This window comes from Acinetobacter amyesii (genome assembly GCF_002018365.1).
Lineage (GTDB): Bacteria > Pseudomonadota > Gammaproteobacteria > Pseudomonadales > Moraxellaceae > Acinetobacter > Acinetobacter amyesii.
In genome coordinates this window covers 57,672-115,342 of sequence record NZ_MVKX01000009.1, presented here as the reverse complement: position 1 = coordinate 115,342, position 57,671 = coordinate 57,672, and the positions used below count along the sequence as shown (strand labels likewise).

Annotated in this window: 58 protein-coding genes (2 of these 58 cut by a window edge); 47 read left to right on the top strand and 11 right to left on the bottom strand. The window is 41.5% G+C overall.

Annotated elements, in window-relative coordinates; translation table 11 throughout:
* The 3 genes from B1202_RS13580 to B1202_RS13570 form a co-directional block, all read left to right on the top strand.
* Nucleotides 1–1,050: the final stretch of a TonB-dependent receptor gene (locus B1202_RS13580; protein ID WP_078191145.1), read on the top strand. 1,056 nt of this gene lie to the left of the window's left edge; the window shows 1,050 of its 2,106 coding nt (coding positions 1,057–2,106); its start codon lies beyond the left edge, outside the window; it ends in the stop codon at nucleotides 1,048–1,050.
* Between the two features lie 12 nt (nucleotides 1,051–1,062).
* Nucleotides 1,063–2,178 (top strand): NADH:flavin oxidoreductase/NADH oxidase, encoded by a 1,116-nt coding sequence (locus tag B1202_RS13575; RefSeq protein ID WP_078191144.1) that lies wholly within the window; start codon nucleotides 1,063–1,065, stop codon nucleotides 2,176–2,178.
* A gap of 77 nt (nucleotides 2,179–2,255) precedes the next feature.
* Complete coding sequence (locus tag B1202_RS13570) at nucleotides 2,256–3,185, top strand: AEC family transporter (RefSeq protein ID WP_078191143.1); 930 nt, start codon at nucleotides 2,256–2,258, stop codon at nucleotides 3,183–3,185.
* A 71-nt stretch (nucleotides 3,186–3,256) separates the two neighbouring features.
* Here the strand turns inward: B1202_RS13570 and B1202_RS13565 are convergent, their stop codons facing one another.
* Nucleotides 3,257–4,063, bottom strand: coding sequence for a tetratricopeptide repeat protein (locus tag B1202_RS13565; RefSeq protein WP_078191142.1), 807 nt, complete (start codon nucleotides 4,061–4,063; stop codon nucleotides 3,257–3,259).
* A gap of 249 nt (nucleotides 4,064–4,312) precedes the next feature.
* Here B1202_RS13565 and B1202_RS13560 point away from each other — a divergent pair, with 249 nt between their 5' ends.
* A complete protein-coding gene (locus B1202_RS13560) occupies nucleotides 4,313–4,558 on the top strand; it encodes a hypothetical protein (protein ID WP_078191141.1) in 246 nt (81 codons plus the stop codon).
* A 208-nt stretch (nucleotides 4,559–4,766) separates the two neighbouring features.
* Entirely contained in the window at nucleotides 4,767–5,948 is a 1,182-nt protein-coding gene (locus B1202_RS13555; protein WP_078191140.1) for a PQQ-dependent sugar dehydrogenase, read from the top strand.
* A 108-nt stretch (nucleotides 5,949–6,056) separates the two neighbouring features.
* Here the strand turns inward: B1202_RS13555 and B1202_RS13550 are convergent, their stop codons facing one another.
* The 3 genes from B1202_RS13550 to B1202_RS13540 all read right to left on the bottom strand — a co-directional run bounded on the left by B1202_RS13550 (nucleotide 6,057) and on the right by B1202_RS13540 (nucleotide 9,664).
* On the bottom strand, nucleotides 6,057–6,578 hold the full coding sequence (locus B1202_RS13550) for a hypothetical protein (protein WP_078191139.1): 522 nt from the start codon (nucleotides 6,576–6,578) through the stop codon (nucleotides 6,057–6,059).
* A gap of 146 nt (nucleotides 6,579–6,724) precedes the next feature.
* Complete coding sequence (locus B1202_RS13545; RefSeq protein ID WP_078191138.1) at nucleotides 6,725–7,447, bottom strand: YgfZ/GcvT domain-containing protein; 723 nt, start codon at nucleotides 7,445–7,447, stop codon at nucleotides 6,725–6,727.
* A gap of 117 nt (nucleotides 7,448–7,564) precedes the next feature.
* On the bottom strand, nucleotides 7,565–9,664 hold the full coding sequence (locus B1202_RS13540) for a multicopper oxidase family protein (RefSeq protein ID WP_078191137.1): 2,100 nt from the start codon (nucleotides 9,662–9,664) through the stop codon (nucleotides 7,565–7,567).
* Between the two features lie 590 nt (nucleotides 9,665–10,254).
* Here B1202_RS13540 and acnD point away from each other — a divergent pair.
* From acnD to B1202_RS13420, 24 genes are all read left to right on the top strand, one after another.
* Nucleotides 10,255–12,870 (top strand): Fe/S-dependent 2-methylisocitrate dehydratase AcnD, encoded by a 2,616-nt coding sequence (acnD, locus tag B1202_RS13535; protein ID WP_078191136.1) that lies wholly within the window; start codon nucleotides 10,255–10,257, stop codon nucleotides 12,868–12,870.
* 222 nt (nucleotides 12,871–13,092) lie between these two features.
* A complete protein-coding gene (locus tag B1202_RS13530) occupies nucleotides 13,093–13,659 on the top strand; it encodes a hypothetical protein (protein WP_078191135.1) in 567 nt (188 codons plus the stop codon).
* 130 nt (nucleotides 13,660–13,789) lie between these two features.
* Nucleotides 13,790–14,020, top strand: a complete 231-nt coding sequence (locus tag B1202_RS13525) for an antitoxin (RefSeq protein ID WP_078191134.1) — start codon at nucleotides 13,790–13,792, stop codon at nucleotides 14,018–14,020.
* On the top strand, nucleotides 14,020–14,439 hold the full coding sequence (gene vapC, locus B1202_RS13520; protein ID WP_078191133.1) for a type II toxin-antitoxin system tRNA(fMet)-specific endonuclease VapC: 420 nt from the start codon (nucleotides 14,020–14,022) through the stop codon (nucleotides 14,437–14,439). The genes B1202_RS13525 and vapC overlap by 1 nt, the downstream gene beginning before the upstream one ends.
* Nucleotides 14,440–14,478: 39 nt before the next feature.
* On the top strand, nucleotides 14,479–14,715 hold the full coding sequence (locus tag B1202_RS16395; protein ID WP_143221616.1) for a zinc ribbon-containing protein: 237 nt from the start codon (nucleotides 14,479–14,481) through the stop codon (nucleotides 14,713–14,715).
* Between the two features lie 127 nt (nucleotides 14,716–14,842).
* Nucleotides 14,843–15,418 (top strand): DUF4126 domain-containing protein, encoded by a 576-nt coding sequence (locus B1202_RS13510; protein WP_078191131.1) that lies wholly within the window; start codon nucleotides 14,843–14,845, stop codon nucleotides 15,416–15,418.
* A 127-nt stretch (nucleotides 15,419–15,545) separates the two neighbouring features.
* Nucleotides 15,546–15,698, top strand: coding sequence for a DUF2569 family protein (locus tag B1202_RS16780; RefSeq protein ID WP_078191204.1), 153 nt, complete (start codon nucleotides 15,546–15,548; stop codon nucleotides 15,696–15,698).
* Between the two features lie 205 nt (nucleotides 15,699–15,903).
* Nucleotides 15,904–16,113 carry a hypothetical protein gene (locus B1202_RS13500; RefSeq protein WP_078191130.1) on the top strand — a complete coding sequence of 70 codons (210 nt, stop codon included), beginning with the start codon at nucleotides 15,904–15,906 and terminating at the stop codon, nucleotides 16,111–16,113.
* 105 nt (nucleotides 16,114–16,218) lie between these two features.
* The gene (locus tag B1202_RS13495; protein WP_078191129.1) at nucleotides 16,219–16,476 is read left to right on the top strand and encodes a hypothetical protein; all 258 of its coding nucleotides are present in this window, start codon (nucleotides 16,219–16,221) and stop codon (nucleotides 16,474–16,476) included.
* 755 nt (nucleotides 16,477–17,231) lie between these two features.
* A complete protein-coding gene (locus tag B1202_RS13490) occupies nucleotides 17,232–17,474 on the top strand; it encodes a DUF6868 family protein (protein ID WP_078191128.1) in 243 nt (80 codons plus the stop codon).
* 107 nt (nucleotides 17,475–17,581) lie between these two features.
* Nucleotides 17,582–18,283, top strand: a complete 702-nt coding sequence (locus B1202_RS13485) for a DUF1003 domain-containing protein (RefSeq protein WP_078191127.1) — start codon at nucleotides 17,582–17,584, stop codon at nucleotides 18,281–18,283.
* A gap of 608 nt (nucleotides 18,284–18,891) precedes the next feature.
* Nucleotides 18,892–19,350 carry a hypothetical protein gene (locus B1202_RS13480; protein WP_078191126.1) on the top strand — a complete coding sequence of 153 codons (459 nt, stop codon included), beginning with the start codon at nucleotides 18,892–18,894 and terminating at the stop codon, nucleotides 19,348–19,350.
* An 85-nt stretch (nucleotides 19,351–19,435) separates the two neighbouring features.
* The gene (locus B1202_RS13475; protein WP_078191125.1) at nucleotides 19,436–20,101 is read left to right on the top strand and encodes a pseudouridine synthase; all 666 of its coding nucleotides are present in this window, start codon (nucleotides 19,436–19,438) and stop codon (nucleotides 20,099–20,101) included.
* Between the two features lie 498 nt (nucleotides 20,102–20,599).
* Entirely contained in the window at nucleotides 20,600–21,535 is a 936-nt protein-coding gene (locus tag B1202_RS13470) for a hypothetical protein (RefSeq protein ID WP_078191124.1), read from the top strand.
* A 136-nt stretch (nucleotides 21,536–21,671) separates the two neighbouring features.
* Nucleotides 21,672–22,058, top strand: a complete 387-nt coding sequence (locus B1202_RS13465; protein WP_078191123.1) for a ribonuclease E inhibitor RraB — start codon at nucleotides 21,672–21,674, stop codon at nucleotides 22,056–22,058.
* Between the two features lie 330 nt (nucleotides 22,059–22,388).
* Nucleotides 22,389–22,835 (top strand): SRPBCC family protein, encoded by a 447-nt coding sequence (locus B1202_RS13460; RefSeq protein ID WP_078191122.1) that lies wholly within the window; start codon nucleotides 22,389–22,391, stop codon nucleotides 22,833–22,835.
* Nucleotides 22,836–22,880: 45 nt separating this feature from the next.
* The gene (locus tag B1202_RS13455; protein WP_078191121.1) at nucleotides 22,881–23,249 is read left to right on the top strand and encodes a DUF488 domain-containing protein; all 369 of its coding nucleotides are present in this window, start codon (nucleotides 22,881–22,883) and stop codon (nucleotides 23,247–23,249) included.
* 156 nt (nucleotides 23,250–23,405) lie between these two features.
* Nucleotides 23,406–23,747, top strand: coding sequence for a zinc ribbon domain-containing protein YjdM (locus tag B1202_RS13450; RefSeq protein ID WP_078191120.1), 342 nt, complete (start codon nucleotides 23,406–23,408; stop codon nucleotides 23,745–23,747).
* A 162-nt stretch (nucleotides 23,748–23,909) separates the two neighbouring features.
* The gene (locus tag B1202_RS13445; protein WP_078191119.1) at nucleotides 23,910–24,272 is read left to right on the top strand and encodes a 5-carboxymethyl-2-hydroxymuconate Delta-isomerase; all 363 of its coding nucleotides are present in this window, start codon (nucleotides 23,910–23,912) and stop codon (nucleotides 24,270–24,272) included.
* A gap of 273 nt (nucleotides 24,273–24,545) precedes the next feature.
* Nucleotides 24,546–24,881, top strand: a complete 336-nt coding sequence (locus tag B1202_RS13440) for a YegP family protein (RefSeq protein WP_078191118.1) — start codon at nucleotides 24,546–24,548, stop codon at nucleotides 24,879–24,881.
* Nucleotides 24,882–25,066: 185 nt separating this feature from the next.
* Nucleotides 25,067–25,750, top strand: a complete 684-nt coding sequence (locus B1202_RS13435) for a DUF2939 domain-containing protein (protein ID WP_078191117.1) — start codon at nucleotides 25,067–25,069, stop codon at nucleotides 25,748–25,750.
* Nucleotides 25,751–25,775: 25 nt separating this feature from the next.
* The gene (locus B1202_RS13430) at nucleotides 25,776–26,222 is read left to right on the top strand and encodes a YybH family protein (RefSeq protein WP_218949636.1); all 447 of its coding nucleotides are present in this window, start codon (nucleotides 25,776–25,778) and stop codon (nucleotides 26,220–26,222) included.
* Between the two features lie 137 nt (nucleotides 26,223–26,359).
* Complete coding sequence (locus B1202_RS13425; RefSeq protein WP_228145168.1) at nucleotides 26,360–28,795, top strand: AI-2E family transporter; 2,436 nt, start codon at nucleotides 26,360–26,362, stop codon at nucleotides 28,793–28,795.
* 90 nt (nucleotides 28,796–28,885) lie between these two features.
* The gene (locus B1202_RS13420; RefSeq protein ID WP_078191116.1) at nucleotides 28,886–29,938 is read left to right on the top strand and encodes a DUF1176 domain-containing protein; all 1,053 of its coding nucleotides are present in this window, start codon (nucleotides 28,886–28,888) and stop codon (nucleotides 29,936–29,938) included.
* An 80-nt stretch (nucleotides 29,939–30,018) separates the two neighbouring features.
* Here the strand turns inward: B1202_RS13420 and B1202_RS13415 are convergent, their stop codons facing one another.
* On the bottom strand, nucleotides 30,019–30,786 hold the full coding sequence (locus tag B1202_RS13415; RefSeq protein ID WP_078191115.1) for a hydroxymethylpyrimidine/phosphomethylpyrimidine kinase: 768 nt from the start codon (nucleotides 30,784–30,786) through the stop codon (nucleotides 30,019–30,021).
* 98 nt (nucleotides 30,787–30,884) lie between these two features.
* On the opposite strand from B1202_RS13415, the gene B1202_RS13410 reads away from it, so the two are divergent.
* Nucleotides 30,885–31,556, top strand: a complete 672-nt coding sequence (locus tag B1202_RS13410; RefSeq protein WP_078191201.1) for an HAD-IA family hydrolase — start codon at nucleotides 30,885–30,887, stop codon at nucleotides 31,554–31,556.
* A 28-nt stretch (nucleotides 31,557–31,584) separates the two neighbouring features.
* On the opposite strand, the gene B1202_RS13405 is transcribed toward B1202_RS13410, so the two are convergent.
* Nucleotides 31,585–32,034, bottom strand: a complete 450-nt coding sequence (locus B1202_RS13405; protein ID WP_078191114.1) for a hypothetical protein — start codon at nucleotides 32,032–32,034, stop codon at nucleotides 31,585–31,587.
* Nucleotides 32,035–32,332: 298 nt separating this feature from the next.
* Here B1202_RS13405 and B1202_RS13400 point away from each other — a divergent pair, with 298 nt between their 5' ends.
* On the top strand, nucleotides 32,333–33,502 hold the full coding sequence (locus B1202_RS13400; RefSeq protein WP_078191113.1) for a low temperature requirement protein A: 1,170 nt from the start codon (nucleotides 32,333–32,335) through the stop codon (nucleotides 33,500–33,502).
* 93 nt (nucleotides 33,503–33,595) lie between these two features.
* Nucleotides 33,596–34,009, top strand: coding sequence for a TM2 domain-containing protein (locus tag B1202_RS16635; RefSeq protein WP_228145167.1), 414 nt, complete (start codon nucleotides 33,596–33,598; stop codon nucleotides 34,007–34,009).
* Between the two features lie 40 nt (nucleotides 34,010–34,049).
* Here B1202_RS16635 and B1202_RS13390 read toward each other — a convergent pair whose 3' ends face one another.
* From B1202_RS13390 to B1202_RS13375, 4 genes are all read right to left on the bottom strand, one after another.
* Nucleotides 34,050–34,649 carry a DUF805 domain-containing protein gene (locus B1202_RS13390; protein ID WP_078191112.1) on the bottom strand — a complete coding sequence of 200 codons (600 nt, stop codon included), beginning with the start codon at nucleotides 34,647–34,649 and terminating at the stop codon, nucleotides 34,050–34,052.
* A gap of 64 nt (nucleotides 34,650–34,713) precedes the next feature.
* Entirely contained in the window at nucleotides 34,714–35,322 is a 609-nt protein-coding gene (locus B1202_RS13385) for a DUF805 domain-containing protein (RefSeq protein WP_078191111.1), read from the bottom strand.
* A 169-nt stretch (nucleotides 35,323–35,491) separates the two neighbouring features.
* A complete protein-coding gene (locus tag B1202_RS13380) occupies nucleotides 35,492–36,775 on the bottom strand; it encodes a ribonucleotide-diphosphate reductase subunit beta (protein WP_078191110.1) in 1,284 nt (427 codons plus the stop codon).
* A gap of 410 nt (nucleotides 36,776–37,185) precedes the next feature.
* On the bottom strand, nucleotides 37,186–40,017 hold the full coding sequence (locus tag B1202_RS13375; RefSeq protein WP_078191109.1) for a ribonucleoside-diphosphate reductase subunit alpha: 2,832 nt from the start codon (nucleotides 40,015–40,017) through the stop codon (nucleotides 37,186–37,188).
* Between the two features lie 589 nt (nucleotides 40,018–40,606).
* Here B1202_RS13375 and bfmR point away from each other — a divergent pair.
* Nucleotides 40,607–41,323 carry a response regulator transcription factor BfmR gene (bfmR, locus tag B1202_RS13370; protein WP_067764711.1) on the top strand — a complete coding sequence of 239 codons (717 nt, stop codon included), beginning with the start codon at nucleotides 40,607–40,609 and terminating at the stop codon, nucleotides 41,321–41,323.
* A 45-nt stretch (nucleotides 41,324–41,368) separates the two neighbouring features.
* The gene (gene bfmS / locus B1202_RS13365; RefSeq protein WP_078191108.1) at nucleotides 41,369–43,030 is read left to right on the top strand and encodes a sensor histidine kinase BfmS; all 1,662 of its coding nucleotides are present in this window, start codon (nucleotides 41,369–41,371) and stop codon (nucleotides 43,028–43,030) included.
* A gap of 93 nt (nucleotides 43,031–43,123) precedes the next feature.
* Here bfmS and B1202_RS13360 read toward each other — a convergent pair whose 3' ends face one another.
* The gene (locus B1202_RS13360; protein ID WP_078191107.1) at nucleotides 43,124–43,480 is read right to left on the bottom strand and encodes a hypothetical protein; all 357 of its coding nucleotides are present in this window, start codon (nucleotides 43,478–43,480) and stop codon (nucleotides 43,124–43,126) included.
* 567 nt (nucleotides 43,481–44,047) lie between these two features.
* Here B1202_RS13360 and ndhC point away from each other — a divergent pair.
* From ndhC to nuoN, 13 genes are all read left to right on the top strand, one after another.
* Nucleotides 44,048–44,596, top strand: coding sequence for an NADH-quinone oxidoreductase subunit A (ndhC, locus tag B1202_RS13355; RefSeq protein ID WP_078191106.1), 549 nt, complete (start codon nucleotides 44,048–44,050; stop codon nucleotides 44,594–44,596).
* 6 nt (nucleotides 44,597–44,602) lie between these two features.
* Complete coding sequence (locus B1202_RS13350) at nucleotides 44,603–45,280, top strand: NuoB/complex I 20 kDa subunit family protein (protein WP_078191105.1); 678 nt, start codon at nucleotides 44,603–44,605, stop codon at nucleotides 45,278–45,280.
* A gap of 87 nt (nucleotides 45,281–45,367) precedes the next feature.
* Nucleotides 45,368–47,155 (top strand): NADH-quinone oxidoreductase subunit C/D, encoded by a 1,788-nt coding sequence (gene nuoC / locus B1202_RS13345; RefSeq protein ID WP_078191104.1) that lies wholly within the window; start codon nucleotides 45,368–45,370, stop codon nucleotides 47,153–47,155.
* A gap of 14 nt (nucleotides 47,156–47,169) precedes the next feature.
* Entirely contained in the window at nucleotides 47,170–47,679 is a 510-nt protein-coding gene (gene nuoE, locus B1202_RS13340; RefSeq protein ID WP_078191103.1) for an NADH-quinone oxidoreductase subunit NuoE, read from the top strand.
* Nucleotides 47,676–49,007, top strand: a complete 1,332-nt coding sequence (gene nuoF / locus B1202_RS13335) for an NADH-quinone oxidoreductase subunit NuoF (protein WP_078191102.1) — start codon at nucleotides 47,676–47,678, stop codon at nucleotides 49,005–49,007. The genes nuoE and nuoF overlap by 4 nt, the downstream gene beginning before the upstream one ends.
* An 11-nt stretch (nucleotides 49,008–49,018) precedes the next feature.
* Nucleotides 49,019–51,697 carry an NADH-quinone oxidoreductase subunit NuoG gene (gene nuoG, locus B1202_RS13330; protein WP_078191101.1) on the top strand — a complete coding sequence of 893 codons (2,679 nt, stop codon included), beginning with the start codon at nucleotides 49,019–49,021 and terminating at the stop codon, nucleotides 51,695–51,697.
* A gap of 3 nt (nucleotides 51,698–51,700) precedes the next feature.
* Nucleotides 51,701–52,717 carry an NADH-quinone oxidoreductase subunit NuoH gene (gene nuoH, locus B1202_RS13325; RefSeq protein ID WP_078191100.1) on the top strand — a complete coding sequence of 339 codons (1,017 nt, stop codon included), beginning with the start codon at nucleotides 51,701–51,703 and terminating at the stop codon, nucleotides 52,715–52,717.
* Nucleotides 52,718–52,735: 18 nt separating this feature from the next.
* Complete coding sequence (nuoI, locus tag B1202_RS13320; RefSeq protein WP_078191099.1) at nucleotides 52,736–53,278, top strand: NADH-quinone oxidoreductase subunit NuoI; 543 nt, start codon at nucleotides 52,736–52,738, stop codon at nucleotides 53,276–53,278.
* On the top strand, nucleotides 53,278–53,796 hold the full coding sequence (nuoJ, locus tag B1202_RS13315) for an NADH-quinone oxidoreductase subunit J (RefSeq protein ID WP_171262661.1): 519 nt from the start codon (nucleotides 53,278–53,280) through the stop codon (nucleotides 53,794–53,796). Before nuoI ends, nuoJ begins: the two co-directional genes overlap by 1 nt.
* Nucleotides 53,796–54,104 carry an NADH-quinone oxidoreductase subunit NuoK gene (gene nuoK, locus B1202_RS13310; RefSeq protein ID WP_067665227.1) on the top strand — a complete coding sequence of 103 codons (309 nt, stop codon included), beginning with the start codon at nucleotides 53,796–53,798 and terminating at the stop codon, nucleotides 54,102–54,104. The genes nuoJ and nuoK overlap by 1 nt, the downstream gene beginning before the upstream one ends.
* The gene (gene nuoL / locus B1202_RS13305) at nucleotides 54,101–55,990 is read left to right on the top strand and encodes an NADH-quinone oxidoreductase subunit L (RefSeq protein WP_078191097.1); all 1,890 of its coding nucleotides are present in this window, start codon (nucleotides 54,101–54,103) and stop codon (nucleotides 55,988–55,990) included. Before nuoK ends, nuoL begins: the two co-directional genes overlap by 4 nt.
* Nucleotide 55,991: 1 nt before the next feature.
* Nucleotides 55,992–57,605, top strand: a complete 1,614-nt coding sequence (gene nuoM / locus B1202_RS13300) for an NADH-quinone oxidoreductase subunit M (protein ID WP_078191096.1) — start codon at nucleotides 55,992–55,994, stop codon at nucleotides 57,603–57,605.
* Nucleotides 57,606–57,608: 3 nt separating this feature from the next.
* Nucleotides 57,609–57,671: the 5' end (the start) of an NADH-quinone oxidoreductase subunit NuoN gene (nuoN, locus tag B1202_RS13295; RefSeq protein ID WP_078191095.1), read on the top strand. Its footprint extends 1,482 nt past the window's final position; only the first 63 of its 1,545 coding nucleotides appear in the window; the start codon lies at nucleotides 57,609–57,611; its stop codon lies off the right edge, out of view.

The following is a 57,671-nucleotide window of genomic DNA, read 5'->3' as shown; positions in this document are numbered from 1 at the left end:
CTCTTGCCGAATACGCGTTTTACTGCAGGCCTTGCCTTTGATTATATGGATGAAGACCGTAAGGGCTATGAAAATTTTGATGCCAATGGAAATTTTGGCAAGAAAGGCAATATTCGTCGAAATGAAAATAATACCTTGTGGAATTTAGACCCCTATGTACAAGCTTCGTGGAATTTTTTACCCAATTGGACTTTAGATACAGGGCTACGATATAGCAATGTTCATTATGAATCTGACGATAAATATGTCGTGGGTTTAAATAAGGATGACAGCGGTAAAACTGACTATGACAAAGTTTTACCGTCAGCAGCATTAAGTTGGAATATTGCGCCTCAACTCAATGCCTATGCCAGTTATGCCAAAGGTTTTGAAACACCGACCTTTACAGAAATGGCCTATTCTAAAGATGACGGCATGAATTTTGATTTAAAACCAGCCAGTAGCGATAACTACGAGCTTGGGCTTAAATCACAAAATGCATGGGGGAATTTCACGGCAGCGGTGTTCCAAAGTAAAACCCAAGATGACATCGTCTCTGCAGGAAGTATCAATGGTCGTGCAACCTATAAAAATGCCGATAAAACCTTACGTGAAGGTGTTGAGCTTTCGTGGAATAAACAGCTATGGCGAGATTTAAGTGCGCAAGCAAGTTACAGTTATATCGATGCCACTTTTGATGCCGCAATTCCTGACAGTGATGTCGTCAAAGGCACCTACATACCGGGTATTGCCAAAAACCAAGCGTTTGCCGCACTGAATTGGCAGCCAGATATTGGCTTTAATGCCGGCCTAGATGTTCGCTATATGGATAAAGTCTATGTCGATGACGCCAACAGTGATGCCGCGTCGAGCTATACCGTGGTTTCTGCCAACGCAGGTTATGTGTGGAAACAAGCAGATTGGAAAGTCAAAACCTATGTACGTGCAGATAATTTGTTTGATGAAAACTATGTCGGCTCAGTGATCGTCAATGATGGAAACGGACGCTTCTTTGAACCAGCGGATGGTTTGAATTGGAGTGCAGGATTAAGTGTGACCAAAGCCTTCTAAAAGGAGAGTGATGTGGCGTTGTTATTTCAACCAATTCAGTTTGGAACATTGGGGCTGAGTAATCGAATCGTGATTGCACCCATGTGTCAATATTCTGCCAATGAGCAAGGGAAGTTAAGCTATTGGCATGAGCAACAATGGGCGAATTATGCTTTGTCAGGTGCTGGACTATGTATCATCGAGGCAACGGCTGTACAGGCAGAGGGGCGCATTAGCTATGCAGACCTCGGTCTTTGGAATGATATGCAACGCGCACAGATGAAGGCACTATTGGCCAAGGTGAAATCACTTTCACCTATGCCATTTGCTATCCAACTGGCACATGCGGGTCGTAAGGCATCGACAGATAAACCGTGGGCAGGACGTGGACAACTACCACCAGATCATCCTCAAGGATGGCAAACTGTTTCAGCAAGTGATTTGCCCTTTAATGTCACAGATCATGCCCCCCATGCTTTAAGTCGAGATGAAATCCAAAAGATCATTCAAGACTTTGCCGATTCAGCAAAACGCGCGGTAGATGCAGGCTTTGACTTAATTGAACTACATGCCGCACATGGTTATTTGCTGCATCAATTTATGTCGCCATTGTCGAATCAGCGTAGCGATGAATATGGCGGCAGTCTGGAAAATCGCATTCGGCTGACGCTTGAAGTGTTCCAAGCCATGAAAAATGCCGTTCCTGAAGATTATCCAATTGGGGTACGTATTTCCGCAACCGACTGGATGGAATATACTGAAGCACCGAGTTGGGATCTAGACTCGGCAATTGGTTTGTCAAAAGCGCTTGCACAACTAGGCACAGCCTATATTCATGTTTCTAGTGGCGGCTTAGATGTTGCGCAAAAAATTCAATTACAAGCCAGTTATCAAGTGCCTTTTGCTGAAGCCATAAAGCAAGCCGTTCAGGTTCCCGTAATTGCTGTGGGTTTAATTACCGAAGCAATGCAAGCCGAAGGCATCTTACAATATGGCATGGCAGATGCGATTGGTCTTGCTCGTGCAATTCAATATGACCCGCGTTGGCCATGGCATGCCGCTGCTGAACTCGGTGAAAATTTAAAAATTTCTCCGCAGTACTTACGCTGTCAGCCGCATGCACAAAGAAGTCAATTTACGGCTTTCTAATTTTCAAAATAGAGGTTCGATCTACACTCTCAGGTTGAGGGTGTGGATGGAAGAGTCTATTACACAGGATATTTCGTATGGTCTTTGAGGTGATTGGTCCAATCTTTTTTCTTTTGGCCTTGGGATATCTGTCTGTAAAATGCAGTTTATTGAGCAAAGAACAAGTTGGAACCATTGGTGCATTTGTGATTAAAATTGCACTGCCGGCTTTGTTTTTTCAGTCATTAGCTTCTAAAGATTTGCATCAAATTTGGTATCCCGGCTATTTCTTTGTTTATACCGGAGTCACATTTTTATTGTATGGCATGGCCTATTGGCTATTGTCGACACATTTTAAAAATAATATGTCGCAAACAGCGGTACTGTCACTAGGCGCTGGCATGTCAAATACAGGCTTAATTGGCACTGCAGTCCTAAGCTTGTTGGTTGGTCAAAATGCGATGACCTATACCTCACTAATCGTCATTATTGAAAGTGTGCTACTGATTCCAACGGTGCTGGTCCTTGCGCAATTAGGAAGTTCACAGCAAAAAGCCAATATTGGCGACATCATCAAGAATACCTTATTGACCCTGTTAAAAAATCCACTCTTTGCAGGGGTAATGTTAGGGATTGGATTTGCAATTTTCCAAATCCGTTTGCCACATCAAATCAATGATGTACTGGCGATGTTAGGTCAAACAGCTTCACCACTGGCGCTGTTTGCAATTGGTGGTGGGATTGTCGGCATGAGCTTGAAGTATGTGAATGCTCAGAGTTTCTATTTGGTGATTTCAAGCAACTTGGTGATGCCTTTACTGACTTATTTTGGCTTACGCTATTTGACCGATGTCAGCCAAGAGATGTTATATGCAGGGACGATTATTGCCGCATTACCGATGCCGACGATTTTTGCCATGCTAGGACAAGTTTATGGCTTAAATGAAAAGACCTTAACGCCTTTGTTGATGAGTACCATCTTGGGCTTTGTCGTAACAGGTGTATTAATCAGTTTGTGGTGGGCGTGATTTTGATCAGCTCAAGATTTGCTTAAACCCATGAAAAAGCCCTGCATGTGCAGGGCTTTTTTTATGCTTAATTAACTCTTTTTCGCATTGGCTTTAGGTGCTTTGGCTTGTTCAGCAATCATTTTATCCACGGTTGCCAAAGATTCTTTCGCTTGCGGAATATTTTCTTTGGCTAATGCACTAAATATTTTTTTAGCTTCAGGCAAATTTTGCGGGATGATATTGCCATTTACAAACATATTGCCCACCGCCATTAATGCAGGGACATAGCCTTTTTTTGCTAATTCTTGAATGCTATTCAGACCTTGCTGAATAGGCTTTTCATTTTTAGCTTTAAAGCCAGCACTGATGTCATAAAGCGCTTTGGCATGAATCGCAGGGTAGTTGCCTTTTTTAATCAGCGGATCAAGTTTGCTGAGTGCCAATTTATCTGACTCAGGCTTATTTTCTGCAAAAAGTAAAATGGCATAGTCGATGGAGGCATCGTCAAAACCTGCCGAAGAAGCGCGTTCTAAATATTGTTTGGCCTTGTTGGTGTCTTGTTTTAAGCCCAGTGTACCCGTTGCATAATTTTTACCTAACACATAGTTAGCAACTGGGTAGCCTTTGGCTGCAGCCTGTTCATAGAGTTGGATGGCTTTTTTCTCATCCTTCGCTACGCCTTGACCTGTTTGAGTAAGATAGCCCAAATTATAAATGGCCTGAGCATTACCTTTTGCTGCAAGCTTGCTCAGTGTTTGGTAGGCGCCATTCATATCTTTGGCCTTGACCATAGCTTCCACTTTAGCAAATTCAGGATCGACGGCATCTGTTTTGGTTTCAGCAAAAGCGAATTGAGTGCTCATTGCTAAAATGCTTGCGAGTAGGATTTTTTTCATCTTAAAACCTTTTGTAAATCATACACATAATTCCGTTTATGTGTTTTGGTGGTTATTTTTGTCGGTTTTTACATCATAGGTAGATTTACGTAAATGTAAAGTGAGGAATTGTGATTTAAAGCGTTTTTATAAAATAATGTTGATTGCCCTTAGCGCTTTAAATGCCATGACTTTATTGCATCAAATGCCTTTGCAAAAAAGCAGGACTCTGATTTAATCGCGCATTGTTATTTTCTCAGAGGCAGCGCGATGTTTATTAAAGGCATTAAACGCAATTACGATAAAATTAATGCAGATGAATCGATTGCAGATGAAGATAAAATCGATGCGCTTTTGATGAAACTGGGTGCAGAGTTTTTAGTCAGTAAAGAGGATCGTGTTTATATTTTCAAAAAAGGCGATTTGGAAGCTAAATTTGATGCCAAACATGCGCGCGCCTATCATTTTAAAGAATATGTATGCAAAGACATGAATAAGTTGTTTCATGGATTTTGATTAAAATCATGATTTAAAAACGAAGAAGTGAGGGGGAATAAAGTTCCTCCTTATTTTTGTTTGTTGTGTACTGCACCAGCGTATGTGATTTAAAAAAACCTTAATTTTCAAAAATATAATATTTTCTAAAAATATAAATTGAATAAAATAGATACAAGGCATCTATGATGAATACAGATATACATGATTCATTGAGATGTATTTAAATATGATAAAAATAAGCGCCATCTTGATCTTTGGTTTCGTCTGTTCAATAACCAGTTGGGCGCAACAACCCAAGCTTGTACCTCATCCAATCCATTTAAAAAATGGCAAGCAGTTTTCATTAAATTTGCCTACAAATTTCGAGATCATTCCTGCTGCTGAAGGTCTCAAACGTGTTCGTTTTTTTGCGCAAGCACCTGATCGGAGAATGTTTGTCACGGATATGTATGATCTAACAGATAATAAAAAAGGTACTGTGTATATATTGGATGATTGGAATGCTGACACAGGTAAATTTGGCAAAATCATTCCTTATTTGACTGGTTTGAGAAATCCAAATTCAGTTCAGTTTTATACCGATGCTCAAGGACAGGATTGGCTCTATTTGGCGGAAACGCACCAACTGACACGGCAAAAATTCAACAGAGGTGAAACTCAGCCTTTGAGTAAGGCTGAAGTTTTAGCGACATTTCCAGATTATGGTTTGAGTTATAAATACGGTGGTTGGCATCTGACGCGGACGATTGCTATTGGTGGAAATGGAAAGATTTATGTGTCGGTTGGCTCGAGTTGTAACGCCTGTGTAGAAAAAGAAAAAGTGCGAGCTTCAGTCATCGAGATGAATCCTGATGGTTCAGAACAAAAGATTTATGCGACAGGTTTGCGTAATGCTGTTGGGCTAAAATGGATCGGCAGATTTCTATTTGCGACCAATCAAGGTTCTGATCATTTGGGAAGTAAAAATCCAGATGAAACTTTTTATGCGTTAAAGCGGGATGCCGATTATGGCTGGCCCGCATGTTATTCATGGCAGGGCAAAGTCTTGGCGGATGCTAAATTTAAACGTGCATCTGGCTGTAAAAATGTTCCATCGCCTTATGCATATTTTCCTTCACATTCCTCTGCATTAGGTTTTGATTATTTTGATGACCCTCATACGGATTCCACCATTAAAAATGCATTTTTAGTGGCCTTGCATGGCTCTACCGACGAGGCGATTGGTCATGGCTATCAAATTGCAATGATGCGTAAAGGACAAAAACTTGAAACCTTTATGGATGGCTTTTTAGTCGGGAAAACGGTGCTTGGGCGACCTGCTGATATTTATAAGATCGATGAAAAATCTTTTTATTTTTCGGATGATCGGGCAGGGGTGATTTATTATGTGAGGGAAAAAAATGAGTGATAAAAAGCCAAAGTTTTAGGCTTTGGCTTTGAGTGCTTAGGGATAGTCTGAAAATTTAGATGGTCAGACCAGATGTCAAAATTCTAGTTTATATACGGTCAAAAATGGCTAATCATAGCGTTTCAGTTCTAAGTCTTCATTCTTGAAATGGGCAATCGAAATATGATTATTTGCTGCAATATTCTTAAAGCGTAACCATAGAAAAAATTCAATAAGATTGATTCCAATTCCCCAAAAAGATGTATTTAAGAGGGTGAGTTGGGTGTCGTAGGCAACATGAAACTCGAAGCCTGTGCTACTGAAGCCAAAAGAGCTTTGCATAAAGAGAAAAAAGCCAGTTGTTACTTTTGGATAGTAAATGACTAAGGGTGTGATAATAATCGGGACAAGGCTTAAGCTGATCCAAAACAGTATTTTCAAGCCTAGAACATCTCTTTTCCAATATTTGATAGCGCCCATTAGCATGAAAAAGAGTTGGGCATACAGTACAAGAATAATAATCAAAACAAGTAGAGATAGCTGAATTGAAAGCAATTGATTGCCGAGTATGACCATGCCTAGAAGGGCAAAAATTCCGTAATAAAGGGCAATGATCTTGTGCTTTGGGTCTTGAAATTGTGTCTGATGCATCGTTATATAGTTTATTGTTAAAATTCGGAGTGCATTTTAGTTTAAAAATAGTCAAATTAACATGATGAATTTTAAAATTTAAAACTTAGATTTATTATAAAAGAAGATAGCTAAATGTAGCTATCTTCTGAATTTATTTAAGCTGACTACGGACGTGCCACATCACCATTCAATGCTTCAGGCAAGGCTAAAACAGTCACGTCTAACTCTTCTAAAGCTTCTGGACGTGCCACAACTAAAGCTACATAACCATTTTCTACAGCCGCGCTATTGACCACTTGTACGCCTTTATTCAGCTGTTCGCCTTGTGTAGGAGCAGCGCCTGTACCTTGAATTGCATGCAACCAAGCTTTCGGTTTGGCTTTAAACCATAAGCGTGCAATCACTTCCTGACCCAAATAACAGCCTTTGTCATAGTGGACACCTTCACGCTGATGTAGACGTAACTCTTGTGGTTGGAACACATGTTCAATGGCTTGGTCGATATAGGCCTGACCCGCTTGAATCGCTTGAATTTCCCATGCAACAACATCCGTCGGTTCCGAAGCAAATGTCGTTTCATCACCGACTAAACTTGGAAAAACTGCACCAGTTTCTTCAAGTTTCATCTTAGAAAATGCACCAAATTTTTTAATATGTTTGGCAAATTCTTCGGCTTGATCTGCTGTAGTGACAATAGAAAAACTTTCAGCACTGTGTTTGGTGAGCCATAAACCAAAATGAATACGGCCTTTGAGGTCGCAGATTGCAGTATAACGTGTTGCATTTTCTTCAAGGCGTTCAACATGCAAAGTCACTTGCCCTTGTAGAAATTTTTGTGCATCGACACCGTTGAGAGAAAAAGATGTGAATGCCATAGACGTTGTCATGACCAGCCTCAGTATAAATTTTAGATATCATTAATCATGTTATTTTGCAGCAAGCCGCAGTGTTAGGCAAACAAAAAGCCCATATTGATATGGGCTTTTGTACAGTATAGATCGGTCTTAGTGACTGTGTGTCGGCATATCGCTTGCAGTCATATCCATAGTGGAATGATGTGAAGGCGGTTCACTATTACAATCATATTGGTCGCCACAAATACGCACGGTTTCCATCATGCCTTGATCTTCATGGTCTAAAATATGGCAGTGCAGCACGAAGTCGCCTTCAAATTTTTCGTATTTACTGCGTACAAAGATTTTATAGCCCTGTTTGACGAAGAGCGTATCTTTCCAAACGCCTTTCATTCCATGATATTGCGAGTCAATATTTCCTGCACCATCTTTATCTGAGCTGCCGATGGCACTGACATCGACACCATTTTCATTCAATATTTTCACGACTTGGAATGGATTGACATGAATATGGAAGGGATGGCTTGCAACATTACTGCTCAACTCCCACTCTTGAGTTTGCCCGATTGGAAGCTTGCGGACATAGCTATGGTGGGTATGGTCTTCATCGTGGTAGGCATCGCCAAAGCTGATCAAGGTGCCTTCTTCGGCATGACGAATACCAAATTTAAAGCTGCCATCTGCATTGAATAGAATGTCAAAGTTGGTGATTTGCTTCGCCATCGTTTTGAGCATTTCATCGACTTCAGCAGTCATTAAACTCGCATGCGAGATAAAGGCTGATAAATCACCCTGTTCGAGCTGTGCAATCACTTCTGGTGCCAGTTTTAGTTGGGTGGCCTGACTTTTTAAGAAGTTAAACGGCGTTTGCTGCGGTAGTTGAGTTGCTTTTACATTGACCCAACCGAGGAGCTGTGTATTGAGTTTTTCTTCCGGTGCGCGACGCAGTAGCGGACTTGATTCAGGCGCATTAATTTCATCTTCTAGATTCAGCTTGGCATCGTATACACAGTATTTATTTGTGGTCGGGAAAGAGAGCATGGCATCAAAGCGATAACCCGGCTGAAAAATTTCAATCCCTTGCTTTTGGATTTTTCCCATGGTCAAGCCGTCTTGTGCAAGGGTATACAACGGTAATGTTTTCAGCGTCTTAAACTGTGAAGACATCGACTTACTTTGATACTTTTGACATTCACTAAGGGTTTGCTCTGCGGTAAAGAGCGCAGAATCAGGCAGTTCTTTGATGGTCAAACCAATGGTGTCACGGATACCGCCATGAATCATGCGCCAGCGGTGGTATTGGTTCTGATCCACCTTAATTTCACCAAACATTTTGCCATTGATACTGGTAAAACGATTTTCATCCGCCCATGAGGTTGGTATATCGAGTTTTGAATAATCTTCTAAGCTATAGATGCAGGGTGTGCCATTTACTTGGCTTAATTTGCTGTCGCAATCTTCATTGTATTGAATCTGCTGGAACAGCATGATTTTTTCATGGTCATACTGCTGGGTTTTTTGATTTTTCCATAAGATGTCCAAATCTCCAGTCTGCTGAATTTGCCCCTGACGAATGACAGGTTTCCGCTCTCCCTCAATAATCAAAGGGCCAGCCATGCCGCTTGAGACCTGAATCGCGGTTGAACCATGCACATGAGAGTGATACCAAAATGTTCCCGCAGGATGATTCGGTTCGATCTTAAATTCGTAATGAAAATCTTGCTGAGGTTTTAAGCTCAAAAATACGTTGTCACTATTTCCTTGCGGGCTAACCCAAAGACCATGTGTATGTAAATTTGTAGTGTTAAAACAGTTCCCTTGGTTAATATTGGTCACTGGACTTGGACAGGTCTCCGTCGATTCAACAGGAAGATGATTGACCAGATGAATTTTTAAATTGTCACCTTGTTTCGCACGAATTTGTGGGCCAACCAGTACATCAGAGACACTGCCATCGCTATTTTTCGAGTTCCAGAGTTCAGGTTTAGTCAGATAGCCTCTGACTTGTAATAGGTCATTTTCACCGGTTTCAGGGTCGTATAAGGCTTGGCGTTTATAGGCAATTAGCAGTTCATGCACACCTTGTGCATTGGCTTTCAAACGTGGTGGATTCGAGACGACCGTCGGTGAGTCTACTTCCTCTTCTTGAATCGTCGAATCTGTTGTCGATTGGTCGTTGTCGCCACAGGCAATGAAGCTGAGACAGCTTAAGAGGCAGCCAGCCCCAATGATGGTTTTAAATTTTGTCATGATCTTTCCCCAAAGCATAATGACGGTAGAACAGTAGTCGCTGATTTTTTAGCTAAGGTTTTGTAAATATTGTGATTATTTTGGCGAATACAGCGAGTTACTGTCCTTGTGTGTCGTGTTTTTATTATCTGAGAGTGGGGTGATTCGACGCTATCCCTGCAAATAGGGATAAATTGAGAATTAAGATAAAATAAATAATAAAACCGTGTTTTGATTCACATTATGACTTTGAGGTGCAATGAGCTAATGAAGTAATTTAATGCCCTGATTATTAAATACTAAAATTGATAAGACTAATTTTTAATCAATTTGGTTGATGTTTAGATTAAATATTATGCAGTGCAATTTACCTTAGACTAAAGAATGAGGCGGATTTGCAGCTATTTTTCAAAAAAATTCACATTTAGAGCGAATATTCCAAAGTTAGTGTAACTAAATATTTCAAAAACCCCTGTTTTTATATTTAACCCTATGAAATATATGAAATTTGGGAAATGGGTTTTCGGCAGTGTAGTATGCCTATCGAACAAAGATGAATTGTCTATGAAAAAGACAACGCAAAAAAATGAAAGACCGAGGGCAGGAACGCTATGAACAACAACTACCGTAAACCGCTGCAAGGCACCCAGCTAGAATACTTCGATGTACGCCAAGCCGTAGAAGATATTCAGCCAGGCGCATACGCAAAACTCCCATATACATCTAAAGTCCTTGCAGAGCAGTTGGTTCGTAAATGCGACCCTGCAATCTTAGAACAGTCATTAAAAGAGCTGATTAGCCGCAAACAAGACCACGATTTCCCTTGGTACCCTGCACGTGTGGTATGCCATGACATCCTTGGTCAAACAGCATTGGTTGACCTTGCAGGCTTGCGTGATGCCATTGCAGACCAAGGCGGCGACCCGTCAAAAGTCAATCCTGTTGTTCCAACGCAGCTGATCGTTGATCATTCTCTAGCTGTAGAGTTTGGCGGTTTTGACCCAGATGCTTTTGAGAAAAACCGTGCGATTGAAGACCGTCGTAACGAAGACCGTTTCCATTTCATTGAATGGACAAAAACAGCCTTTGAAAATGTCGATGTGATCCCTGCGGGCAACGGTATCATGCATCAAATCAACTTGGAGAAAATGTCTCCAGTAATTCAAAACCGTGATGGTTTAGCATTCCCAGATACCTGCGTGGGTACAGACTCACATACGCCGCATACTGATGCATTGGGCGTAATTTCTGTCGGTGTCGGCGGTCTAGAAGCTGAAAATGTCATGCTCGGCCGTGCATCTTGGATGCGTCTGCCTGACATCATTGGCGTAGAACTTGTAGGCCAGCGTCAAGCCGGCATTACCGCAACTGATATCGTGTTAGCGCTTACAGAATTCTTGCGTAAAGAACGTGTAGTCGGTGCGTATTTAGAATTCTTTGGTGAAGGTGCTGACAGCATGTCTGTGGGTGACCGTGCAACGATCTCTAACATGACCCCTGAATATGGCGCAACGGCTGCGATGTTCTACATCGACCAAAATACTATCGATTACCTAACGCTAACAGGCCGCGAAGCGGATCAAGTGAAATTGGTTGAAAGCTATGCCAAAGAAATCGGTCTTTGGGCGTCTGATATGACAGCAGCGGAATACCCACGTGTATTACGTTTCGACCTTTCAACAGTGACTCGCAACATTGCAGGTCCATCGAACCCACATGCACGTGTATCGACGGCTGACTTAAAAGCCAAAGGCATTGCAGGCAACTTAGAAGCAGCACGTGCGCAAGAAGCAGAAGGTTTAATTCCAGATGGCGCTGTGATCATCGCTGCAATTACATCATGTACCAATACCTCAAACCCCCGTAATACCGTGGCTGCAGGCTTGCTTGCACGTAAGGCGAATGAACTAGGCTTAGTGCGTAAACCTTGGGTGAAATCATCTTTTGCACCGGGTTCTAAAGCAGCCGCTTTATACCTTGAAGAAGCGGGTGTATTGGGTGATTTAGAAAAGCTTGGCTTTGGTATTGTTGCCTATGCATGTACCACTTGTAACGGTATGTCAGGCGCTCTCGATCCAGTGATTCAACAAGAAATTATTGACCGTGATGTGTACGCAACGGCGGTACTTTCAGGTAACCGTAACTTTGACGGCCGTATCCATCCTTATGCAAAACAAGCATTCTTGGCTTCTCCACCTTTAGTTGTGGCTTATGCCATAGCGGGTACGATTCGTTTTGATATCGAAACCGATTCACTGGGCAATGACAAAGACGGTAATCCAATTTACCTGAAAGACATTTGGCCGTCAGATGCTGAAATTGATGCTTTGGTAAAAGAAGCGGTTAAACCTGAACAGTTTAAGAAAGTGTATATCCCAATGTTTGACTTGGGTGAGCGTGAAAAAGCGGCAAGTCCGTTATACGACTGGCGTCCGCAAAGTACTTATATCCGCCGTCCGCCGTATTGGGAAGGGGCTTTGGCTGCACCGCGTACACTTGCAAATATGCGTCCGCTTGCGATTCTGCCTGACAACATCACCACAGACCATTTATCGCCTTCAAATGCGATCATGATGGATTCGGCTGCGGGTGAGTACCTGCATAAAATGGGCGTGCCTGAAGAAGACTTTAACTCATACGCAACCCACCGTGGTGACCATTTGACTGCGCAGCGTGCGACATTTGCTAACCCGAAATTGTTCAATGAAATGGTGGTTCGCTCTGACGGTACGATCAAGCAAGGTTCAAAAGCGCGTGTAGAGCCTGAAGGCGAAGTGATGCGTATGTGGGAAGCGATTGAAACATATATGAACCGTAAGCAGCCGCTCATCATCATTGCAGGTAAAGACTACGGTCAGGGTTCGAGCCGTGACTGGGCTGCCAAAGGTGTGCGTCTTGCAGGAGTAGAAGTGATTGTGGCGGAAGGCTTTGAGCGTATTCACCGTACAAACTTGGTGGGTATGGGCGTGTTACCGCTTGAGTTTAAAGCAGGAACTGACCGTAAAACTTTGAAGTTAGATGGTACAGAGCTGTATAGCGTGATTGGCAATATTGCGCCTCGTTCTGACCTGACTTTGGTGGTTGAGCGTTCTACAGCAGACGGTAAAAATGAAATCATTAAAGTGCCTGTGACTTGCCGTTTAGACACTGAAGAAGAAGTGCATGTGTATGAAGCGGGCGGTGTGTTGCAGCGTTTTGCACAGGACTTTTTAGAAGGGAATGTTTAAAAATCTCCCCTAGCCCCTTTTTGAGAAAGAGGGGAACTCCCTCCTTTTTTAAAGGAGGGTTGGGGTGGATTAAAGCTATTGATATTGTTTAAAAAAAGACCCTACATTTATGTGGGGTTTTTATTAGTGAAAGAGATGATCATTGTATTACAAAGCTTTACACTTGGATACTTATGAAACTTTTTAGCTCTCTGTATTTTCTCTATTAAAGCGATAAATAAAGTGAATATTTTAGAAAAATTTATTAAACAAATAGATGCTAGAACCAATGAAAACCAAAATGCGTTTAATTTGTTATATGAGAAAAAATGTTATGGGGTTTGTATTGGAATTATTCGACAAGAATTAGATAGCCTTTTAAGAGCAAGTTATTTAATTGATTTAAATAGTTATACGTTTAGATTTAATGCATTTGATTTAATTAAAAATAGTGTTGAAGTTGGTGAATGGAAATTTTTGAATAGTAACCATAAAATGCAAAGAGTCACAGACAGAGATATGCTTAGTGAAGGGGGATGGGAAGAGGTAGTATATAATTTTGGATGTGGGTTGATACATTTATCCGACAAGCATTTATATAGAGATTGGGATCCTATTCTTAAGATTAAAAAAGAAGAAAAAGACAGAATTATTGGTTATTTAAGTTTTTATCATGGCTTTAGCAAAAAAGAAGTAGATATGAATGACATTATTGAGTATTTACCTAAAATATATAAAAAAATTTATGAAAATATTGAATGTTACTTAGAGATGTATGTTGAAATAAATGATGAAAAAAAGATCTTCTAAATTCGGATCAAAAAGATAGCTTATAGAAAGGGGATAAATTGATTTTTTAAAAAGATAGAGAACTATTGCTTGAAAAACTTACATATGATACCTATCATAAGATATATATCAAAACTTATGGAGTCGCTTCATGACTACAGCAAAAGTTTTTATGACAGGTCGCAGTCAAGCTATTCGGTTACCTAAAGAATTTCGCTTTGAAGGCAAGGAAGTTGAAATCTTCCGCCGTGGCGATGAGGTTATACTGCGAGAAAAACCAGTTACAGCAGATCAACTATTTAAAGTTTTGGCGCAAATGCCAGACGACTTTTATGCAGAAACAAGAGTGGATGAACCACCGCAAGAACGAGAAGAGTTCTAATGCCAACACAATATTTATTAGATACCAATATTTGTATTTATATCACCAAGCATCAACCCGAAATTGTTCGTCAGCATTTTGAAAAACATTTACCTGACGGCAATATTTTTATCTCAGTGATTACTTTGGGTGAACTTCGCTTTGGTGCGGAAAAAAGCCAATGGAAAGACAAAGCTTTCAAAGTCATTGATGAATTAACTTCAATCATTCCTGTTATAGAGATAGATGAACACACCGCCGTACACTATGCTCAAATTCGAAAAGAGTTAGCGCTTCAGGGGAAAATTATTGGCAATAACGATTTATGGCTAGCTGCGCATGCACGATCAAATAATTGGGTTATGGTCACAAACAATGAAAAAGAATTTCTGCGTGTAGACGAACTGCAAGTAGAGAACTGGCTCAGCAAATCGCTGTAAACCCATCAAAATTTCCATTCGAAATTATGCTTTGCCTAAATGCCATTATCAATTGTCGAAATGACCAATAGACATTCATCACAAGAGGGTTATACTGAATCTACCATTTCTAAAAACACATGGAGAACAAAAATGGTTACTGCTGGTCAAAAACCCGGAACAGGCTTCTATTTTTGTGTTCAATGCGGACACCGCGTCTACTTAGAAATTGGTACTGATCGTTTACCACCGTGTACCAAATGCCAAGGCAATCAATTTAACAATAAGAATGCTTAAGCTGCAAAACACTAACAGTTATCCGCTGTTTAGAAAGAAAAGCCCTATCACTCGATAGGGCTTTTTGCTAACGTATAACACAGCATATATAAAAACAAATTGTACGTTTGACCATTCGGAGAAGCCCATGGAAACAATATTAGGACTGTGTATCGGTATTGGCTTAAGTGCTGCCTGTGGCTTCCGTGTCTTTGTACCTTTATTGGTGATGAGTGTTGCTTCAATTTTAGGACTATTCGAACCGATGAAAGGATTCGAATGGTTGTCTATGCCTGCAGTATGTATCGGCTTAGCAATTGCGACGGTTTGTGAAATCGCTGCATACTATATCCCTTGGGTAGACAATGCCCTCGACACCATTTCAACACCTGCAGCTATGATTGCAGGGACCATCGCCACAATGGCAGTAAGTTCAGGTGAAATGTCCCAATTTGCCAGTTGGGCGGCAGCAATTATCGTCGGTGGTGGTACAGCAACAGCAGTGCAAATGAGTACCGTCGCTGCGCGTGGCGTCTCTACCGCAACCACAGGTGGCGTTGCAAATCCGATCTTATCTACAGGGGAATGGATTGGCGCGGCTGTCTTGTCTGTAATGGCCTTTTTAGTCCCATTTTTTGTGGTGATCTTAGTGATTGCAATCGTGATCTGGTTAGTTCGCCGCATTCGCCAAAAACGAACTGTACAGGTCGATACCCCTTTATAAACCAATCAACATTTCACTCTAAAATGAATCTATCTTTTAGAGTGAGTGATCTGCGTGTTTGCTTAATAAATATAGAAATAAAATCAGAAACTGAGTTTTTGGCAGCGTTTGATAAAGATTATAAAAAATTATAAGAAGTGCTACTGATACAGAAAGCATCATACAGTTAGCGACGAGTACTATAGGTTGTCTGATTTGGACGCCGTATTTGTTGATGTCAGTTCGAGTGAAAATACTTTTATTTAACATTCCAAGCACTCGGCTTAAGCGCAAAAAATGAAATCGAGCAATCCCACCTATCCATCTTAAAAGAGCACATCATTCTGCGTTTAAGTCATCCAAGAGACGGCTAAAAAAATCTTTAAAATATGATTGATTTTTAAACAATAAAGGCATAGTTTTAGTATGTGATTAAAAATCACATACTTTTTATATGGGTTTGTTTGATCTTTGAATTTTATAAAAAATAATGAGGGGAATGGTAGATGATTAAATTTATAGTCGATGAAAATGCCTTAACGAATGGCTCGCATTTAATTCACAATGGTACGCAAGGATGTGTAGACATGCCGCAATTTGACCAGCAAATATTGATTGGTTATTTTGCCAATTTCGAACTCGCCTATAAGCGTGCACGAATGAGTTGGCCAACAGAAAAAGTGGTCGGTTGCGATAAATGCTGTAGTCAAAGCTAGAAATTCAACATGCATTAACCTTGAAATAAAGCTGTATATCCAAGAAAAATGGCGCAGAAATTGCTAACTAAAACAGGTAATCGCGTGATTAATAGGATATACAGCATGACTACAGAAACCATCCGCTCTACAAAATATCCAGCACAGGCACATGCCTATTCAGCATGGCCTTTGATCCTGATCATCATTGGTGGTGCGATTGGACTGGTATATGCCGTGATTGCATATCTGATCAATCTCAAAATATATGCATCAGACCTCAGTCGAATGAATAAAATTTTGGCCAATTTACTCTGTGGCATGGCGGCATGTAGTGGTTGGTGGTATAGCGCACAGTGGGTACAAAGCTATTTAGCTCATTGACCAATAACACATTGAATAAATCAACCTTGATATCAGCAGAACATGGATAGGCTTAGTTCATCGTTGTTCATTTAACGATGTTTTGTGAGTCGTGTTCAACCTAGATGGATGAAGCACAGGGGATGAATGCTCAGTGGCGATACCTTTTAGACTTTAGCGCTGTGTTTGCACGTTAAGTCTGGTGTGAAAGAAAATTTTCTTAAAATTGACCATATCTGCAGATAAAAAACGCTGAAATGAGCTGAAAAGATAAAATATCCTGCTAAACCTAAAATGGCTGAAAAAATTTGCTGAATTTGAAGAAAATTAGAAAAACTTAGGAAATTAATCCCGATGCCCTTTGGTTAAAGTATATCTCAAGGGTGTGATAGAGATTGAAAAGAGTAGCATGCTGTCAGTGGTGCAAAACACGCGTACAGTACTCACCCAAAAGGTCTCGATTCAGCTTAGGACGCTATAAACCAGAAGTTTATAGGCTATAAGATCATGACTTACAAAGTGATGATAGTTGAAGTAAACAACATTGTTTTCTCTTATACCACCCCAAAAATTTAAGCCAAAATAAAAAACAATAATAAATCATTACTCCTTTAATCCGCACAAAACAAACCACACCAGTTAGATCAGCACAAGCTCAAAGATCGTCAGGCATCTCTCTTAAAAATAGTCCAAATCTAAGCGGAAATTTAAAAGCAATATTCAATTGCTCGAAAGGGGCATAAACTAAGGATAAAAATACGCTTAGGAGATTTGTCATGAACTTGAGTCATTTAAGCGATTTCTTGCTGTATAGCCTAGTGATTAACTATCTGATTTTAATCATTTGGTTTGTGGTATTTGTCTTTGCTAAAGATTGGATGAAACGCCTGCATGGGCAGTGGTTTAAACTGAGCGATCAGCAGTTTGACGCTATTCATTATGGTGGAATGGCTGTCTATAAAATTGGTATTTTACTTTTGAATTTAACCCCCTACATTGCACTGCACTATCTAAAATAAGCTTAAATCATAAAAAATATTAGGTGTAAAAGCACAAGCTGCTTGCATTAAATTTAGGCAAAACAGTATGCTCAAAAGAACATAAAATTCAATTGGGCAAGACAAGAATGAACGGGAAAGTAGAATGCCGTACTTGTTTGGTGTGCAAAAAAAATTTCCCACTGAAAAATATGATTCCAATGGGAACCGTGCGTAAAGTCATTACAGAAGAAATTGCTCAGGATTTTCCTGAATCTGGTGCTCAGGACTATATATGCCAAACTGATTTGACCAAATACCGTATGCAATATGTACAGTCAATTTTGAACTCTGAACAAGGCGAAGTCTCCAATTTAGAATATGAGGTGCTGAACAGCATGCAGCAGCATGATCTGATTAGCAAAAATGTTGAAGAAAAGCTGGATCAGCAGTGGAGTTTTGGCGAAAGGCTTGCGGATAAAATTGCAACATTTGGCGGTAGCTGGGCATTTCTTATTTGTTTTACATTGTTTTTAGCGGTGTGGATTTTAGTCAATACGGTGGTGATGGTGAAGCATCCTGCTGATCCTTATCCTTTTATTTTGCTGAATTTGATGTTGTCTTGCCTCGCTGCCATACAAGCGCCCATTATTATGATGAGTCAAAACCGTCAAGAAGCCAAAGACCGCATGCGTTCGGAGAATGATTATCAGGTGAATTTAAAAGCTGAATTAGAAATTCGCCATTTACATGAAAAGATAGATCATTTGTTGATGCATCAATGGGATCGTCTTGCCAAGATTCAGGAAATTCAGTTGGATTTGCTGTCCGAAATGAGTAAAAAGAAGTAATAGTTTGCTTTGAACAGCGTAAATAATTGTTGTTTGAGTACTAGGTTATGGCGAAAATTCTCGGTAAATGTCATTTATAAGATGAAAAAAATTGATAAAAAACCATGGTTAGGAAAAATATTTTCAATATATCTTTAAATGTGAAAAATATTTTTAAAATAAGCTGAAAACAGTAATTTTCAGGGAAACAATCCCTCATCGATAGCACTACTATATATCTCAAGGGTGTTACAGAGATTGAAAAGAGTAGCATGCTGTCAGTGGTGCAAAACACGTGTACAGTACTCACCCAAAAGGTCTCGATTCAGCTTAGGACGCTATAAATCAGAAGTTTATAGGCTATAAGATCATGACTTACAAAGTGATGATAGTTGAAGTAAACAACACTGTTTTCTCTTACACCCTAAAAAATTTTTAAGAATTAAATCGAATAATAAATCCTTCCATCTTTTTCAAAATTCCAAACTTCGCATGTATTCCCAACACACTTTGATCATTGCTGATGTAATAAATAACACGCAGAAGATCTTAAACTTAATCTAAGCTTCAGATTGTCCTTTTCAACAAAGTTGTTATGCTTAACTGTCTAAATTTTAAATAATTTTGTTATGGGTTATCTGGATCAATTGATACAGGATTGTCTGCAAGCACAGCAAACTAAAGCTGAGCGTATATTTGAGTTTTCAAGCTTTGATGATCTTGCTCAACATGCACATTATATTTACGTGATAGAGCTAGTCGGTGGCGATATACAGCAGACATATCAGGACTATGCCGCATTTAAGGCATTGAAAACCCATGCTTGCGCCAAGTTAAATCAACCCAATCATATTCTGTATGTTGGATCATCACGAACAGGTATAAAGAGCCGTTTAAAACAACATTTAGGTCTTGGGCCTAAACAAACCTATGCCTTGCATTTGTCGCAGTGGTTTCAGGGCGAATATCTCATCACACTACAACAGTATCCATCAACTACGAGTGCAAGCATCTTACAATTACTGGAGGATGATTTGTCTCATTCATTCGCGTCAGCCTTTGGTAAATTGGGGACCAATAATCGTTAGGGCTAGACCTGATCGGTCAAAGTCGATTGACAGCGAATTAGTCAGTTGTTATTTTGCCGACATTCTCCCAGTACACAGTCTTTCCATGCCTTTAGATCCCAACTTTGTCTATGCACCACCTCAAGGTCCTCTACGTATTTTGTATGAAGATGCAGACTTGGTTGTCATCGAAAAACCGGCGGAATTGTTGTCGGTTCCGGGACGTTTGCCTGAGCATCATGACAGTGCCTATCTTCGTGTTTTGGAACAGTATCCGGCGGCAAAGATTACCCATCGTTTAGATATGGCGACATCAGGCATTTTGATGTTTGCGAAACACCGCGATGCAGAAGTGGCGGTGAGTAAAATGTTCCAAGCGAGGACGGTTCAAAAGCAATATGTGGCTTTGGTTCAAGGCAAACTCGAAGGTGAGGGTAGTGTTGAAGTGCCCCTGATTACGGACTGGGAAAATCGCCCACGACAGATGGTGCATTTTGAATTGGGCAAACCTTCAAAAACCTTGTATCAAGCCATCAGCTATGACGCAAGCAAGGATATTAGCCGAGTATTATTAACACCAGTGACTGGGCGTTCTCATCAGCTACGTGTACACATGATGCATATTGGGCACCCCATTACAGGGGATCAACTGTATCACCCGAATGCAAAGCAAAGCTCACTCGGACGGATGGCTTTACATGCTTGCGATCTGGCATTTACCCAGCCCTTAACCCAACAAGCTGTTCATATTCATTGCGCGGCAGAATTTTAAAGCATATTCATGTGAATACTCATTGTTCATAAAATCTGCTGTGTTGAATTGAAACCTTTAGGACGCATACAAATCGCAGAATATCTACAGCTTTAAATTAGTTTTTCTGCTTAAAGATGAAACATGATATACGCCATATCCCCAATTCTGGGGATATATAAATAACTTAAATATCTCTATAAAGTGTGTGAAAAATTTAGAAAGATTGATATTAAATTCATTTGTATCTTTTAGTAAATAAACGCCATTTTTAAAGTTTTATTATATTTTTTAAAGAATATTGATTGATTATTTTTTAATATGAAAAATATTTTATTAAATTGATTTAAAACAGTATTTTAGTTAAATTGTGTGCAAGTGTGTATTTGGTCAGATAAATACGGTTTTTTGCATTTATTCTGCTAATATGAAATGAATTATTGATTTTAACTTTTGTAACTTAGGTTTGTTTTGGGGGAATAAACTTAAATTATTGAAGCTTATTTTGAGGATTAGCAAATGATCAATATTGCTTTAATCGTCCTTATCATCCTATTAATTGTGGCTCTCCTTTTTGTTTATAACCGCAAATTGAAAAATGATAAAACCTTACGTTCACTGCAGGAAAACTTCGATCGTGCGCGGTTAAAACTGGCTGAAACAGAGTCGCAACAAGATGAACTGAATTATGAAATCAGTCAATTACGCATTCAAAACAGTGGCTTAAAAATCCAAGTCGATAAAGTAGCGAAATATCAACATATTGTGGATATTGAACAATATGTTGAGTATCGAACTTTACAGGCAGATGGCTTGTTAGAAGTCACCAAAGCCAATGCAGATATCATGTTGAATGATATTCGCGCGCAAATCGAACAAGTACGTCAGTATTTAAGTAAATATCAAGAAAAAGCCAAATTACAAACACAGGAACAAGCTCGTGCCGAGTTAAAAGGTTTATATAGCCAAGCGCTGGATCAGCAACATTTGGAAAACATCAACCGTGCTTTGGACAACAAAATACGGGGCTATCAGTCAGCATTCTTTTTACCTTTACAGAGTATTTTAGATCAGCTGATGGATGGCATGAATGAATCTGCGGCAAAGCAAAATTTGACTGCAGTGCGCTGCAAAATGATTGATGCGATGGAGCAGCAATCGACTGCAAACTGTAATTATGTCGATGAAGAGCGTCGTTTGGCTGCGATGCAATTATTCACCTTGGTGTTTAATAGTCGTGCTGACTTGTATTTGGCTCAATTAAACACTGAAAACTTAGGTGAACTATTACAGGCTTTGGCGGATGATTTCACCTTGCTCAATGCACATGGTGTACATTTTAGCCAGGCACAGGTACTCGACAGTTATCTTCAGTTACGCTTAGAAGAGTTGAAAATGGCTGCTTTGGTTTTACATCTCAAAGAAACTCAGGCCAATATGGACGTTGCGGTTTAATTTGAATTGTTATTAGAAAGATCGCTTCGGCGGTCTTTTTTTTATGATTAAAGAGATTTCGCTAATGCAAATTGCAACAATTATCCGTTAATCTAAGTCAACAGAATAAAATTCATAAACGATAAGGAAACGCACAATGACTCGTGATTTTAAACAATTTCCAGATGATGATAATGGCAATGTGCTGTGGCAGATGCAGCAAGATGGTGACGATTTATCTGTGCCGCACGAAATCGAATATTCAATTGCCTTTTCGACTCAAGAGCAGGCTGAACAGTGTGCATTGTACTTATTGAAAGAAGAGCAAAAAATTTCATTGTTCCAAGATGAAGAATCAGATCGCGTGGAATGGATTATCACGGTATATGTTTATATGGAGCCTGATTATGAAGATATCGTTGATTTAGAGCAGTGGTTTATTAAAATTGCAGAACAACATTCGGGTGAATATGACGGCTGGGGTTGTATGGCTTATATCTATGAAGATGATGATCTGGATGAAGATGAAGCACAATTGAGCTAAGTCTCACTATTGCATCTTTAGCAACAAGAACCCAGTCTTTCAACTGGGTTTTTTATTATTTAAATTTTAGAGAAATTGTGTAAAATTTTGATTTTTCAATATTTTTATTAAAAATTAATATGAATGCAGCTCACAAAACATAACACGGCATTGCGTTAAAGTGATGGGATCAATCTGTAGGATTCGCTATAGTATTGAACAGCAATGACCTTTCTCGCACGTCTCAAAGCTGTCTCATTTAGAACGTTTCAGTGTGATAAAAATGGACGATAAAGCGAGGGTGAATGCATGTGGATGATTCAGTGAAAACAATGACATAAGGACATCATCATGAGCAATACTGTTCGATTACATCGTGTTTTTAGTGCGCCTGTAGAGCGCGTTTATCGTGCCTTTGTGGAGCCAGATGCTTTAGTGAAATGGATGGCACCGCATGGATTTACTGCCCATGTGGAACATTCGGATGTGCGTGTAGGTGGCTCGTACCGCATGTCGTTTCAAAATTTTTCAACGGGAACCACACACGCTTTTCATGGTGATTATCATGAAGTCGTGCCGAATCATTTACTGCGCTATACAGACCAATTTGATATGCCAGAGTTGGCTGGTGAAATCGAGGTCACTGTTGAGTTTAAAGCGGTCTCAGTAGGAACCGAAGTGACGATTGTACAGGCAGGGTTGCCGAGCGTTATTCCACCTGATGCCTGTTATTTGGGTTGGCAGGAGTCTTTACAGTTACTAGCTTTTTTAGTGAATCCAGCGATCCCCGATGAATAATCTGAAGAATGATCGAAAAACTGTAAATAGATGATGGAGGGCTTAATGACCGTACATATTAAACGTATTTATGATGAGAAAAGCCCAGACGACGGTAAACGCATATTAGTCGATCGCTTGTGGCCGCGTGGTATCAGTAAAGTGAGCGCAGAGCTAGATTTGTGGCCGAAGGCATTGTCGCCATCGACAGATTTACGTCGTTGGTATCATCAAGACGAGGCAATGGCTTCTCGATGGAACGAGTTTAAGCAGCGCTATTTGCAAGAAATACAGCCCCATCAAGCAGAGTTGGAACAACTGCGGGCATGGGAAAAAGAGGAGCCGCTGACCTTACTCACAGCGGCCAAACATATGGATAAAAATCATGCGCATATTTTAAAAGCGTTGATATTAAACACCTCATTAGAGATCTAAAATTTAAATCGATTAGTGCTGTGGCGTTGTGTTATTTACATCGTCACAAGGTCACTAAACCATACAATATTTATGGTTTTTAAGTTTATGAAATACATAAAAATGTTATATTAAGTTTTTGTGGATCTTTGCATCCATCTTTTTTTGAGGTCTTTTATGACTTTACCCAATTGTCCCCAATGTAATTCTGAATATACCTATAATGATGGTGACTTACTGATTTGTCCTGAATGCTCACACGAATGGCGTGAAGGCGAAAGCGCTGCAGATGAACAGGTGCTGATTAAAGATGCCAATGGCAATGTATTGACCGATGGTGACACGGTTACTGTGGTGAAAGATCTTAAAATTAAAGGGTCATCGTCAGTGGTGAAAGTTGGTACCAAAGTTAAAAATATTCGCCTTTTAGCCGATGCGACTGATGGTCATGACATTGACTGTAAAATTGATGGTATCGGGGCTATGAAACTCAAATCTGAATACGTGAAAAAAGTTTAAGTTTCGTTTTTGTTCGTTCTAAAGCAACCTTCAATCATCCTAAGCGAAGTCCACACTTGGCTTGGGATGTCTACTTAAACATGAAATAGATAACTAATCCGCTATAGATTTTATTTTTCAGCCTGCATAATAGATGCATTACAGGTTTGAAATGTCTTTACTATGCCGCATATTCATTTGGAATATTCCAATAACCTTGAGCTTGAGCCTCGTCCTTTACTTAAAGCGCTGAACGCTGCCTTATTTGAATCGGGTCATGTCAGTGCCATCAATGATATTAAGAGCCGTGCTGTCGCTCAGGAAGATTTTGTTGTGGGTTTGGATGAACACGCTCAACATGCGTATATGCATGCCAAAGTTTCATTATTGACGGGTAGAACGGTTGAAGTTCAAAAGCAAATTTCATTGTTACTATTGGACGTGTTGAAACAACATGTCACTGCTTCAGCAGTAGAAGTGCAACTTTGTGTAGAAATTTTAGAAATGAATAAAGCGACATATTCAAAGCAGATCGTCAGTCCTTAAGGCCTTTATTCAATACATTGAGTAATGCGCCTCTATTCACAAATACAGCATGATGAAAGAATGATGAAATCCGACTTCGGTCGGATTATTTTTTATTGGAATTATTTATTGAAAATCATTTTCTTAGTGATTAAATTTTAAGCCTTCACACTGATCAAAAAAGACATTGAAAAATGTGACCGAGTTCATTTATATTCTGTAGATCAGGTTGAATTTCCAACAACAAATCCTGATCGAATAATAGATAAAACAATGAAAATGAAGGGGTAACATATGTCGGGATGGTACGAGATCAGTCATTCTAATGATCAGCAGTTTCGTTTTGTATTAAAAGCAGGGAACGGTGAAATCATTTTAACGAGTGAATTATATAAAGCGAAAGCATCAGCCCAAAACGGGATTGAGTCTGTACAAAAGAACAGTGCAGATGACAGCCGTTTTGAACGACTGACGGCCAAAAATGGCAAACCATATTTCAATCTGAAAGCGGCAAATCATCAAATTATTGGGACCAGTCAATTTTATGCCAGTGAGCAATCGCGTGATAAAGGCATTGAATCAGTTAAAACCAATGGTGCAAGTACCCAAATTAAAGATCTAACTGCTTAAATTTGAAATAACTTGATCGAGACAGTCTTAGCAGGATGAACAAAACCTGAAAACTGGTCAAAATCACAAGATCAAAAGCAATATGGTTCTCAGATAGGCGCTGTTGGGTTGGACGCTCAACCTAGATCAGGCTTATTTGACGGTACAAGGAAGTACCACAACTTCACTGGCTAGAGTGGTGAACGATGAATAAGCAGAATCATATTTTGTATTATGGGCTCATTACGATCTTGATCATCGTCATGGGTTGGATGATTGCGTCTCCGTATTGGGTGCTGTACCAAATACGTCAAGCCTATGAGCACAATCAACCTGAAAAAATTGCTCAATATATCGATTTTGCGGCAGTCAAATCGAGTCTAAAACCACAAGTCGAAGACCTCATTCAACAGAAAACTGGGCTACAGCATTTACCCGAATTCGCCCAGTCTTGGGGTGGGCAGCTCAGCACAGTCATCAGTGCAACGCTAGTCGACAGTCTAGTCAATCCAACCAGTATCATGCTGCTTTTACAAGGCAAAGCATTAAAAGAGTCGATCCAACTACCAGAAATAACCAAACTGACCAATCCGAGCATGATTAGCACAGGGATTGAACTATTCACGCATGCTGAAAAGAAGGTCGCAGAACAACCTTATGCGTCAACACCATCCAAAAATGACGAAACTGCAACCGCTGTTGCTTTAAAGCAAAGCCAGCCACTAGAACCCAAAGCTAGCTATAGCGCTTGGAATCGATTTGATCTGTATGTGCCGCTCCAAGGCCTAAGCGAAGCAAAATATACCGTATTTAGCATGCAACGCCGCAATTGGAGCTGGAAGATCGTTGAAATTCAACTTCCAAACGCCGCCCAGAACAATGCTTCATAAAAAATAAAATAAATAGGTGCCAGAGATGCAAGATAAAATCAAAATAGTCGGTGACCAACAGGCCGCTGACGAAATTCTGCAATTTTTAGCCAATTGGGATGAGGTCATCTGCCAATTGAAAATTGAAAATATTGCTGAATCCTGCGCAGCAGATGTGTACTTTTTTGATGCCAGTTGTGAAATGCGTGGCTTAATGGCATATCAAAAAATGTGGGAATTTTATCGGGAGTATTTTCGTGAAGGCTTAAAGGTGTTTAGGCGGGAATTGGTCATCCATGCAGATCCTGATATTGCCTTTCTGCACTGTTATTCCAAAATTGATGATAAGAGTGGGATACCGACACCGGGGATCTCGTGGTGTCGTAACACCATTGGGATGAAAAAAACGCAGTCTCAATGGAAGATCGTTCATCAACATATTTCTGTTCCCGTGGATATTGTGACTCATCAAAGTAAAGTGATTACCTTTTAATTCCTCTCGAAACGCAGTATGAAAACAGAGCTATAAAGCTCTGTTTTTTTCTTTGCAAATCATTACATGAAATGCGTATGCAGCCCTAAAACTTCAGCCTAAATTAAAAAATAATGACCATCGTTCAGGATAAGAAAATGGATCATAAAAATAATAAATTAGCGCAAGATTTTGAATCATCACGATCAGGTCAAAAGCAAGGCTTGCAAGACTTGAACGCAACGAAGCAAATGCCCCCTGCAGATTTACATAAAGTGATTCGAATCACGGCAGGATTTATCATCGGTAGTTTGCTGATTGCCGCCTTATATCTTGGCAAAGATATTTTTATTCCATTGGCACTCGCAATTTTATTGGCTTTTTTAGTTGATCCTCTGGTGATGAAACTCCGTGGTTGGGGACTACCACAGATGCCATCGATTTTTATTGTGGTCGGTTTAGCTTTGGCGATTTTGTCCGGCGCGGCCTCTTATTTGGGTTATCAACTGGGGCAATTAAGCCAAGAATTACCGCAATATCAGGGCACGATTCAAAAGAAAATGGATTCTATTCGTCAGTTTGCACGCGGCCCAAGTGTTTGGGATGGCGCAAAAACCACCATAGATACCGTTGAAAATTCAATAGATGATGTGGTGCCTGAAGAGAAAAATCCTAAAGTGCAGCAAGTGGAAGTGGTGGGGCAACAACAAACCACGGCTGAAGCGGTCATGGCTTGGAGCGAGCGGGTGCTCAATCCCTTGGCAACCGCAGGTATTGTATTTTTATTTGTGATTCTGATTTTGGTCAATCGGAAAGATTTGCATGATCGTTTCCTCAAGCTGCTAGGCGGCAATTTAAACATCGGAACAGACGCACTTGATGAAGCGGCCAATCGTATCGGTAAATATTTACGTATGCAGCTGATGGTGAATGTGACCTACGGTATTCCGATGGCCTTGGGACTTTGGTTTATTGGGGTGCCGGCAGCAATTATGTGGGGAATGGTTGCGATTGTGATGCGCTTCGTTCCCTATGTCGGCCCGATGATTTCTGCGATTTTTCCTATCGCATTGGCTTTTGCGGTAGATCCCACATGGAATATGGTGCTGTGGACAGTCGGCTTAATCCTGCTCTTAGAGTTGGTCAGTAATAATATTATTGAGCCATGGTTGTATGGGGAAAGTACCGGACTTTCAACCTTAGCCATTATCATTGCTGCCATGTTTTGGACGGCGGTGTGGGGGCCAATTGGTTTAATTTTATCGACGCCTTTAACCGCGTGTTTATTGGTGCTTTCAAGCTATGTACCATCCTTAGGTTTTATTAAAACTCTGATCGGTAGTACACCAGCATTGGCTCCACATGAGCGCTTTTATCAGCGATTGGTCGCTGATGATGTGCAAGATGCCATGGATGTTGCACAGGCTTTTATTGCTGAAAAGTTACCGAAAGATGCCACGGATGAAATTAAGGCACGTCGGGTCAATGCGTTTTATGCCAAAGTGGCGATTCCAGCCATACGGATTTTTTCGAGCGGACACAACACCGAGGCCAGTGCAGAGCATCGACTACGCTTACATCAAGGCTTAAAACTGTTTAATCATAGTTTTCAACGGGCATATCCAGTGGCACAGCAGGATCAGAAAGCAGCGGTTTTATGTATCGGGGCACGTTGGGAAATTGATGTTCAAGTATCGGCTATGTTGGCGCATGGTCTTAGTTTAAGCGGTATTCCGGCACAGGCATTTAGCGACGTACTGATACAAAATCAGCATCAAAGTATGGATGATATTCAAGAGGATATTCAGATCGTATGTATTTCGATTTTCCATACGGCACCCGAAGCTCAAATTCGCCTACTAAGCCATGTTTTTAAGGCACAGTTTCCGGATAAAAAACTGATTTTTGCACTGTGGAGCTGTGATGAGATATCCCAATTAGATGCGATCAAAGAAAATTTCACCGTCGATGCAGTGGTCAATAATATGAATGACTTGTTATTAACCATTGAAGCTTTTCAATTGAAGCAGGGTGAGTCTTGGTTGGATGAGCCTGATCCTAGTGTTGAAGCGCAGCGCTTAAAAGCATTAGAAGAACTGAATGTTTTGGATGAGCGGAATTTACCGATCTTTGAACAATATATTGAAGAAGCTCGACAAGCCTTCGATGTGAAATATGCGCAAATTTCTTGGGTCAAGCAAGATTGGGTTTATACCCCAGGTAGCCCTTTGGCTCAGGCTACCGAGCAACCGATGCAGATACGTCAGTCGAAGCAAGACTCGATCTGTAGCCATTTGGTCTATCAAAATGAACGCCTGATAATTGAAGACTTACAACGTGACCCACGCTTTGCGCATTTACCTGAATTGATGCATAACCGCATTCGCTTTTATGCAGGCGTTGCACTTAGAGACCGTAATGGGGTGGCATTGGGAAGTTTCTGTGTTTTAGATCGGCAGCCGAATCAAATGACCGATGATGATATGAGTCTGTTAAAAGGCCTTGCGGCAGATTTGATGAATACGCTCAGTGATGAAAATGTGAAGCGAAAAAAATGTGAGGAGATACAGCAACTGAATGATTCATCTTCATAATTTCAAATGATGCAGCAGATCTTTTTAGGCTGGAGTTTCGGTGAAAAGCATTTTAAGATGGTTCTAATATAATTATTTTGAGCCAAAGACATGAACAAAAATAATGTCATCTGGCAACTTCTATTAGGCTACGTTACTGCGTTGGGTTGTAGTGTGAGCTTTGCTCAAATTCAAGGAAACTATTTTTCACATAAAGATTGGGAAATCGCTTGTGATAATACGGGGACGTGTCGAGTTGCAGGTTATCAAGCGGAGGGCAATCAGCCCGCTATTTCTGTGTTATTACAACGTGCTGCGGGCGCTCAAGCGCAAGTCAGCGCACGAGTGAAACTCGATCCTGAAACCTTCAATGCGGCAAATCAACCACTTCAACTTTATATTTTAGGTAAAAATCAGGGAACTGTGCAGCTTGATGCCAAAACCGCGGAAGGTCAGTTAAGTGCAGTTCAAACTCAAAAACTGATTCAAGCCTTACAAGCCAACCAACCAATTGTGTGGAAAGGCAACAACAAAACATGGTTATTGTCCGTGCAGGGCGCTAGTGCAGTTTTACTCCGTATGGATGATTTTCAAAAGCGCATAGGGACAAATTCGGCCTTATTGCGTAAAGCCAATAGTAGTTCGGCCAATGTACTCAAACCGACAAGTATTCCGAAAGTGAATATTCAAAATTACAGTAAGGGCTTACAAACACGGTATGCCGTCAATGCGCCCACAGCCAAACAATTGTTTGGATTGATTAAGAAAAAAACCACAGTAGAAGATTGTCCTCAACTCTTTGATGCAAATTTCTTAGAGGATGATCGAGTCGTGGTGTTTCCAATCAATGGGAAAAATGCCTTGGTCGAAGTGCCATGTTGGCGTGGGGCATATAATAGTGGTAATGGTTATTGGTTGATGGATCGCAACTTAAAGCAAATCAAACAATCCGTGACCTTTTCTGGAAGTGGCTTTAGTGAAGGGCAGATTTTCTCCAATCAACGTGGACGAGGCATTGGCGACTGTTATAGTACGGGGGAGTGGTCGTGGAATGGTCAGCGCTTTATCCAAACCTATATGGCAAAAACCACACAGTGCAAAGGATTTGCTGGCGGTGCGTGGGAAATTCCAACCTTGGTCTATCGCGTTCAACTCGACTCTTGATCTGAAAAAGCCCTGATATACAGGGCTTTAAATGATATAGCGTTTTGTTCTATCGGGTTTAAATAAATAACCGAGAACTTTTAAAAACGTTTTGGAATTTTCTGTCCGCCGACAACCGGTGATTCAGCGATTTTCAACACACCAAATAGCCATGTTTCGGCATGATGAACAGCCGTTTTGAGCTCATCCCCTAAGGCTAAACGCCCTGCAATAAAGCTCGCCAATGAACAGCCCGAACCGTGATATTCCCCATCCAGTCGTGGACAACGGGTTTCAGAGACTAATTCACCCTGAACATACAACGAGTTTTGGATATAGTCTGGCGTATTTTCATGCCCACCTTTTACTAATACCGCTTGAGCGCCCATCGCAAAAAGTTGTGCAGTTGCTTTAGAAATATCCTCTTCACCTGTGAGCGCACGTAATTCTACGGTATTGGGTGTAAGCACCGTGGCAAGTGGAATCAGTTCTGCAAAGGCTTTGACCAAAGTTGCTTGATCGCCCAAAGAGCCACCACTATTGGCAACTAAAACGGGGTCGAGAACATAATGATATTCGGGATGTTCACGTAAAAACTCAGCGAGAGCCGCGATATTTTCAGTCGTTCCTAACATTCCTGATTTTACACAGCGAATAGGGAGGTCACCGACGACGGCATGTGCTTGAGCCAGCAATAACTCACGAGAGGTCGCTTCAAACGAATACACTTGTTGTGAGTTTTGAACGGTTAATGCTGTACACGCAATGGCAGCATGTGCACCACTTTGACCAATGGCTTCAATGTCCGCTTGCAGTCCTGCACCACCTGAAGGGTCAAGACCTGAAAAGCACAGTACAGTAGGGCGCACAATGATGTCCTTATTACACAAAATTTGCGATAGTATAGGCAACTTTGAGCGAACACTCGATAGTATTTTTGCAGAAGTGAATGGATAAGGTACAAGCTGTGATTAAGAATATATTGATCGATCTCGATGGAACATTAACAGATCCAAAAGTTGGCATTACCACTTCAGCACGCTATGGACTGGCGAAAATTGGACATCCCATTTCGGATGAGACCAATATCGATTGGATCATTGGGCCGCCTTTGAAAGCCTCTTTGGCCAAAATCCTCAATGTCGATGTGCATAATGTACTTGCAGATCAGGCTTTACTTGGCTATCGCGAGCGCTTTGCCGTTACCGGCTTATTTGAAAATAAAGTCTATCCTGCCGTTGCCGAAACTCTAGCAAATTTACAACAGCAAGGTTTTCACTTGTATGTCGCTACAGCAAAGCCGACGGTCTATGCCCGCCAAATTTTAGAACATTTTGATTTAGCTCAATATTTTACTGTGATCTATGGCAGTGAACTGAACGGTGAGCGCACCAACAAAGGCGATTTAATTGAATACATTTTGCAGCAAGAACAGTTAGATGCAAAAGAATGTGTGATGGTGGGAGACCGTGAGTACGATATTTTAGGCGCACGCCGTAATGCAGTGTCAAGTATTGCTGTGAGCTATGGTTATGGTAGCGCAGAAGAAATTCAAACGGCTGCACCGTCTTTGGTGATTGATCGTTTTAACGATTTGATTTCGAGTATTGAGCAATTGCAGCAGCAGAAAGTGTCATAGTTTGATTTACCCTTGCGAATGAAGCTGATTATTTAAAGATAATCAGCAAAATCAGAAAGATCAGCCCACAGAAAAACCATTTGAGCAAAGGAGACTCATCATTTTTGATGGTTTCTGCTTCGAGTGCGATGCCATGTTTATCGTAAACAAATACAAAATGTGCATTTACACTTAGAGCCATTTCTTGAATGGCTTGTAGCTCGAGTGCGCTGACTTCTTCACTTAAGCGTTCTTTTAACTGAATAAAAATAACCGGCTGTCCAAACTCATACCACTTGAAGTGGATCTGTTGTATGAGTTGGTTGAAGAACTGTTCTGCAACATGATAGTTTCGGACAAAACTTCCGCGTTCTATAAAAGCCAGAGGGCAGTTTTGTTCGGCTACAATTTGATGATCACGCGTTAAAACTTGCATTTGATCATAATGGATCTGTACCCAAACTGCGTCAGGAAAAGACGCTAATTTTTCTTTTAACATCACTTTTAGATTTCATTATTTTTTTAATTGCTAGCAGTATGTCATTAAAATTTAGAGAAAAATATAGCTGAGATATAAAAAACACATCGATCTATCGAGTTTTTGCTTAAAACGCCTTTCGCAGTTTTGTCATTTTGAATTTTTACTTCCACGATTGAATATCTAACGCTTAAGTAGGTTTTTTTAAACCATTATCCTTTTTCTAGAAAACTGTTTCTCATCTGATTTATGTAATCGATCTTGTAACTGTTTCAGGCTTTTGAAAAAATTCAGACAGAAAACAATAAAGCTGAATGCTATGTCCAAATCGTTTTTATTCCCTAGTCAGTGGCTCAAACCTTTGCACCCACGTGATCCACATGAGCATCATCGTGTCGCGACCTCTTTAGAATTGCTTTTTGACTTGATCTTTGTCGTTGCGATCGCAACAGCAGGTCAGCAACTGCATCATGCCATTGTTGAAAATCATTTGGCTCAGGGTTTAACGCTGTATGGCATGGTGTTTTTTGCTTTGTGGTGGGCGTGGATGAACTTTAGTTGGTTTGCCTCGGCATATGATAATGATGATGCGCTCTATCGAATCTTAACTTTCGTACAGATCATTGGTTCTTTGGTCATTGCTGCAGGTATTCCAAGCGCTTTTCAAAAGCAAGATTTTGATGTGATTGTGATTGGCTATGCCATTATGCGTCTCGGCTTGGTTACGCAGTGGTTTCGCGTTGCTAAGCATGATCTGTCCCGTCGGAAAACTGCATTACGCTATGCTTTTGGCATAATACTGGTACAAGTCGGGTGGCTGTTCTTTCATTTTTCACCGCTGCATTTCACCGTTTATCTTTTCATTTTGCTCGCAATTGCTGAACTGTCTGTGCCAGTTTTTGCAGAAGCTGCAAGCCGCACACCTTGGCATGCGCATCATATTGCAGAGCGATATTCACTGCTTACCATTATTGTTCTAGGCGAATCTATTGTCGGATGCTCGATTGCCATAACCGATGCATTGACGAATCAGCGTTTTAGTACGGAACTGATCTTTCTGATGGTGGGCGGCCTGATGATGATGTTCACCATGTGGTGGTCTTATTTTGATACCAGTATTGCAGAGCGTTTAAATAGCCGCAAAATGGCATTTACTTGGGGGTATGGACATTTCTTTGTCTTTATTAGTATCGCGGCGATTGGTGCAGGTTTAGCTGCCGCAGTCGATGTGGTTTCGCATGAGGCACTGATTAGTTCTGAGAAAGAAAGCTACTTTGTGGCGATCAGCCTCGTGATTTATACGACAAGTTTATATTTACTCCATGAATTGCATCATCAAAGTGGTTTTAGAAAACTTTTATATCCTTTAACCGTGGTGATTGTTTTGTGTATTCCGTTGTTTATTACTCCTGCGGGTTATGCAATATTTGCGATGGCAGTGGTATATGCATTGAGATTGATGTTTACAAAATGCTATTTGGCAAGATAAGTTAATGATATGATATTCATCAATAATTCGTTATATTGCTGATGAAAATAACGTCCAAGAATCATCAAAAAAAGATAAAACATAGAGGATTATATGAAAGGGCAAATACTCGATTTTTCTGTTCAAAATAATACAGGCATCATCAGTGGAGATGATCAGAATCGTTATCAATTTTCTGGAAGCGATTGGAAAGGGCAAACTGTTCCTGCTCGTGGACAATTTGTTGATTTTGAGACTAGTGGAATGGGTTATGCAACCGATATTTACTTAGTCGCTGTGCCGAATGTTTTAGGCACGCAATACGGTCAAAAGAGTCGAATTGTTGCTGCACTCTTAGCATTCTTCCTTGGTGGATTTGGTATACATAAATTCTATTTGGGTCGTATTGGATGGGGGATTGTGTATCTACTATTCTGTTGGACCTTTATTCCATCCATTGTTGCTTTTATTGAATTTATTATTTATCTATGCACTTCAGATGAAGATTTTGCGCGTAAATATGGCTAAAGTTTTTTTTTTAAAGATAAGGCGCATTGTGCGCCTTATTTTATTGTTGCAGATCTCTAGCGGGTTGACCCCATTGGTTGTTCTCGGCTTTGGTGTCTGTAGCCCACCATATAATCAGTGGAATGATTCCGATGATTGTGAGCATTAAAAGTTGCCACCAACCTGAACGTCCCGTGTCATGTAGCCGACGTGCGCCAACAGCTAAGCTAGGAATGAGTAAAACGATATTGGTAATATTTTCTAGCCAAGGTTCACTGCCGATAACGAAATCGCAAACAGAGGCAAGTATAGTGACCAATATACAAAATAGCCAAAAGAACCAGAACTCTTTACGTCGAGCACGTCCTTCAAATTCAGCAAACTTTTTCAGTGGTTTGAATGACCACGCGAAAAAGTCATAGTTTTCCTCTTCTTCACTGTAGTTTGTTCGCGTATTCGTGGAAAAACTTTGTTGGTGTAATGCAATATAGACTTGAATCGCTTGCCCACTTTCATCCAAAGCAAAATCAACCTGTTCTCCACGTGTAGGTGGTCTTTGACCGCGCCATTCATGACCAGCAAATTGATAGTGTTTTCCATCTTCAGCACTAATCACCCCAGTATTAGTTTGAATCGAAAAATCTAGTATTTGTCCTTTCATATTTTTCCTGATTTAATGTGCTGTTGATAGTGTGGCTAGATGAACAGTAGCCACGATTTTTTATTTATTTTGCAGGTTGTCCCCATTGGTTTACTTCAGGTTTGGTTTCCGTTGCAAGCCAAATTAGAACCAGAATTGGTCCAACGAGCGGAATCATTTGTATTAACCAATACCAACCAGATTTATTAATATCATGTAAACGGCGTACTGCAACAGAAAGGGACGGAATAACCATTGCTAAGATGAAAATACCTGTGAATATTCCTCTGGTTCTAAGCACTGAATCGACAATCAGAGTAATAATCATTGCGATAAGATAGACCAATACAAAAAACCAATATTCTTTACGGCGTGCACGTCCAGTAAAGTTGGCATAATTTTTCAGACATTTGACAAACCAATCAATCATGTTGAATTGTGATTCAGCTTGGTCTTGGTTTGAAATTTTATCGAGTTGCTGTGAAATTTGTTGAATAGGATTACTGCTGCCAAGAGCATTAAATACTTGAACCGCTTGACCTTCGGGACTGATATCGAAATCTACATGATCGCCGCGTTTAGGTGAGTTTTGGCCACGCCATTCTGCATCTGTAAACTCATAACGGTTTTGATCATCTCCACTGATGATGCCTGAATTGGTTTGTACTGAATAATCTAAAATCTGACCTTTCATTCTGTCCTCTTTTATTATGTGATTTTTATTAATTGATGTATTTTTATACCGTTTTATATTAGCAGAATATGAATTAAATTAAATGCATAGATTTGCTTGGGTGAATGAAATTCTTCATAAAAAAAGCGGAACACTTGGTTCCGCTTTTGATATTTCGCTGAAAAATTTATTACCAGCTTAACGCGCCACCAGTTTGGTAATCCGTTACGCGAGTTTCAAAGAAGTTCTTCTCTTTACGTAAGTCCATCATTTCTGACATCCACTGGAATGGATTATTCACACCAGCAAATTGTTCAGGTAAGCCTAATTGGCTCAAACGACGGTTACAGATGAACTTCAAGTATTCTTCCATCATGCCTGCATTCATACCCAATACACCGCGTGGCATAGTGTCACGTGCATATTCGATTTCAAGCATTGTGCCTTCAAGAATCATTTGAATGATTTCTTCTTGGAACTCAGCAGTCCATAGGTGAGGGTTCTCGATCTTGATTTGGTTGATCATGTCGATACCAAAGTTCAAGTGCATAGATTCATCACGTAAGATGTATTGGAATTGCTCAGCAACACCATTCATCTTGTTACGACGACCCATAGACAAGATTTGGCTGAAACCACAGTAGAAGAAGATACCTTCAAGGACGCAGTAGAACGCGATCAAGTTGCGAAGCAAGATTTGGTCGTTTTCAGGTGTACCTGTTTTGAACGTAGGATCACTTAAAGATTGTGTATATTTCAGACCCCAAGCTGCTTTACGAGCCACTGAAGGAATTTCACGGTACATGTTGAAGACTTCGCCTTCGTCCATACCTAAAGATTCGATACAGTATTGGTAAGCGTGCGTGTGAATTGCTTCTTCAAATGATTGACGTAAGATGTACTGACGGCATTCAGGGTTGGTGATGTGACGGTAGATTGCAAGAACCAAGTTGTTCGCAACCAATGAATCCGCAGTCGAGAAGAAACCTAAAGAACGCATAACAATGGTACGCTCATCTTCGGTCAAGCCATTTTCAGACTTCCAAAGTGCGATGTCATGGTTCATGTTCACTTCTTGCGGCATCCAGTGGTTTGCACAACCGTCTAGATATTTTTGCCAAGCCCATTCGTATTTGAACGGTACAAGTTGGTTTAAGTCAGCGCGGCAGTTGATCATCGCTTTATCATCAACTTGAACACGCTGAGCACCCATTTCTAGCTCTTCTAAGCCAGGTGCAACGTCTAGATTTTCTAGAGCGTTAGATGCTCTTGCCAACGGATCGGTTGGATCTGTTGGTCGATTTGTACTGGTTCGAGCGGGTTGTGCAGCTGCCAAATTCGGCGATGAGTGCTGTGCATTAGATACCACTTGCGAATCAGTCGTTTTTTGCGGTTCGACGGGCGCAGGCTGGTGAGCTTGTGCAGCTTGTTTCGGTTCATCATCTTCGAAATCGTCCCAACTTAGGATAGACATAACAGTTCTCTCTTCGTTGCTTTATATCTTTTATAGACATCCAGCGTCGCTGAGATGTCCTACTATACGCTCAATTTGTGTAAGCAAAATTAAGTTTTGTCGATCACTGCTCTAAAAGTGTTCGGTAGAGCAAATATCCCCACTACTTATTTTGATTACGCGATTTATATGCCTTGAACCAGAAATAGGCGATCGGGACATAAAAAGTCAAAATAAAGGAAACCACCAAAGCAATAAGCCCTAACTGATAGTTATGCGTCATATGTGGCATGGGGTATTCCTTTATTTATTTTTAATTTTTAAATCTCCCCAAACCCCTCTTTAAAAAAGAGGGGCTTCCTTGAATCCAAAAGGGTTTTAGGAAGTCCCCCTTTACAAAGGGGGATTTAGGGGGATTAAAACCTGTCAGATTATTGACAAGCTTCACAATCAGGGTTGTCAATTGAACATGCCATAGGCACTGGAGCTGCTTGACCAAAACCTTCTTCTTCAGCAGCAACTTCAGCTTTAGGTTCTTCTTTCGCAACAGCTGTTACAGGTGCTGCAACAGTAGCAGGCTTAACTGCATTCAATGCGCCAGTGTTAATGGTTGATTTCTCAGCAGAAGTCGCACCCAATGCACGTAGGTAATAAGTAGTTTTTAGACCACGTAACCATGCCATTTTGTACGTCATATCAAGTTTCTTACCGTTTGCACCAGAGATGTAAAGGTTAAGAGACTGAGCTTGGTCGATCCATTTTTGACGACGTGATGCAGCATCCACAATCCAACGTGGCTCAACTTCGAACGCAGTCGCGAAGATTGCTTTAAGCTCTTCAGGAATACGTGCGATTTTTTGAACCGAACCTTCGAAGTGTTTCAGGTCGTTCACCATTACAGAATCCCAAAGACCGCGATCTTTTAACGCACGTACTAGGTACGGGTTGATCACTGTGAATTCACCAGAAAGGTTAGATTTCACATACAAGTTTTGGAAAGTTGGTTCGATTGACTGTGATACGCCACAAATGTTCGAAATGGTTGCAGTCGGTGCAATCGCCATCACGTTTGAGTTACGCATACCGTCTTTTTGAACTTTAGTACGTAAAGTATCCCAGTCCAAACGTGTTGTACGGTCAACTTCGAACATACGGTCAGGACGTGCTTTTTGTACGATATCTAAAGAGTCAATTGGCAAGATGCCTTGATCCCAAAGTGAACCTTTAAATGTCTCGTAAGTACCACGTTCAAGTGCCAAGTCGCTAGATGTTTGGATCGCGTAGTAAGAAATCACTTCCATAGATTCATCAGCGAACTCAACCGCAGCATCAGAACCATAAGCCAATTTCATTTCGTATAAAGCATCTTGGAAGCCCATGATACCCATACCTACTGGACGGTGTTTCAAGTTCGAGTTACGTGCTTGAGGAACAGCGTAGTAGTTGATGTCAATTACGTTATCAAGCATACGAACAGCAGTTTTAACTGTACGAGCAAGCTTTTCACGATCTAACACACCGCCTTGAACGTGTTGTACAAGGTTGATTGAACCTAAGTTACATACTGCGATTTCATCTTCGTTAGTGTTCAGCGTAATTTCTGTACACAAGTTAGAAGAGTGAACTACACCAACGTGTTGTTGTGGTGAACGTAAGTTACATACGTCTTTGAATGTGATCCAAGGGTGGCCAGTTTCAAACAACATAGACAACATTTTGCGCCATAAGTCTTTCGCACGGACTTTCTTATGTAGCATGTTGGTTTCTTTCGCAATGCCTTCGTAGTAAGCATAGCGTTCAGCAAATTCTGCACCTGTTAGGTCATGCAAATCAGGTGTTTCAGATGGTGTGAACAGAGTCCATTCAGCATCTTCGAATACACGTTGCATAAACAAATCAGGAACCCAGTTCGCTGTGTTCATATCGTGTGTACGACGACGGTCATCACCGGTGTTCTTACGAAGCTCTAGGAATTCTTCGATGTCCAAGTGCCAAGTTTCAAGGTATGCACATACTGCACCTTTACGTTTACCACCTTGGTTGACTGCAACAGCAGTATCGTTGGCAACTTTAAGGAACGGTACAACACCTTGTGACTTACCATTCGTACCTTTGATGTACGAGTTAAGCGCACGAACTGGAGTCCAGTCATTACCTAAACCGCCAGCCCATTTAGACAACATTGCGTTATCACGCATTGCGCCATAAATGTTGTAAAGGTCATCTGAAATCGTTGTTAAGTAACAGCTAGATAACTGTGGACGTAAAGTACCAGAGTTAAATAGAGTAGGCGTAGACGCCATGTAATCGAAGCTAGACAATAAGTTATAGAATTCGATTGCACGTTCTTCACGGTTATCTTCGTTCAATGAAAGACCCATTGAAACACGCATGAAGAATAATTGTGGTAATTCGAAACGTACGCCATCTGAGTGGATGAAGTAACGGTCAAATAAGGTTTGTAGACCTAAATAAGTAAATTGGTTTGAGCGTTCTGGTTGAATCGCAGCAGCCAATTTTGCAAGGTCAAAGTTAAGAAGTTCTGGAGAAAGAAGATCAAGCTCGATACCTTTCTTCAAGAAAGTTTCTAAAGCGTCGCCTTCGTTCGTGTCAGTATCTAAACCTAAGAACTCTAAACCTGTAGCAACAAGGTCATTACGGAGTAAACGCGCAGTCACGTATGTATAGTTTGGTTCTTGTTCGATACGTGTACGAGTAGCCATCATCATGGTCGTTGAGATGTCTGACTCTTTTACGCCGTTATATAGGTTTTTCACAGTCTCATCGATAATCGCTTGAACATCGATGCCTTCTAAACCTTCAGCTGCTTTGACAATATTTGCCTCAAGCGCACCAAGATCAAGCGGTTTAAGCTGACCGTTTGAACCTGTCACTTGTAAAGTAGGGTGGTGGTGAGCACCAGTTTGTTTACGAGCTTCAGCACGTTGTTCGCGGTAAATCACGTAAGAGCGAGCAACTTTTTGCTCACCTGTACGCATAAGCGCAAGTTCAACCTGATCCTGAATTTCTTCAATATGAATGGTACCGCCAGAAGGTAAACGACGGTTAAAGGTATTCAATACCATCTCAGTTAATTGAGAGATACGGTCATGAATACGGCTGGAGTCAGCGCTTTGCTGGCCTTCAACGGCCAAGAACGCTTTACCGATCGCCACAGAGATTTTTTCTGCATCAAAAGGTGCAACGTCACCGGTGCGTTTAATCACCTGAATTTGACCAGGGGTTGAATTCGTTACGCTCATGCTAGCATAGCTCCATTTTTCATCTATTTTTATGTTAGGACCGTTTGAACTGGGCAATTTTTATGCCACAGTGTTTGAGGTTTAAACACAAGACCTAGTGGTTTAAAAATTTATTGAACACAAGATACGGGAAAATTTAGGGTAGATCAATATTGACATTTATTTAAAAATTTCGGTCAGTCCGAACTGCCTTCCATTGCGTAAAAATCCCTATTTTTTATCTTTGTTATATATGCCTTATCCGACAAGGGCATAGCATAGCAAAGTCGAAAAAGAGTGCTTATAGATAACATTGTGGATAACTTTAGAAAGCGTAAAAAGTTGTGAATTAACCAGTCAGTTTTTATCCGATGAAAATGTATCCAAATTTATAATTGTTGCTATTGTGAGCAATAGGTCATGGAAATGATCGGTAAATAAAATTGCAGAAATATGGCAGGTTAAAATTTATTACAAAATACGATATTGATGTATCAGTTTCGTGAATGCCATCTTGTTTACAATGTAAACGTGTGTATATTGCAAACTATGTTTAAGCGTATCTATCGGATTTCAAATAGGATACGCCCAATCAAATAAGGGGCAATCAATGAGCCAAGAAGAAAAGTTACCTAAAATTTTAATTGTTGAAGACGATGAGCGTCTTGCTCGTTTAACTCAAGAATACTTAATCCGTAACGGACTTGAAGTTGGGGTAGAACCAGACGGTAACCGTGCAATCCGCCGTATTATCGCTGAACAACCAGACATGGTATTACTTGACGTAATGCTTCCGGGTGCCGATGGTTTAACCATTTGTCGTGAAGTTCGTCCGCATTACCATCAACCAATTTTAATGTTGACTGCACGTACCGAAGATATGGACCAAGTTTTGGGTCTAGAAATGGGTGCAGATGACTACGTTGCAAAACCTGTTCAACCTCGCGTTCTGCTTGCGCGTATTCGTGCATTATTACGTCGTACAGACAAAGCACCAGAAGATGAAGTTGCACAGCGCATCGAATTTGATGACCTTGTAATTGATAATGGTGGTCGTTCTGTCACGCTCAATAATGAGTTGGTTGACTTTACTAGTGCGGAATATGACCTTTTATGGTTATTGGCATCTAATGCAGGTCGCATTCTTTCTCGTGAAGATATCTTTGAGCGTCTTCGTGGTATTGAATACGATGGTCAAGACCGTTCAATCGACGTGCGTATTTCACGTATTCGTCCAAAAATTGGCGATGATCCTGAAAACCCGAAACGTATTAAGACCGTACGTAGTAAAGGTTATTTATTCGTAAAAGAAACTAACGGCATTTAATGTAAAATGCCGTCCCTAAGTTTGGCAAAGTAGGACACTTTTTACGTGTTTAAACACAGTATATTTTTGCGCGTCTACGCGGGACTACTGATATTAGTCTTCTTAGTCGCTACATTTGGCTATTTGCTGGTACAGATCATCAACTACCAGCGCGCGCAAGAATATCGTGAGTCGCTTACTGACGGCTTGTCTTTCATTATTAGTGAAGGTATTGCACGTCAGCCAAATGAACAGCAAAAGTCGGATTGGGTGTCAGATGCATCTGATCTACTTGAGTTGCCGATCTATTATGTCAAAGCTAATCAGGTAGATTTAACCCGAGCGGAAACCAAGCGTATAGAAGAGCGCAAAGCTGTGGTGCGTTGGGATGCACAAACTACGGCAGCCTATATTATTATTGGCTTAAAAGATGACCCTGCGCATCTGCTGTATATCAAAGCCGACAATATTTCAGAACGCCAAATGAAGGCGTTGCCGGTCTTTATACTGGATTATTTGGTTTATTACCCTGGTCAAGAAAAACAATATCTTGAAAAAATCCAGCATCATTTTTCTTACCCAATTTCAATTCAAAATGTTCAGAGTTTGCCTTTAGATTCTGAGCAAATCGGCCGACTACGTTTAGACCACAGTATTATTTTGTATCGTGATAGTGCGACGGAGCGCGGCACGACCATTTCGATTGTATCGCCAATTCCAAGTTCAACTTCAGAAGTCTTGGTTATGGGGCCGGTACCATTATTTAATTGGATGCCTTTCCAGTTGGCAGCCGGTATTACGCTACTGAGCTTATTTGTCTTGAGCTTGGGTGTTTATGGTCTATTGGTGCCGATGCAACGTAAGCTGCGTGCTGTAAATTATGCGTTAAATAAAATGAAGGGCGGGGACTTATCTGTACGTCTGCCTGTCGAAAGTACCGATGAATTTGGTACCTTGGCATCGAGCTATAACTCGATGTCGGATCATATTGAGCGTTTAATTGAAGCACAGCGTGAGTTGATGCGCGCGGTATCGCATGAACTGCGAACACCTGTGGCGCGTATTCGCTTTGGTGTAGAAATGATGGCGGATGAAGATGACTACGACTACCGTCAGCAGCAAGTTGAACAAATCGACAAAGATATCGAAGCGCTCAACACCTTGATTGATGAAATCATGACTTATGCCAAGCTCGAACAGGGCATGCCATCTTTAGAGTTTGAAGATGTCAGCTTGTTTGAAGTTTTAGATCAGGTCTTGATTGAAACCGAAGCCTTAAAGACTGGGAAAACCTTGGAGTTACAAGCACCACCGATTGGGGTGATTGTGGAAACCGAGCGTCGCTACTTACATCGCGTTGTACAAAACTTGGTGGGCAACGCAGTGCGTTATTGTGATGATAAAGTGCTGATCAGTGGTGGTGTCAATGATGAAGGCATGGCCTATATCTGTGTTGAAGATGATGGCCCTGGCATTCCAGAAGAAGATCGTAAGCGTATTTTTGATGCCTTTGCCCGTTTAGATGATAGTCGCACCCGTGCGTCAGGGGGCTATGGTTTAGGTTTATCCATTGTTAGCCGTATTGCTTATTGGTTTGGTGGAACAGTTGGTATTGATGAAAGTCCAACATTGGGTGGGGCGCGTTTTACCATGACATGGCCTGCGACACGTTTTAAGAAAAATAAACCGAAGCTAGATGGTAAAGAGCTTAGTGCCAATGACAGCTAAGCGAGCTAAGAAATCTAGCTCAGCTGCATTTAGCGAATGATACATATAAAAAAGCCATTCAATTTGAATGGCTTTTTTATATCAGGTTTTTACTTATTCGGTAATCGTTGCATCAGGTTCAATAATGGGTTTGCCATTTTTCAGAGCAGAAAGGGCATCTGTATTGAAATCGATGAGTAAAGAGTTGTTTTTAGCATCGATAGAATAATTGCTAATGAGTTTTTGGTCGCCGTTTAGGGTTTCAAGTTTATATTCATCTGCAATATTCATAATCCCGTTAAGGTTGGTGGTTGCAGAAGCTAAATCTTGACGTAATAACTCATAGATATCACGTAAATCAAAAATGGCATTTTGAGCATCAGGATGCTTATCTAAGTAGTTTTTAATATGGTGAATCACCAATTGCGCAGATAGAAAATAATCAGGTTTATGCGTAAATTCTAAAGTCATTATTGTCTCTCCGTTGTGATTGCTTTTTGTGTTTTAACTACAAATATCACACTCTTTATAGGTCGTGTCAAAGAATTGCAAAAAAGCCACAAGAAGCTAAAAAAATGCCTTTTTACATAGACTCAATACGGTTCAGTTTTCAGTTGAAGAAAAGACCAAAACCAGCAGAAGTGAATAAAGAACCAACAAAGTTGAGGTGGGGGAGTATTTATTTAATAAATGACGCAGTTGATAAAAATACGGCAATTTGAATGTGTATGCTGAGAAATGAAGGGTTTGTTGATGAAACTGAACAGTCATAATTTTCTGATAAAATCACATAAATGTAATAATTAATAAAAAAATGCAATCTAATCTAATTAAGCGATTAATCCTAATTTTAAGGGAGTAAACCCAATTTAAATGCTGAAATGATTAAAAAATCATCCTAAAGACGAATACCGATAAGCTAGCAAGAAGCCTCCTCAATCAGGTACAATTGGCGGGATTAATTTTGTGTTTGGTGTATTTGAAGGCCAATACATACATTCTTTGTTAATAAATAGGCCTGCCAGGAGTTATCCCCGCATGAGTGCCATTACTCCATACGATTGGGCAATTATTGCCTTCGTGATCGGCGTTACATTCCTTTGCGTCTTTATGCTGACCGTCCCTTTACTCCTTGGGGGTAAATCATGGGGTCGTGCTAAGCAAGAGCAGTTTGAGTCAGGTGTAGTAGGTGCTGGTGGTGCACGTATTCGCTTGTCTGCGAAATTCTATTTAGTTGCAATTTTCTTCGTCGTGTTTGATATCGAAGCACTTTATCTATATGCATGGTCTACTTCTGTTCGTGAAGCAGGCTGGTTTGGTTTTACTACCGTGGTTATTTTTGTGGTCGATTTATTGATTGCTTTAATTTACGCGGTAAAAGTAGGTGCATTAGATTGGGCGCCTTCTGATAAGCGTAAAGCTGCAGGTAAAGCGTTGAAAATTGGTTCACCAAATATGGACATCGCAGAAATCACACGCTTTAACTCTATTGAAGAGTTGGTTATGGACCCTACAGGTCAAATTCCAGCGCAATCATCTGGTCGTGTGAAATCTAAGTCACCGACTGCATCATCTGACAAGGAGTAAGACGGGATGAAATATACATTAACCCGTGCGAATCCGGATGCTGATCAATATCCACTTCAAGAGCGTCAAATCGTTACCGATCCGCTTGAAGAAGAAGTGAATAAAAATGTGTTCATGACTCGTTTAGAGGATGTTGCACATACAGCAGTAAACTGGGGTCGTAAAAACTCAGTTTGGCCGTTCAACTTTGGTACATCTTGCTGCTACGTAGAGTATGCAACGACTTTAACAGGCGTGCATGACTTGTCACGTTTCGGTGCCGAGGTTATTCGTGCTTCACCACGTCAGGCTGACTTGATGATTGTTGCAGGTACATGCTTCATGAAAATGGCGCCTGTAATTCAACGTTTGTACGAGCAAATGCTTGAGCCTAAATGGGTAATCTCAATGGGCGCATGTGCAAACTCTGGTGGTATGTACGACATTTATTCAGTTGTACAAGGTGTGGATAAAATCATCCCTGTCGATGTGTATATCCCAGGTTGCCCACCACGTCCTGAAGCTTTAATTCAGGCATTGATGTTATTGCAAGACCAGATTCAACTTGAGCGCCGTCCTTTATCGGCCGTGATTGGTGATGATCTTAAGCCAGTGTATAAGCCAAAGATGATGCCAGAACGTGACCGTAAGAACGCACAGCGTATTGCAGTGAAAAACTTACGCTCAATGGATGAAATTAAATAATCACTGCGACGAAATATTGATACACCCGGACTGGGTGTAATTGTCGTTTTGATTGACTGAATTTGTATTAAATAGGAAGCCAAGCCAATGGCTGAAACTGACATTGCTATGCCAGAATCAACTCCAGTTGATTCCCGCCCTGCATTTGCAATTGTAGAAGAGCTCAAAACCAAATTTGGTGAGAACTTCTACGTGCAAACGACTTTTGAAGACTTTCCAACAGTCTGGGTTGAGCGCGCACGTGTACAAGAAGTTTTAATGTTCTTGCGTACAGTGTCACGTCCATACGTGATGCTGTTTGACTTGTCTGCGGTTGATGAGCGTTTACGTACACACCGCGATGGTCTGCCTGCATCTGACTTCACTGTGTTCTATCACTTGTTATCGTTAGAGCGTAACAGTGATATTCGTATCAAGGTTGCATTAGCTGAGAATGATGTAAACATTCCAACCGCAACTAATATTTGGCCGAATGCCAACTGGTACGAACGTGAAGCTTACGACATGTTCGGTATCAACTTCGAAGGGCATCCAATGCTCCGTCGTATCTTGTTGCCAACATATTGGGAAGGTCACCCGTTACGTAAAGAATATTCTGCACGTGCGACCGAATACACGCCATATCGCCAAAACCAAGCGAAACAGGATTACGAACAAGAACATCTTCGTTTCGTACCTGAAGATTGGGGTATGAAGCGTGGGAACGATGATGAAGACTTCATGTTCCTAAACTTGGGTCCTAACCATCCATCTGCGCACGGTGCCTTCCGTGTGATCTTGCAGTTGGACGGTGAAGAAGTGAAAGACTGTGTTCCTGACATCGGCTATCACCACCGTGGTGTGGAAAAAATGGCTGAGCGTCAAACATGGCACTCATTCATTCCGTATACAGACCGTGTTGACTACTTAGGTGGTTGTGCGCAAAACATGCCTTACGTTCTTGGCGTAGAGCAAATGGCAGGGATTACCGTTCCTGATCGTGCACAATGTATCCGTGTCATGATGTCTGAATTGTTCCGTATCAATAACCACTTATTGTTCATTGGTACTGCGATTCAGGATGCCGGCGGTATGACCCCAGTATTCTATATGTTCGCTGACCGTCAAAAAATTTATGACGCGATCGAAGCGATCACGGGTTACCGTATGCACCCAGCATGGTTCCGTATCGGTGGTACAGCGCACGACTTGCCAAACAACTGGCAACACCTCATTCGCGAAATCCTAGATTGGATGCCGAAGCGTATGAACGAGTACTACACTGCGGCACTGAAAAACTCAGTGTTTATCGGTCGTACCCGTAATGTTGCTCAGTATGATGCAAAATCAGCATTGGCTTGGGGTGTAACTGGTACAGGTCTACGTGCTACAGGTATCGACTTCGACGTTCGTAAATACCGTCCTTATAGCGGCTACGAAAACTACGATTTCGATGTGCCTTTAGAGTACGAAGGCGATGCTTATGCACGTGTTCTTGTTCACTTCCGTGAAATCGAAGAATCACTGAAAATCATCAAGCAATGTTTAGACAATATGCCTTCTGGTGCATACAAAGCAGACCATCCATTGGCTGTTCCACCACCAAAAGATAAAACTTTACAAGACATCGAAACATTGATTACGCACTTCTTGAGCGTGTCATGGGGTCCTGTAATGCCAGCAGGCGAAAGCTCTGTAATGGCGGAAGTGGTAAAAGGTGCGTCGAACTACTACTTGACTTCAGACAAGTCAACGATGAGTTACCGTACACGTATTCGTACACCAACCTTCACGCACTTACAGCAAATGCCTTCTGTGATTAACGGCAGCTTAATGTCTGACTTAATCATTTATTTAGCGACAATTGACGTCGTAATGGCTGACGTGGATCGCTAAGGGGTAATCGCATTATGATGATTTTGACTGACAAAAAACCACGTGTGAACGTTGAAGGGATTTTAACTGCGGAAGAAATCCACGATATCGAACATCACATTGGTCACTATCCGTACCCACGCGCAGCATGTCTTGATGCGTTGAAGTGTGTACAACGCCGTAATGGCTGGGTAGATGATGCACAGATGAATGCTATTGCTCAATTGCTTAGCATGAGCCTTGCAGACCTAGAAGGTGTTGCTACTTTCTATAACCGTATTTACCGTCAACCAGTTGGTCGCCACGTAATTTTATTATGTGACTCGATTGCTTGTTTCTTGATGGGTGCGGAAACACTTGCTGAAGCATTCCAGCGTGAATTAGGCATTTCATTTGGTCAAACGACTGCAGATGGTCGCTTTACTTTATTGCCAATTTGCTGCCTAGGTAACTGTGACAAAGGTCCGACGTTAATGATTGACGAAGACACTCACGGTCTAGTTGAAGTGACTTCAATTAAACAGTTATTGGAGAAGTATGTATGAATACTGAACCAAAACCAATTTATGGCGACGGTAACCCAGAAACTCACCCATTAACTTGGCGTTTGAGCAAACAGGAACACGTTCGCAGTGCAGATGATTACGAAGCACTTGAAGGTTATGCTGGCTTTAAGAAAGCTGTTGGCATGCAACCGAAAGAAGTGCTTGAAGTGATCAAAGCTGCGACTGTAAAAGGTCGTGGTGGTGCGGGCTTCCCAGCAGGGATCAAATGGTCGCTTATGGCACCAAATGATAACTCAGGTCCTCGTTACCTCATCTGTAATGCCGATGAAATGGAACCAGGTACCTTTAAAGACCGTCTGTTGATGGAAAAACTTCCTCATCAGTTGATCGAAGGTATGTTGATTGCTGCTTATACATTAGAAGCAACACAAGGTTATATCTTCATCCGTGGTGAATACATCGAAGCGGCTCAATACTTAAATGAAGCATTGGACCAAATTCGTGCCAAAGGTTACTTAGGCGAAAACATCCTAGGTACAGATTGGAACTTTGAGTTACACGTGCATACCGGTGCGGGTCGTTATATCTGTGGTGAAGAAACTGCATTGATTAACTCGCTTGAAGGTCGCCGTGCGAACCCGCGTACTAAACCGCCATTCCCACAAGTTGCAGGTGCTTGGGGTCGTCCTACGATTGTTAACAACGTAGAGACTTACAATAACTTGCCAGCAATTATGCTTCGTGGCCCTGAATGGTATATCGGTTTATCAGAAGGTAAGTCGAAAGATCCAGGTACTAAAATCTACGGTGCATCAGGTAAAGTGACTTTCCCAGGTCTTTGGGAACTTCCATTTGGTACAACTGCGCGTGAAGTGATTGAAGATCATGCGGGTGGTATGCGTGATGGTTTAAAACTCAAAGCATGGTTACCGGGTGGTGCTTCTACAGACTTCCTTGCTGCTGAACACATTGACCTCCCTATGGATGCTGAAAGCATCATGAAAGCAGGTTCACGTTTAGGTACGTGTTTGCTCATGGTGGTTGATGAAACTCAGTGTATGGTTTCTGCGACACGTAACTTAGAAGAATTCTTTGCGCGTGAATCTTGCGGTTGGTGTACACCATGCCGTGATGGCTTACCTTGGGCGGTTAAAGCGCTTAAAGCCTTGGAAGATGGCACAGGTAAGAAAGAAGATATCGATCACTTACAAGAACTTACTCGTAAGCTTTGGATTGGTAAAACTTTCTGTGCGCATGCTCCAGGTGCGATGGAACCGTTAATGGGCGCACTCAAACATTTCCGTGGCGAATTTGAAGCTAAAGTCGTAAATGCGGCAGCTCAAACTAGCAACGTAGAACAAGCTTAAGGAATTCGACTATGGCTACAATTCATGTCGATGGAAAATCGTATGAAGTCAACGGCTCAGAGAACTTGCTACAAGCATGTCTTAGCCTTGGCATCGACATCCCATACTTTTGTTGGCATCCATCCTTAGGTTCTGTCGGTTCTTGCCGTCAATGTGCTGTGACTCAATACGCGAATCCTGAAGATACTCGCGGTCGTTTAGTTATGTCATGTATGACGCCTGCATCTGACAATACCTACATCTCGATTGAAGATAACGAAGCAAAGAATTTCCGTGCTTCTGTTGTTGAATTCTTGATGACCAACCACCCACACGACTGTCCAGTCTGTGAAGAGGGTGGTCACTGTCATTTACAAGATATGACTGTAATGACTCAGCATGACCGTCGTCGTTACCGCTTCACAAAACGTACGCATTACAACCAAGAGCTAGGCTCTTTCATTTCTCATGAAATGAACCGTTGTATCGCGTGCTACCGTTGTGTGCGTTACTACAAAGATTATGCAGGTGGTACGGACTTTGGTGTGTATGCAAACGCTTCGCGTGTTTACTTTGGTCGTCCAGAATCAGGTACTTTAGAATCTGAATTCTCTGGTAACTTGACTGAAGTTTGCCCAACAGGTGTATTCACAGATAAAACTCACTCTGAACGCTATAACCGTAAATGGGACATGCAGTATGCGCCAAGCGTATGCCAAGGCTGTTCTTCAGGTTGTAACATCTCTCCGGGTGAACGTTATGGCGAACTACGTCGTGTAGAAAACCGCTTTAACGGTGACGTGAACCAATACTTCCTTTGCGATAAAGGTCGTTTCGGTACAGGTTATGTGAACCGTGAAGATCGTCCACGTCAACCACAATTCCGCTCTGGTGCAAATGTGACTACAGTTTCTGTAGACCAAGCATTGGATACCGTAATTGAAAATATCCAAGGCAAAAAAGTATTGGGTATCGGTTCACCACGTGCGTCACTTGAATCAAACTTCGCACTTCGCGAACTTGTAGGTCAAGACAACTTCTCAACAGGTATGTCTCAAAAAGAGCAAAAACTTGTTGAGCTTGCAGCTTCTATCATGCAAACCGAAGGTGTTTATAACCCTGGTATGCGTGAAATCGAAAGCTACGATGCTGTGTTGATTTTGGGTGAAGATCTGACTCAAACTGCGCCACGTATGGCTCTATCTGTTCGCCAAGCTGCGAAAAATAAAGCCAAAGAAATGGCTGCAGAGCGCCGTACGCAAGAGTGGTTAGCTGAACCTGTACAACGTATTGCTCAAGATGCGAAATCTCCGATTTACATCCTTGCTGCAACTCAAACACGTTTAGCTGATGTTGCTACCGGTGAAGTTGTTGCATCACCTAACGACATTGCACGTTTAGGTTTTGCGGTCGCTGCTGCTGTGAAAGGTGAAGTGATCTTAGGTTTGGATGACGATGCGAAAGCATTTGCACAAACCATTGCTGACACTTTAAAAGCTGCGAAAAAACCATTAATCATCTCTGGTACAAGCTTACAAGACGCATCAATCATGGAAGCTGCTGCACAAGTTGCACAGAACCTTGGTAATGCGGGCTTAACATTGACTGTTCCTGAAGTGAACTCAATGGGCTTAGCGATCTTTGGTGGTCAAAGCTTAGAACAAGCATTTGCACAAGATTACGATACCGTGATCGTGGTGGAAAATGACCTTTATCGTCGTTTACCAGCCGCTCAGGTGAATGCTGCACTTTCAGCGAAAGAGGTGATCGTACTTGATCATTCTGAAACTGAAACTGTGAAAAAAGCCAACATCGTACTTTCTGCTGCTTCATTTGCTGAAGGTGATGGTACTGTTGTCTCTCAAGAAGGCCGTGCACAACGTTTCTACCAAGTGTATGACCCAAGCTACTACAAACCTGAACTTGCGATCAAAGAATCTTGGCGCTGGTTACATGCCATTGAAACTGGCGTGAAAGGCAAAGCCATTTCTTGGACACTTCTTGATGACGTGATCGAGTCAGTAGCGAAAAACGTTCCTGCACTTGAAGCGATTCAAGACGTAGCACCAGATGCTGGCTTCCGTGTACATGGTCTGAAAGTGGCACGTGAACCACGTCGTTACTCAGGTCGTACAGCGATGCGCGCACCACTTTCTATTCATGAACCAAAACAACCAGTCGATAAAGACTCTGCGTTGACGTTCTCTATGGAAGGTTATGTAGGTAACCAAACTCCAGCTTCACTTGTACCATTTGCTTGGTCTGCAGGTTGGAACTCTCCACAAGCTTGGAACAAATTCCAAGACAACGTGGGTGGTCACTTAAAAGGTGGTGATGCAGGCGTTCGTTTATTCGATCGTTTAGCGAAACGTCCAGCACGTACTTTCGTTGCACCTGCACCTGTTGCGGTTAATGGTGAAAGCTTCCGTCTTGTACCGATGCATCACATCTTCGCTTCTGGTGAATTTACAGTGAAAACACCTGCGATGGAATCACGTATTCCTGAAGCAATGTTTGCTGTGGGTGAACAAGATGCAGCACGCTTAAATGTTCAAGATGGTCAACGTATCGCTGTGAAAGCAGGGGATGCTGAAATCGTCCTTCCAGTTCAAGTGATTGAATACTTACCTACAGGTTATATCGGTTACCCAGTGGGTCTTGCACCTACAGTATCGCTTGCAGAACCTGTTTCAGTCGCGGTAGGAGTGTAATTCATGGAACAAGAATTAATCCGTCAAACGCCGCTGTGGGCTGAAAACTGGCCAATCGCCTATTCAGTTCTTCAAGCAATTGTGATCTTACTGGTTGTGGTATTGATCGCTGCGTTGATGTCTTTTATTGAACGTCGTTTACTCGGCTTGTGGCAAGACCGTTACGGTCCGAACCGTGTAGGTCCGGGCGGTATGTTCCAGATTGTTGCCGACATGCTGAAAATCATGTTCAAAGAAGACTGGACACCAAAATTTGCTGACAAATTGACTTTCCGTATGGCTCCAGCAGTTGCGATGGCAACTGCGGTGCTATCGTTCATGGTTATTCCTGTTTCACCTTATTTAGGTGTTTCAGACATGAGCATCGGTCTATTGTTCTTTATGGCAATGGCTGGTATTGCGGTATACGCAGTATTGTTCGGTGGTTGGTCATCAAATAACAAATACGCATTACTTGGTGGTTTACGTTCTGCTGCTCAAACCATTTCTTATGAAGTGTTCTTGGGTATTTCACTGATGGGTGTGGTTGCGATTGCAGGCTCATTCAACATGCGTGAAATTGTTGAAGCTCAACGTGATGTTTGGTTTGTTATTCCTCAGTTCTTAGGTTTCTTGATCTTCGTGGTTGCGGGTGTTGCTGTAACTCACCGTCATCCATTTGACCAACCAGAAGCAGAACAAGAATTGGCGGAAGGTTACCATGTCGAATACGGCGGTATGAAATGGGGTATGTTCTTCGTTGCGGAATACGTCAACGTCGTACTGATCTCTGCATTAATCGTGACTTTATTCTTCGGTGGTTGGTTAGCGCCTTTCAACCTAGATATTCCGTTCATTCCAGCTGCGTTCTGGTTCATTATTAAAACAGCATTCTTTGTAATGATGTTTGTCTTGGCTCGTGGTTCTTTAATGCGTCCACGTTATGACCAAGTCATGAACTTTGGTTGGAAAATTTGTTTGCCATTGGCGTTGGTTAACCTTCTGGTAACTGGTGCTGTGATTCTGATGAATCAGGCCTAAGACAGCAGGGAGAATAAAATGTTTAAATTTCTAGCTGGATTTGGGTCAATTGTACGTTCGTTGTGGATGGTATTCTCACACGCGACACGTAAACGTGACACCATTTTATATCCAGAGGTTAAAGCCGAAGACATCGTACCACCACGTTTCCGTGGTCGTATTGTGTTAACGCGTGACCCTGATGGCGAAGAGCGCTGTGTAGCATGTAACCTTTGTGCGGTTGCATGTCCAGTCGGCTGTATTTCACTACAAAAAGCTGAAAAAGAAGATGGTCGTTGGTATCCGGAATTTTTCCGTATCAACTTCTCACGTTGTATTTTCTGCGGTATGTGTGAAGAAGCATGTCCTACGACTGCGATTCAAATGACACCTGACTTTGAGTTAGGTGAGTATGTTCGTCAGGACTTAGTATATGAGAAAGAAAACCTTCTTATCTCAGGTCCTGGTAAATACCCAGACTATAACTTCTACCGCGTAACAGGTATGGCTGTTGCTGGTAAAGATAAAGGTCAGGCTCAACGCGAAAGCACACCAGTTGATGTACGGAGTCTATTACCATGATGTGGCCATTTTATTTGATGGCGCTTGTGGCCATCGTCTCTACCGTTCGTGTTGTAACTAACACGAACCCAGTACACGCTTTATTAAGCTTGATTATCTCTTTACTTGCAGTTGCAGGTATCTTCATGATCGTGGGTGCGCCGTTTGCCGGTGCCCTCGAAATTATCGTTTACGCTGGCGCAATTATGGTGCTGTTCGTATTCGTCGTGATGATGCTGAATCTTGGTCAAAATACAGTTGAACAAGAAAGCAAATGGCTGACTTCTTCAGCGTGGGCATATCCTGCGTTGATGAGCTTCCTAATGGGTCTAATCCTAGTTTGGATGTTGAAGTCAGACTACACAACTGCTGGCACTGTCATGGGTGCTCAAGTTGTCGGTCCGAAAGAAGTGGGTACTTCACTCTTTACTCAGTACTTATTGCTGGTTGAAGTTGCTGCGATGTTATTGCTTGGCGCACTTGTCGCTGCATTCCATCTTGGCAAACGTGAGCCAGGTGCAGAAGAGGACAAAGAATAATGGGCAACATCCCTTTAGAACATGGTTTGATCGTTGCAACCATTCTTTTTGCACTGGGTTTTTACGGTGTGATGGTTCGACGCAACCTACTATTTATTTTAATGAGCCTTGAAATCATGATGAACGCTGCTGCATTAGCGTTCGTTTTGGCAGGAAGCGCATGGGCACAGCCAGATGGTCAAGTGATGTTTATCTTGATCTTAACGCTTGCTGCAGCAGAGGCTTGTATCGGTCTTGCGATCGTCCTTCAGTTCTATCATCGCTTCCATCATCTGGATGTGGATGCTGCTAGTGAGATGCGCGGATGAGTTATTTATATTTAACAGTACTATTCCCGCTAATTGGTTTTATCCTGTTGGCGGCAGGTCGTAAAAATCTTCCTGAATCAGTTGCTGCAATTATTGGTGCAGGTTCAGTTGGTCTTTCAGCTTTATTTGCATTAATTGCCGGTATCGACTTTGTTAATAATGGTTCAGTTGCAACAACTCAGCATCTTTGGACTTGGTTCAGTGCAGGTAACTTAGCACCGGGCTTCACGCTTCATTTAGATGGCTTATCATTATTGATGATGGGCATGATCACAGGTGTGGGTTTCTTAATTCACATCTTTGCAACATGGTACATGCGTGGCGAAGAAGACTTTGCACGTTTCTTCTCATACTTCAACCTATTCGTGGCAAGCATGCTGCTTTTAGTGTTGGGTGACAACTTAGCGTTGTTATTCCTCGGTTGGGAAGGTGTAGGTCTATGTTCATACCTATTGATTGGTTACTACTACCAAACACCTGCGAACGGTTTTGCTGCAATTAAAGCATTCACTGTGACACGTGTGGGTGACGTATTCCTACTAATCGCATTGTTCTTGATTTACCAACAATTCGGCACTTTAAACATTGCAGAAGTTGTAGCTGCTGCGCCAACAGTTTTGGCTCAGAGTTCTTCGATTGCGATTTGGACTGCATTGATGTTGTTCTTGGGTGCTGCAGGTAAATCTGCTCAGATCCCATTACAAACATGGTTGGCTGATGCGATGGCTGGTCCTACACCAGTATCTGCATTGATCCACGCAGCAACAATGGTAACAGCGGGTGTTTACCTATGTAGCCGTATGTTCAGCGTGTTTGAACAAGCGCCAGAAGTGATGATGTTCATCTCAATCACAGGTGCGGTGACATTGTTAGTTGCAGGCTTTGCAGCATTGGTACAAACAGACATCAAACGTATTCTTGCTTACTCAACTATGAGTCAGTTGGGTTATATGTTTATGGCTGTAGGTGCTGAAGCTTACCAAGCTGGTCTATTCCACATGCTGACTCACGCATTCTTCAAGGCATTATTATTCTTGTCTTCTGGTGCAGTGATTTTGGCTTACCATCACGAACAAAACATCTTCAAGATGGGTGGTCTATTCCACAAAAACAAATTCTTGTTTGCTTGTTTCGCGATTGGTGGCGGTGCATTGGCAGCGATTCCATTCATCACTATCGGCTTCTTCTCGAAAGATGCGATTCTTGGTGCGGTATGGGTGAAAGGTCAAGCAATTGCAGTTTATGACTGCTTGTACTGGACTGGTGTAGCAGGTGCGTTCTTAACTTCAATTTATACATTCCGTCTTATTTGGGTTGTATTCTTTGGTAAAGAAAACACGCCTTACCATGAAATCAAAGGTGTTACTTACTGGGGTCCATTGGCGATTCTTGCAGTGCTTTCAACTGGTTTAGCTTATGTATTAAAAGCACCAGTAACGAATATTTTAAATGCTGCACAAATCCCAGCGTTTAATATTCCAGAAGCACTAGAACACGGTATGCATAGCGCTGAATACACAGCTGTTGGTATTGCACTTGCAGGTCTTGCAGTGGGTGTGGTGTTATTTGCCTTTGCTTATGGTGCAGTGAAATCGTTCGCGAAAACTTCACTGGGCGCGGGTCTTGCAAATATCTGTCGTAATGCACTTGGTTTCGATGCTTTGTACAACATTGTTTTCGTTAAGCCTTATTTGCTACTGGCTAAAATCTTTGGTCGTGATCCAATTGACGGCTTATGGCTTGTATTGCCTGCACTTGTTAAAGGCGGTAATAGCTTTACAAGTTCACGTCAAACAGGTTCATTGCGTGAATACGCATCTAGTATGGCATTCGGTACGTTTGCATTACTATTGATCCTGGTCGTGATTCAGGTCGTGGGGAAATAAAATGGAAACTCCAAACAATTTAATTCTACCCGCTCTGATCCTTATTCCGTTCATTGCAGGTTTTGTATGCTGGCTTGTCGATAAACTCGACAAGCACTTACCACGCTATATTGCCTTAATTGGTATGCTATTAACGTTGGTGTTAACCGTCGTTTTATGGCAAAGCGGTACTTATAACTACGAGTTGGGTACACAAGCTCCACAGTGGGCTGCTCAATTTAACCTACCGTGGATTACCACTTTAGGGATTAACATTCACCTTGCGGTGGATGGTCTTTCACTGCTTATGGTGGGTTTAACTGCATTACTGGGTGTACTTGCAGTTGGCTGTTCATGGGGTGAGATTCAAAAGAACGTTGGTTTCTTCCACTTAAACCTACTGTGGTCTTTAGGTGGTGTGATCGGTGTATTCTTAGCGATTGACATGTTCCTATTCTTCTTCTTCTGGGAGATGATGCTGGTACCAATCTACTTCTTGATCGCACTTTGGGGTCATAAAGGGGCAGAAGGTAAGTCACGCGTTTACGCTGCAACTAAATTCTTTATCTATACTCAGGTTGCGGGTCTGATCATGTTGATCGGTATCTTGGGTCTAGTGGTTGTTGGCTTCCAACTTCACGGTCAAATCAGCTTTAACTATGACTTCTTGATGAGTGTTGCACACACTGTTGAGGCGAAAGCTCCAGCACTTGCGTATGCATTCATGATCTGTATGTTCATTGGTTTTGCGGTAAAACTTCCAGTTTTCCCATTACACGGCTGGTTACCAGATGCACATGCGCAAGCACCTACAGCGGGTTCTGTCGACCTTGCAGGTATCTTGATTAAAACTGCGGCTTATGGTCTTTTACGTTTCGTTATTCCATTCTTCCCAGTGGCATCTGCTCAGTTTGCAGACATCGCGATCATTCTTGGTCTAATCGGTATTTTCTACGGTGCATGGTGTGCATTCCAACAAACAGACATGAAACGTCTGCTTGCGTACACATCTATTTCGCACATGGGCTTCGTACTTCTTGCTTTGTATGCAGGTAACATCCTGACATTCCAAGGCTTGATGATTATGATGCTGGCTCACGGTCTATCTTCTGCTGCATTGTTCATTATGTGTGGTCAGGTTTACGAACGTCTGCATACACGTGACATGCGTTTGATGGGCGGTATCCGTGGTCAGTTCCAATACCTTTCATTCTTCTTAATGTTCTTTGTTGCTGCACTTGTAGGTATTCCAGGTCTAGGTAACTTCATCGGTGAATTCCTGATCTTGATGGGTTCTTATGACAAGTTCCCTGTGTACACAATCCTTGCTGCAGTAAGCTTAGTATTTGCCGGTCTTTACGGTTTAATCCTGATCCACAAAGCATTGTTTGGTACACCAAACGAAGAACAAAAACAGCATTACGCAAATCCGTTGAAAGACTTAAATGCGCGTGAAGTTGTGATTCTTTTAATCTGTGCTCTTGGTCTAGTATGGCTTGGTCTATTCCCACAAACCTTCCTTGATATTTCAAATTCAAGCATGGCGTGGATTGCAAATAGCTATATCCCAGTTCAAGAAGTCGTTGATGTTGTGCAGCAGATTGCTGTACAACCTGAAAATGTGGAGATGCAATAAGCCATGGACTTCACAATGTCATTTTCTGAGCTTATGCCATTAGCTCCTGTGATGATCGTGGCTTTA

What these genes read in the sequence shown, in the direction of transcription:
- B1202_RS13570 (WP_078191143.1), top strand. Translation starts at nt 2,256, where the DNA reads ATGGTCTTTGAGGTGATTGGTCCAATCTTTTTTCTTTTGGCCTTGGGA.
- B1202_RS13565 (WP_078191142.1), bottom strand. Translation starts at nt 4,063, where the DNA reads ATGAAAAAAATCCTACTCGCAAGCATTTTAGCAATGAGCACTCAATTC.
- B1202_RS13560 (WP_078191141.1), top strand. Translation starts at nt 4,313, where the DNA reads ATGTTTATTAAAGGCATTAAACGCAATTACGATAAAATTAATGCAGAT.
- B1202_RS13555 (WP_078191140.1), top strand. Translation starts at nt 4,767, where the DNA reads ATGATAAAAATAAGCGCCATCTTGATCTTTGGTTTCGTCTGTTCAATA.
- B1202_RS13550 (WP_078191139.1), bottom strand. Translation starts at nt 6,578, where the DNA reads ATGCATCAGACACAATTTCAAGACCCAAAGCACAAGATCATTGCCCTT.
- B1202_RS13545 (WP_078191138.1), bottom strand. Translation starts at nt 7,447, where the DNA reads ATGACAACGTCTATGGCATTCACATCTTTTTCTCTCAACGGTGTCGAT.
- B1202_RS13540 (WP_078191137.1), bottom strand. Translation starts at nt 9,664, where the DNA reads ATGACAAAATTTAAAACCATCATTGGGGCTGGCTGCCTCTTAAGCTGT.
- acnD (WP_078191136.1), top strand. Translation starts at nt 10,255, where the DNA reads ATGAACAACAACTACCGTAAACCGCTGCAAGGCACCCAGCTAGAATAC.
- B1202_RS13525 (WP_078191134.1), top strand. Translation starts at nt 13,790, where the DNA reads ATGACTACAGCAAAAGTTTTTATGACAGGTCGCAGTCAAGCTATTCGG.
- vapC (WP_078191133.1), top strand. Translation starts at nt 14,020, where the DNA reads ATGCCAACACAATATTTATTAGATACCAATATTTGTATTTATATCACC.
- B1202_RS16395 (WP_143221616.1), top strand. Translation starts at nt 14,479, where the DNA reads ATGCCATTATCAATTGTCGAAATGACCAATAGACATTCATCACAAGAG.
- B1202_RS13510 (WP_078191131.1), top strand. Translation starts at nt 14,843, where the DNA reads ATGGAAACAATATTAGGACTGTGTATCGGTATTGGCTTAAGTGCTGCC.
- B1202_RS13500 (WP_078191130.1), top strand. Translation starts at nt 15,904, where the DNA reads ATGATTAAATTTATAGTCGATGAAAATGCCTTAACGAATGGCTCGCAT.
- B1202_RS13495 (WP_078191129.1), top strand. Translation starts at nt 16,219, where the DNA reads ATGACTACAGAAACCATCCGCTCTACAAAATATCCAGCACAGGCACAT.
- B1202_RS13490 (WP_078191128.1), top strand. Translation starts at nt 17,232, where the DNA reads ATGAACTTGAGTCATTTAAGCGATTTCTTGCTGTATAGCCTAGTGATT.
- B1202_RS13485 (WP_078191127.1), top strand. Translation starts at nt 17,582, where the DNA reads ATGAACGGGAAAGTAGAATGCCGTACTTGTTTGGTGTGCAAAAAAAAT.
- B1202_RS13480 (WP_078191126.1), top strand. Translation starts at nt 18,892, where the DNA reads ATGGGTTATCTGGATCAATTGATACAGGATTGTCTGCAAGCACAGCAA.
- B1202_RS13475 (WP_078191125.1), top strand. Translation starts at nt 19,436, where the DNA reads ATGCCTTTAGATCCCAACTTTGTCTATGCACCACCTCAAGGTCCTCTA.
- B1202_RS13470 (WP_078191124.1), top strand. Translation starts at nt 20,600, where the DNA reads ATGATCAATATTGCTTTAATCGTCCTTATCATCCTATTAATTGTGGCT.
- B1202_RS13465 (WP_078191123.1), top strand. Translation starts at nt 21,672, where the DNA reads ATGACTCGTGATTTTAAACAATTTCCAGATGATGATAATGGCAATGTG.
- B1202_RS13460 (WP_078191122.1), top strand. Translation starts at nt 22,389, where the DNA reads ATGAGCAATACTGTTCGATTACATCGTGTTTTTAGTGCGCCTGTAGAG.
- B1202_RS13455 (WP_078191121.1), top strand. Translation starts at nt 22,881, where the DNA reads ATGACCGTACATATTAAACGTATTTATGATGAGAAAAGCCCAGACGAC.
- B1202_RS13450 (WP_078191120.1), top strand. Translation starts at nt 23,406, where the DNA reads ATGACTTTACCCAATTGTCCCCAATGTAATTCTGAATATACCTATAAT.
- B1202_RS13445 (WP_078191119.1), top strand. Translation starts at nt 23,910, where the DNA reads ATGCCGCATATTCATTTGGAATATTCCAATAACCTTGAGCTTGAGCCT.
- B1202_RS13440 (WP_078191118.1), top strand. Translation starts at nt 24,546, where the DNA reads ATGTCGGGATGGTACGAGATCAGTCATTCTAATGATCAGCAGTTTCGT.
- B1202_RS13435 (WP_078191117.1), top strand. Translation starts at nt 25,067, where the DNA reads ATGAATAAGCAGAATCATATTTTGTATTATGGGCTCATTACGATCTTG.
- B1202_RS13430 (WP_218949636.1), top strand. Translation starts at nt 25,776, where the DNA reads ATGCAAGATAAAATCAAAATAGTCGGTGACCAACAGGCCGCTGACGAA.
- B1202_RS13425 (WP_228145168.1), top strand. Translation starts at nt 26,360, where the DNA reads ATGGATCATAAAAATAATAAATTAGCGCAAGATTTTGAATCATCACGA.
- B1202_RS13420 (WP_078191116.1), top strand. Translation starts at nt 28,886, where the DNA reads ATGAACAAAAATAATGTCATCTGGCAACTTCTATTAGGCTACGTTACT.
- B1202_RS13405 (WP_078191114.1), bottom strand. Translation starts at nt 32,034, where the DNA reads ATGTTAAAAGAAAAATTAGCGTCTTTTCCTGACGCAGTTTGGGTACAG.
- B1202_RS13400 (WP_078191113.1), top strand. Translation starts at nt 32,333, where the DNA reads ATGTCCAAATCGTTTTTATTCCCTAGTCAGTGGCTCAAACCTTTGCAC.
- B1202_RS16635 (WP_228145167.1), top strand. Translation starts at nt 33,596, where the DNA reads ATGAAAGGGCAAATACTCGATTTTTCTGTTCAAAATAATACAGGCATC.
- B1202_RS13390 (WP_078191112.1), bottom strand. Translation starts at nt 34,649, where the DNA reads ATGAAAGGACAAATACTAGATTTTTCGATTCAAACTAATACTGGGGTG.
- B1202_RS13385 (WP_078191111.1), bottom strand. Translation starts at nt 35,322, where the DNA reads ATGAAAGGTCAGATTTTAGATTATTCAGTACAAACCAATTCAGGCATC.
- B1202_RS13380 (WP_078191110.1), bottom strand. Translation starts at nt 36,775, where the DNA reads ATGTCTATCCTAAGTTGGGACGATTTCGAAGATGATGAACCGAAACAA.
- B1202_RS13375 (WP_078191109.1), bottom strand. Translation starts at nt 40,017, where the DNA reads ATGAGCGTAACGAATTCAACCCCTGGTCAAATTCAGGTGATTAAACGC.
- bfmR (WP_067764711.1), top strand. Translation starts at nt 40,607, where the DNA reads ATGAGCCAAGAAGAAAAGTTACCTAAAATTTTAATTGTTGAAGACGAT.
- B1202_RS13360 (WP_078191107.1), bottom strand. Translation starts at nt 43,480, where the DNA reads ATGACTTTAGAATTTACGCATAAACCTGATTATTTTCTATCTGCGCAA.
- ndhC (WP_078191106.1), top strand. Translation starts at nt 44,048, where the DNA reads ATGAGTGCCATTACTCCATACGATTGGGCAATTATTGCCTTCGTGATC.
- B1202_RS13350 (WP_078191105.1), top strand. Translation starts at nt 44,603, where the DNA reads ATGAAATATACATTAACCCGTGCGAATCCGGATGCTGATCAATATCCA.
- nuoC (WP_078191104.1), top strand. Translation starts at nt 45,368, where the DNA reads ATGGCTGAAACTGACATTGCTATGCCAGAATCAACTCCAGTTGATTCC.
- nuoE (WP_078191103.1), top strand. Translation starts at nt 47,170, where the DNA reads ATGATGATTTTGACTGACAAAAAACCACGTGTGAACGTTGAAGGGATT.
- nuoF (WP_078191102.1), top strand. Translation starts at nt 47,676, where the DNA reads ATGAATACTGAACCAAAACCAATTTATGGCGACGGTAACCCAGAAACT.
- nuoG (WP_078191101.1), top strand. Translation starts at nt 49,019, where the DNA reads ATGGCTACAATTCATGTCGATGGAAAATCGTATGAAGTCAACGGCTCA.
- nuoH (WP_078191100.1), top strand. Translation starts at nt 51,701, where the DNA reads ATGGAACAAGAATTAATCCGTCAAACGCCGCTGTGGGCTGAAAACTGG.
- nuoI (WP_078191099.1), top strand. Translation starts at nt 52,736, where the DNA reads ATGTTTAAATTTCTAGCTGGATTTGGGTCAATTGTACGTTCGTTGTGG.
- nuoJ (WP_171262661.1), top strand. Translation starts at nt 53,278, where the DNA reads ATGTGGCCATTTTATTTGATGGCGCTTGTGGCCATCGTCTCTACCGTT.
- nuoK (WP_067665227.1), top strand. Translation starts at nt 53,796, where the DNA reads ATGGGCAACATCCCTTTAGAACATGGTTTGATCGTTGCAACCATTCTT.
- nuoL (WP_078191097.1), top strand. Translation starts at nt 54,101, where the DNA reads ATGAGTTATTTATATTTAACAGTACTATTCCCGCTAATTGGTTTTATC.
- nuoM (WP_078191096.1), top strand. Translation starts at nt 55,992, where the DNA reads ATGGAAACTCCAAACAATTTAATTCTACCCGCTCTGATCCTTATTCCG.